General features: G+C 72.6%; 53 protein-coding genes (2 of these 53 cut by a window edge). 35 read left to right on the top strand and 18 right to left on the bottom strand.

Annotated elements, in window-relative coordinates; all coding sequences use genetic code 11:
* The 3 genes from Q7A36_RS08395 to Q7A36_RS08385 form a co-directional block, all read left to right on the top strand.
* Window positions 1–91, top strand: partial view of a glycerate kinase type-2 family protein gene (locus Q7A36_RS08395; RefSeq protein ID WP_305103229.1) — the 3' end only. The gene continues 1,208 nt to the left of window position 1, outside the view; the window shows 91 of its 1,299 coding nt (coding positions 1,209–1,299); its start codon lies beyond the left edge, outside the window; the stop codon is at window positions 89–91.
* 380 nt (window positions 92–471) lie between these two features.
* On the top strand, window positions 472–1,905 hold the full coding sequence (gene pyk / locus Q7A36_RS08390; protein WP_305103316.1) for a pyruvate kinase: 1,434 nt from the start codon (window positions 472–474) through the stop codon (window positions 1,903–1,905).
* A gap of 138 nt (window positions 1,906–2,043) precedes the next feature.
* Window positions 2,044–2,442 (top strand): hypothetical protein, encoded by a 399-nt coding sequence (locus Q7A36_RS08385; protein ID WP_305103228.1) that lies wholly within the window; start codon window positions 2,044–2,046, stop codon window positions 2,440–2,442.
* A gap of 202 nt (window positions 2,443–2,644) precedes the next feature.
* Here Q7A36_RS08385 and Q7A36_RS08380 read toward each other — a convergent pair whose 3' ends face one another.
* Window positions 2,645–4,108 (bottom strand): DUF2231 domain-containing protein, encoded by a 1,464-nt coding sequence (locus Q7A36_RS08380; protein ID WP_305103227.1) that lies wholly within the window; start codon window positions 4,106–4,108, stop codon window positions 2,645–2,647.
* A 206-nt stretch (window positions 4,109–4,314) separates the two neighbouring features.
* Between Q7A36_RS08380 and Q7A36_RS08375 the strand changes: the two genes are divergently transcribed.
* Together Q7A36_RS08375 and Q7A36_RS08370 are read left to right on the top strand one after the other, a co-directional pair.
* Entirely contained in the window at window positions 4,315–6,096 is a 1,782-nt protein-coding gene (locus Q7A36_RS08375) for a coiled-coil domain-containing protein (RefSeq protein ID WP_305103226.1), read from the top strand.
* A gap of 91 nt (window positions 6,097–6,187) precedes the next feature.
* Window positions 6,188–6,991 (top strand): hypothetical protein, encoded by an 804-nt coding sequence (locus Q7A36_RS08370; RefSeq protein ID WP_305103225.1) that lies wholly within the window; start codon window positions 6,188–6,190, stop codon window positions 6,989–6,991.
* Here the strand turns inward: Q7A36_RS08370 and ada are convergent, their stop codons facing one another.
* From ada to Q7A36_RS08355, 3 genes are all read right to left on the bottom strand, one after another.
* Window positions 6,992–8,056, bottom strand: coding sequence for a bifunctional DNA-binding transcriptional regulator/O6-methylguanine-DNA methyltransferase Ada (ada, locus tag Q7A36_RS08365; RefSeq protein WP_305103224.1), 1,065 nt, complete (start codon window positions 8,054–8,056; stop codon window positions 6,992–6,994). It lies immediately after the preceding gene.
* A 381-nt stretch (window positions 8,057–8,437) separates the two neighbouring features.
* A complete protein-coding gene (locus Q7A36_RS08360) occupies window positions 8,438–9,019 on the bottom strand; it encodes a tetratricopeptide repeat protein (protein ID WP_305103223.1) in 582 nt (193 codons plus the stop codon).
* 74 nt (window positions 9,020–9,093) lie between these two features.
* Window positions 9,094–9,774, bottom strand: a complete 681-nt coding sequence (locus tag Q7A36_RS08355; protein WP_305103222.1) for a GntR family transcriptional regulator — start codon at window positions 9,772–9,774, stop codon at window positions 9,094–9,096.
* Window positions 9,775–9,854: 80 nt separating this feature from the next.
* On the opposite strand from Q7A36_RS08355, the gene tcuA reads away from it, so the two are divergent.
* A complete protein-coding gene (gene tcuA, locus Q7A36_RS08350) occupies window positions 9,855–11,252 on the top strand; it encodes an FAD-dependent tricarballylate dehydrogenase TcuA (protein WP_305103221.1) in 1,398 nt (465 codons plus the stop codon).
* Window positions 11,239–12,384, top strand: coding sequence for a tricarballylate utilization 4Fe-4S protein TcuB (tcuB, locus tag Q7A36_RS08345; RefSeq protein WP_305103220.1), 1,146 nt, complete (start codon window positions 11,239–11,241; stop codon window positions 12,382–12,384). Before tcuA ends, tcuB begins: the two co-directional genes overlap by 14 nt.
* A 66-nt stretch (window positions 12,385–12,450) precedes the next feature.
* On the opposite strand, the gene Q7A36_RS08340 is transcribed toward tcuB, so the two are convergent.
* Complete coding sequence (locus Q7A36_RS08340) at window positions 12,451–13,500, bottom strand: Bug family tripartite tricarboxylate transporter substrate binding protein (protein WP_305103219.1); 1,050 nt, start codon at window positions 13,498–13,500, stop codon at window positions 12,451–12,453.
* Window positions 13,501–13,635: 135 nt separating this feature from the next.
* Between Q7A36_RS08340 and Q7A36_RS08335 the strand changes: the two genes are divergently transcribed.
* Window positions 13,636–14,724, top strand: a complete 1,089-nt coding sequence (locus Q7A36_RS08335; protein WP_305103218.1) for a YihY/virulence factor BrkB family protein — start codon at window positions 13,636–13,638, stop codon at window positions 14,722–14,724.
* Between the two features lie 73 nt (window positions 14,725–14,797).
* Here Q7A36_RS08335 and Q7A36_RS08330 read toward each other — a convergent pair whose 3' ends face one another.
* The 6 genes from Q7A36_RS08330 to Q7A36_RS08305 form a co-directional block, all read right to left on the bottom strand.
* Window positions 14,798–15,292, bottom strand: coding sequence for a hypothetical protein (locus Q7A36_RS08330; RefSeq protein ID WP_305103217.1), 495 nt, complete (start codon window positions 15,290–15,292; stop codon window positions 14,798–14,800).
* A 197-nt stretch (window positions 15,293–15,489) separates the two neighbouring features.
* Complete coding sequence (locus Q7A36_RS08325) at window positions 15,490–15,867, bottom strand: globin (RefSeq protein ID WP_305103216.1); 378 nt, start codon at window positions 15,865–15,867, stop codon at window positions 15,490–15,492.
* A gap of 46 nt (window positions 15,868–15,913) precedes the next feature.
* Window positions 15,914–16,135: a DUF2798 domain-containing protein gene (locus tag Q7A36_RS08320; RefSeq protein ID WP_305103215.1), complete on the bottom strand. Its 222-nt coding sequence runs from the start codon at window positions 16,133–16,135 to the stop codon at window positions 15,914–15,916.
* Window positions 16,132–17,457 carry a glycolate oxidase subunit GlcF gene (gene glcF / locus Q7A36_RS08315; RefSeq protein WP_305103214.1) on the bottom strand — a complete coding sequence of 442 codons (1,326 nt, stop codon included), beginning with the start codon at window positions 17,455–17,457 and terminating at the stop codon, window positions 16,132–16,134. The genes Q7A36_RS08320 and glcF overlap by 4 nt, the downstream gene beginning before the upstream one ends.
* A 100-nt stretch (window positions 17,458–17,557) precedes the next feature.
* The gene (locus Q7A36_RS08310; protein WP_305103213.1) at window positions 17,558–18,316 is read right to left on the bottom strand and encodes an SGNH/GDSL hydrolase family protein; all 759 of its coding nucleotides are present in this window, start codon (window positions 18,314–18,316) and stop codon (window positions 17,558–17,560) included.
* On the bottom strand, window positions 18,313–19,512 hold the full coding sequence (locus tag Q7A36_RS08305) for an OpgC family protein (protein WP_305103212.1): 1,200 nt from the start codon (window positions 19,510–19,512) through the stop codon (window positions 18,313–18,315). Before Q7A36_RS08305 ends, Q7A36_RS08310 begins: the two co-directional genes overlap by 4 nt.
* Window positions 19,513–19,625: 113 nt before the next feature.
* Here Q7A36_RS08305 and Q7A36_RS08300 point away from each other — a divergent pair, with 113 nt between their 5' ends.
* Window positions 19,626–20,363 carry an SGNH/GDSL hydrolase family protein gene (locus Q7A36_RS08300; RefSeq protein ID WP_305103211.1) on the top strand — a complete coding sequence of 246 codons (738 nt, stop codon included), beginning with the start codon at window positions 19,626–19,628 and terminating at the stop codon, window positions 20,361–20,363.
* Window positions 20,364–20,402: 39 nt separating this feature from the next.
* Here the strand turns inward: Q7A36_RS08300 and Q7A36_RS08295 are convergent, their stop codons facing one another.
* Window positions 20,403–20,729 carry a DUF962 domain-containing protein gene (locus Q7A36_RS08295; protein ID WP_305103210.1) on the bottom strand — a complete coding sequence of 109 codons (327 nt, stop codon included), beginning with the start codon at window positions 20,727–20,729 and terminating at the stop codon, window positions 20,403–20,405.
* A gap of 93 nt (window positions 20,730–20,822) precedes the next feature.
* Here Q7A36_RS08295 and Q7A36_RS08290 point away from each other — a divergent pair, with 93 nt between their 5' ends.
* On the top strand, window positions 20,823–22,427 hold the full coding sequence (locus Q7A36_RS08290; protein ID WP_305103209.1) for an MFS transporter: 1,605 nt from the start codon (window positions 20,823–20,825) through the stop codon (window positions 22,425–22,427).
* Between the two features lie 37 nt (window positions 22,428–22,464).
* Here Q7A36_RS08290 and Q7A36_RS08285 read toward each other — a convergent pair whose 3' ends face one another.
* Window positions 22,465–23,832: a calcium-binding protein gene (locus tag Q7A36_RS08285; protein WP_305103208.1), complete on the bottom strand. Its 1,368-nt coding sequence runs from the start codon at window positions 23,830–23,832 to the stop codon at window positions 22,465–22,467.
* A gap of 358 nt (window positions 23,833–24,190) precedes the next feature.
* Between Q7A36_RS08285 and dps the strand changes: the two genes are divergently transcribed.
* Window positions 24,191–24,706, top strand: coding sequence for a DNA starvation/stationary phase protection protein Dps (gene dps / locus Q7A36_RS08280; RefSeq protein ID WP_305103207.1), 516 nt, complete (start codon window positions 24,191–24,193; stop codon window positions 24,704–24,706).
* A 42-nt stretch (window positions 24,707–24,748) separates the two neighbouring features.
* On the opposite strand, the gene Q7A36_RS08275 is transcribed toward dps, so the two are convergent.
* Window positions 24,749–26,035 (bottom strand): CAP domain-containing protein, encoded by a 1,287-nt coding sequence (locus tag Q7A36_RS08275; protein WP_305103206.1) that lies wholly within the window; start codon window positions 26,033–26,035, stop codon window positions 24,749–24,751.
* Window positions 26,036–26,258: 223 nt separating this feature from the next.
* On the opposite strand from Q7A36_RS08275, the gene parE reads away from it, so the two are divergent.
* The 4 genes from parE (at window position 26,259) to Q7A36_RS08255 (ending at window position 31,053) form a co-directional block, all read left to right on the top strand.
* Window positions 26,259–28,256: a DNA topoisomerase IV subunit B gene (gene parE / locus Q7A36_RS08270; RefSeq protein WP_305103205.1), complete on the top strand. Its 1,998-nt coding sequence runs from the start codon at window positions 26,259–26,261 to the stop codon at window positions 28,254–28,256.
* 107 nt (window positions 28,257–28,363) lie between these two features.
* Window positions 28,364–29,779 (top strand): M20/M25/M40 family metallo-hydrolase, encoded by a 1,416-nt coding sequence (locus tag Q7A36_RS08265; RefSeq protein WP_305103204.1) that lies wholly within the window; start codon window positions 28,364–28,366, stop codon window positions 29,777–29,779.
* 248 nt (window positions 29,780–30,027) lie between these two features.
* On the top strand, window positions 30,028–30,549 hold the full coding sequence (locus Q7A36_RS08260; RefSeq protein WP_305103203.1) for a hypothetical protein: 522 nt from the start codon (window positions 30,028–30,030) through the stop codon (window positions 30,547–30,549).
* 21 nt (window positions 30,550–30,570) lie between these two features.
* Window positions 30,571–31,053, top strand: coding sequence for a hypothetical protein (locus Q7A36_RS08255; protein ID WP_305103202.1), 483 nt, complete (start codon window positions 30,571–30,573; stop codon window positions 31,051–31,053).
* A gap of 44 nt (window positions 31,054–31,097) precedes the next feature.
* Here the strand turns inward: Q7A36_RS08255 and prpB are convergent, their stop codons facing one another.
* Window positions 31,098–32,021: a methylisocitrate lyase gene (gene prpB / locus Q7A36_RS08250; protein WP_305103201.1), complete on the bottom strand. Its 924-nt coding sequence runs from the start codon at window positions 32,019–32,021 to the stop codon at window positions 31,098–31,100.
* Window positions 32,022–32,456: 435 nt separating this feature from the next.
* Here prpB and Q7A36_RS08245 point away from each other — a divergent pair, with 435 nt between their 5' ends.
* The 6 genes from Q7A36_RS08245 to Q7A36_RS08220 all read left to right on the top strand — a co-directional run bounded on the left by Q7A36_RS08245 (window position 32,457) and on the right by Q7A36_RS08220 (window position 38,426).
* Window positions 32,457–33,341, top strand: a complete 885-nt coding sequence (locus Q7A36_RS08245) for a CoxG family protein (protein WP_305103200.1) — start codon at window positions 32,457–32,459, stop codon at window positions 33,339–33,341.
* Between the two features lie 65 nt (window positions 33,342–33,406).
* Window positions 33,407–34,312, top strand: coding sequence for an AAA family ATPase (locus tag Q7A36_RS08240; protein ID WP_305103199.1), 906 nt, complete (start codon window positions 33,407–33,409; stop codon window positions 34,310–34,312).
* A gap of 220 nt (window positions 34,313–34,532) precedes the next feature.
* Window positions 34,533–35,750, top strand: coding sequence for a vWA domain-containing protein (locus tag Q7A36_RS08235; protein ID WP_305103198.1), 1,218 nt, complete (start codon window positions 34,533–34,535; stop codon window positions 35,748–35,750).
* Complete coding sequence (locus Q7A36_RS08230; RefSeq protein WP_305103197.1) at window positions 35,747–36,067, top strand: XdhC family protein; 321 nt, start codon at window positions 35,747–35,749, stop codon at window positions 36,065–36,067. Before Q7A36_RS08235 ends, Q7A36_RS08230 begins: the two co-directional genes overlap by 4 nt.
* Window positions 36,064–36,780: an XdhC family protein gene (locus tag Q7A36_RS08225; protein WP_305103196.1), complete on the top strand. Its 717-nt coding sequence runs from the start codon at window positions 36,064–36,066 to the stop codon at window positions 36,778–36,780. Before Q7A36_RS08230 ends, Q7A36_RS08225 begins: the two co-directional genes overlap by 4 nt.
* Window positions 36,777–38,426 (top strand): molybdopterin-binding/glycosyltransferase family 2 protein, encoded by a 1,650-nt coding sequence (locus Q7A36_RS08220; protein ID WP_305103195.1) that lies wholly within the window; start codon window positions 36,777–36,779, stop codon window positions 38,424–38,426. Before Q7A36_RS08225 ends, Q7A36_RS08220 begins: the two co-directional genes overlap by 4 nt.
* Before the next feature lie 118 nt (window positions 38,427–38,544).
* On the opposite strand, the gene Q7A36_RS08215 is transcribed toward Q7A36_RS08220, so the two are convergent.
* Window positions 38,545–39,837 (bottom strand): amidase, encoded by a 1,293-nt coding sequence (locus Q7A36_RS08215; protein ID WP_305103194.1) that lies wholly within the window; start codon window positions 39,835–39,837, stop codon window positions 38,545–38,547.
* 529 nt (window positions 39,838–40,366) lie between these two features.
* Here Q7A36_RS08215 and Q7A36_RS08210 point away from each other — a divergent pair.
* The 5 genes from Q7A36_RS08210 (at window position 40,367) to Q7A36_RS08190 (ending at window position 44,116) form a co-directional block, all read left to right on the top strand.
* Entirely contained in the window at window positions 40,367–40,873 is a 507-nt protein-coding gene (locus Q7A36_RS08210; protein ID WP_305103193.1) for a hypothetical protein, read from the top strand.
* Window positions 40,874–40,883: 10 nt separating this feature from the next.
* Window positions 40,884–41,324, top strand: coding sequence for a hypothetical protein (locus Q7A36_RS08205; RefSeq protein ID WP_305103192.1), 441 nt, complete (start codon window positions 40,884–40,886; stop codon window positions 41,322–41,324).
* A gap of 25 nt (window positions 41,325–41,349) precedes the next feature.
* Window positions 41,350–42,645, top strand: coding sequence for an MFS transporter (locus Q7A36_RS08200; protein WP_305103191.1), 1,296 nt, complete (start codon window positions 41,350–41,352; stop codon window positions 42,643–42,645).
* 9 nt (window positions 42,646–42,654) lie between these two features.
* Window positions 42,655–42,816 (top strand): hypothetical protein, encoded by a 162-nt coding sequence (locus Q7A36_RS08195; RefSeq protein WP_305103190.1) that lies wholly within the window; start codon window positions 42,655–42,657, stop codon window positions 42,814–42,816.
* Between the two features lie 88 nt (window positions 42,817–42,904).
* On the top strand, window positions 42,905–44,116 hold the full coding sequence (locus tag Q7A36_RS08190; protein WP_305103189.1) for a methyltransferase domain-containing protein: 1,212 nt from the start codon (window positions 42,905–42,907) through the stop codon (window positions 44,114–44,116).
* A gap of 308 nt (window positions 44,117–44,424) precedes the next feature.
* Here Q7A36_RS08190 and Q7A36_RS08185 read toward each other — a convergent pair whose 3' ends face one another.
* The gene (locus Q7A36_RS08185; protein ID WP_305103188.1) at window positions 44,425–45,186 is read right to left on the bottom strand and encodes a choice-of-anchor E domain-containing protein; all 762 of its coding nucleotides are present in this window, start codon (window positions 45,184–45,186) and stop codon (window positions 44,425–44,427) included.
* A gap of 302 nt (window positions 45,187–45,488) precedes the next feature.
* Between Q7A36_RS08185 and Q7A36_RS08180 the strand changes: the two genes are divergently transcribed.
* Both Q7A36_RS08180 and Q7A36_RS08175 read left to right on the top strand, forming a co-directional pair.
* Window positions 45,489–46,475 (top strand): Gfo/Idh/MocA family protein, encoded by a 987-nt coding sequence (locus tag Q7A36_RS08180; RefSeq protein ID WP_305103187.1) that lies wholly within the window; start codon window positions 45,489–45,491, stop codon window positions 46,473–46,475.
* 140 nt (window positions 46,476–46,615) lie between these two features.
* Window positions 46,616–46,867 carry a hypothetical protein gene (locus Q7A36_RS08175; RefSeq protein ID WP_305103186.1) on the top strand — a complete coding sequence of 84 codons (252 nt, stop codon included), beginning with the start codon at window positions 46,616–46,618 and terminating at the stop codon, window positions 46,865–46,867.
* Window positions 46,868–46,879: 12 nt separating this feature from the next.
* Here Q7A36_RS08175 and Q7A36_RS08170 read toward each other — a convergent pair whose 3' ends face one another.
* Window positions 46,880–48,232, bottom strand: a complete 1,353-nt coding sequence (locus tag Q7A36_RS08170) for a hypothetical protein (protein WP_305103185.1) — start codon at window positions 48,230–48,232, stop codon at window positions 46,880–46,882.
* Window positions 48,233–48,365: 133 nt separating this feature from the next.
* Here Q7A36_RS08170 and Q7A36_RS08165 point away from each other — a divergent pair, with 133 nt between their 5' ends.
* The 7 genes from Q7A36_RS08165 to Q7A36_RS08135 form a co-directional block, all read left to right on the top strand.
* Window positions 48,366–48,716 carry a RidA family protein gene (locus Q7A36_RS08165; protein WP_305103184.1) on the top strand — a complete coding sequence of 117 codons (351 nt, stop codon included), beginning with the start codon at window positions 48,366–48,368 and terminating at the stop codon, window positions 48,714–48,716.
* 356 nt (window positions 48,717–49,072) lie between these two features.
* Window positions 49,073–49,828, top strand: coding sequence for a CHAP domain-containing protein (locus Q7A36_RS08160; RefSeq protein ID WP_305103183.1), 756 nt, complete (start codon window positions 49,073–49,075; stop codon window positions 49,826–49,828).
* A gap of 80 nt (window positions 49,829–49,908) precedes the next feature.
* Window positions 49,909–50,610 carry a DUF1028 domain-containing protein gene (locus Q7A36_RS08155; protein WP_305103182.1) on the top strand — a complete coding sequence of 234 codons (702 nt, stop codon included), beginning with the start codon at window positions 49,909–49,911 and terminating at the stop codon, window positions 50,608–50,610.
* Entirely contained in the window at window positions 50,607–51,635 is a 1,029-nt protein-coding gene (locus Q7A36_RS08150; protein WP_305103181.1) for an ABC transporter ATP-binding protein, read from the top strand. Before Q7A36_RS08155 ends, Q7A36_RS08150 begins: the two co-directional genes overlap by 4 nt.
* The gene (locus Q7A36_RS08145; protein ID WP_305103180.1) at window positions 51,632–52,693 is read left to right on the top strand and encodes an ABC transporter ATP-binding protein; all 1,062 of its coding nucleotides are present in this window, start codon (window positions 51,632–51,634) and stop codon (window positions 52,691–52,693) included. Before Q7A36_RS08150 ends, Q7A36_RS08145 begins: the two co-directional genes overlap by 4 nt.
* Window positions 52,690–54,195, top strand: coding sequence for an ABC transporter substrate-binding protein (locus tag Q7A36_RS08140; RefSeq protein WP_305103179.1), 1,506 nt, complete (start codon window positions 52,690–52,692; stop codon window positions 54,193–54,195). The genes Q7A36_RS08145 and Q7A36_RS08140 overlap by 4 nt, the downstream gene beginning before the upstream one ends.
* A gap of 1 nt (window position 54,196) precedes the next feature.
* Window positions 54,197–54,751, top strand: the 5' portion of a protein-coding gene (locus Q7A36_RS08135) for an ABC transporter permease (protein WP_305103178.1). 393 nt of this gene lie beyond the right edge of the window; 555 of the gene's 948 nt are visible here — the first part of the coding sequence; it begins with the start codon at window positions 54,197–54,199; its stop codon lies off the right edge, out of view.

The following is a 54,751-nucleotide window of genomic DNA, read 5'->3' as shown; positions in this document are numbered from 1 at the left end:
CACAGGCCTGTTCCGGGCGCTGGGCGACCTGGTCGTGACCGGGCCGACGCTGACCAATGTCAACGATGTCCGCGCCCTGCTGATCGGCTGAGCGGCCCGGCACCGCGGGCATCACGACACCGCGTGGCGTTAAGCAATGGGCAATCTGGAGGACCTTCGCTGGGCCACCTGCCCGATTTGACCGCCCCGGTTGGGGGCTTAATGTTTAGATTTGAGCTTTCATTTTAAGCATGACGGCCGAAGCTTAAGCCTGTTAGAGTGTTGGTCATGAGAGATGCCATCCTCGACGACCTCCTCAACCGCCGCGGCACCGGCGCGAAGATCGCAACGGCGCTCGGCATCACCCCCGCCGCCGTGTCGCAGTGGCAGCGCATCCCGGCCGACCGGGTCACGGAGCTCTCGAAGCTGCTCGACATGCCGGCTTGGCAGCTCCGCCCGGACCTGCACCCACCGCCGGAAGGGAAGCTCCGCATGGCGCCCCGCATCCCGCTCCGCCGCCGCCGGCGCACCAAGATCGTGGCCACCCTCGGCCCCGCCTCCTCCAGTGCGGAGGTGATCGAGCGACTCTACCGGGCCGGCGCCGATGTCTTCCGCCTCAATTTCTCGCACGGCTCCCATGCCGACCATGCCGAGCGCATCGGCATCATCCGCGCCATCGAGGAGAAGGTGGGCCGTCCCATCGGCATCCTGGCCGATGTGCAGGGCCCGAAGCTGCGCGTCGGCCGCTTCCAGGGCGGGCGGGTGCAGTTGCAGACCGGCCAGCCCTTCCGCCTCGACCTGAACCCCACGCCCGGCAATGTCAGCCGCGTGCAGTTGCCGCATCCCGAGATCATCCAGGCGGCGCAGATCGGCACCACCCTCCTGCTCGATGACGGCAAGCTCCGCTTCCGCGTCACCCGCGTGCGCGGCGACCACCTGGAGACCGAGGTGGTGGTCGGCGGCGCGCTGTCCGACCGCAAGGGCGTCAACGTTCCCGACGTCGCGCTCCCCATCCCGGCGCTCACCGAGAAGGACAAGGAGGACCTGGCCTTCGTCCTCGAGCGCGGGATCGAATATATCGGCCTCTCCTTCGTGCAACGGCCTGAGGACGTGGCCGAGGCCAAGCGCATCGCCGGCGGCCGCGCCCAGATCATGGTGAAGATGGAGAAGCCGCAGGCGGTCGAGAACCTCGACGCCATCATCGCGCTGACCGACTGCGTGATGGTGGCGCGCGGCGATCTCGGCGTGGAATGCCCGCCCGAGGAGGTGCCGCTCATCCAGAAGCGCATCGTCCGCGCCGCCAAGGCGGCGGGCAAGCCGGTGGTGGTGGCGACGCAGATGCTGGAGAGCATGATCGGCTCCCCCTCCCCGACCCGGGCCGAGGCCTCGGACGTGGCGACGGCGGTCTTCGACGGCGCCGATGCGGTGATGCTCTCGGCCGAGACGGCGGCCGGCCAGTACCCCTACGAAGCCGTCAACATGATGGACCGCATCCTCGCGCGGGTGGAACTCGACGCCGACTGGCGCCGGCTGACCGATGCCGCGCGGCCGGAGCCGGAGCCGAACAGCGCCGGCGCCATCGCCGCCGCGGCGCGGCAGGTGGCGCACACCATCAAGGCGGAGGCGATCGCCACCTTCACCTCGACCGGCAGCACGACGCTGCGCGTGGCGCGGGAGCGGCCGGACTGCCCGATCCTCGGCCTGACCGCGAGCACGGAGACCGCGCGCCGCCTGGCCGTGGTCTGGGGCGTGCACCCGCTGCTGACCAACGAGCCCAACAGCATGGGCGACATGGTCAACAAGGCGACCCGCGCCGCGGTGCAGGAGGGCTTCGCCACGGCGGGGCAGGAGGTGGTGGTCACGGCGGGCGTGCCCTTCGGGACGCCCGGCACCACCAATGCCCTGCGCGTGGCGGTGGTGAGGTAGCGCCGGCCTCTCTCATCCGTGATCGGTGGCGGGCTGATTCCCGCCCCGACACGGATTACGGGAAGGAAATCTGGCGGCCATGCCGCGTTCCGGCCGGCGTTCGGGCCAAAGCGCCCACCTGCCGGAAGGATGCATGACATGACCAGGGCACGCCTCAGCGGGACCGCGGCGATCGCGGCCAGTCTCGCCCTTCTCGCCGCCTGCCAATCGCCACCCCGTCCCGTCGCCGCCGTCTCCCCGCCCGGCGCCAGCGCCGCGGCGCCGGTCGTCCCCGGCACGGCGCGGATCATGGGCGGCTCGAGCAATGCCGATATCCAGCGCGTGGAGCAGGGCACCGGCGCGCAGGCGCCGATCGTGCCCGGCACCGGCCGCATCATGGGCGGCATCAGCAATGCCGAGGTGCAGCGGACCATGCCGGGCACCGGCGTGCAGGCCCCCATCCAGCCCGGCACCGGCCGGATCATGGGCGGGATCAGCAATGCCGAGGTGCAGCGCTCGGGCGGGGGCGCCCCGCCGCCGGGCTACCCCGCACGCTGAGCGATCGCCGGCCGGGGGCGCTTCGCGGCGCCTGCGTGCAGAAGGCGACCATGGCCTGGACCGGGGCGCGGCCGGACGGCCCGCGCCCGGCGCTGGGGCCATGCCGGCCGGGATGGCCTGCCGTTGGCGCCACGCCGCCCCGGCATCGCGCCCGCCCGCTGCCCCAGCGACCGGCAGGCCCCGGGACGCCTGCCGGTCCTCGTCACACGCCTTCCAGCAGCCGCACCTTCAGTGCCCGGAAGGCCTGCCGCGCGCGCGATTCGCGGGCCTGCTCCAGCAGCGCCTCCAGCGCATGGCCGATCTCGCGCAGCCGCGCCTCGCCCAGGCGCTCGGCCTCGGGGAACATCGAGCGCTCCTCGGACCCGGCATGGTGGTCCAGCGCCGCGTGCAGCGCGCGCAGATGCGCCTCGAATTCCGGCGTCGCGGTGGAGAGCTTCAGCGTCTCGGCCAGCAGGTCGGCAAGCTGCCGGTGCTCGGCATGCGCGACGGCGACGTCCTCGCTGACCGCCCGGACCGCCGGGTAGAACAACCGGTCCTCGACGTATTCGTGGATCTCCATCTCCTGCGCCAGCATCCGCAGCAGGTCGCGCCGCGCCGGATCCTCGCGCGGCATGGCCTCGATCCGCGCGAACATCCGCCGCAGCATCGCATGGTGCTCGCGCAGCACGTCATCCGCCCGCCTGCCGCGCGGCCCGCCCTGCGGCCCGGCGGCCCGCGCGACGCGCTCGCGGGTCACCACCTCGTCGCCCGGCTCCTGCTCCCGCCGGATCTCCACCATGCCGTCGCGGATGCGCAGGGCGTAGCGCGGCTGCGGGCAAGTGGAGGGTCCGTCCATCGGCTCTCCGGTCGCGAGGTCGTAGCGCGAGCCGTGCCAGGGGCAGACCAGCCGCCCTTCCAGCACCCAGCCCTGGTCGAGCGGCCCGCCGGCATGCGAGCAGCGCGCGCCCATGGCATGCACGCGGCCGCGATGCAGCACCAGGGCGATGCCGATCTCCTGCCGCGTATCGGCATCCCAGACCTCGACGCGGCGCGGCCGGTCCTCCTGCAACTCGGCGAGCGGCAGCACCGCCTCCCATTCCCGCGGCGCCGGGCTGCGGTCGGCATGGTCGACGCCGACGCGCCGGCGATAGACCAGATGCCCGCCGAGATAGCCACCCAGCGCCATGGCACCCCAGCCGGCCATGGAAGCCGCCTGCCCCGCACCGCGCCGCCCGCCCGCGCGCAGCCGGAGCGACAGCAGCATCAGCCCGAGCGCCGTGGTATTGGTCAGCCCGTGCACGAGGCCGAGCCGCCGGTCGCGGCCATCGGTGTATTGCCAGTCGGCGATGCCGGTCGCCGCCGCGGCGACGGCACCGACCGCGCCGGCCCCGAGCGCCGTGTCCGCCACCTGCGCCACCGCCCGCCCGCGCACCAGTCCGAGCCGCGCCAGCAGGTCCATCCCGAGCGCGAGGGTCCAGGCGCCGATCGGCAGCGTCACCAGCATCGGATGCACCGGGTGGCCGTAGCCCGTGCCATGCAGCGCATTGCCCAGCCGCCGCGCCGGCCGTCCGGCGATCTGCGCCGGGCGGGCCAGGGCATTGCCGATCGCATAGCCCGGCGGGTCCAGCCGCTCCGCCGCCTCGATCCGTCCGACCAGCGCCTCCGCGCCCCGCTGCCTGCCCGCCATGGTTTCCCCTCGCCCTGGCACGCAGCCCAGGGTGCCCGCCGCCCTCGCGGCTAAAGCGGCGGCGCCTTGCCGGTTCACCGTGACGGTGAGAACATCAAACCGAAACGTGACCGTGCGGCACGTCGCCTGTCACGCGCCGGCAATTGACGACCTTGCCGCGAGCGGGCGGCATGTCCGGGTGCTGCGGCGATCGGGGGAGTCTTGCCATGCATAGGTCGTTGCGGGGGCCGGGGCGGGCCCTGGCCATGGTCGCGCCCGTCCTGCTCGGGTCGCTGTCTGGCTGCGGCTATACGGTCGAGCGCACCGCGCGGGTGGACAGCCTGCAGCGCAGCCTCGCGGCATCGCAGGCGGAGGGCGGCACCCTCCGCGTCCGGGTGGAGGAGCTCGAGCGCAGCCTGGCGCAGGAGCGCAGCGCCGCCGGCGACCTCGCCGCCATCGAGGCGCGGCTGACCGAGGCGCGCAGCGCCCTCGCCACCGCCCAGCGCACCCGCAGCCAGGCCGAGGCCGATCTCCGCCGCCAGCGCGCGGCGCTCGCCGAGGAGGAGCAGCGCCTCGGCGGGCTGCAGACCCAGGCGGGCGAGGTCGAGCGCAACCGGACCGAGCGCCTCGGCCTGCTCGGCGAGACGGAGCGGCGCCTCGCCGCCCTGCAGGAGCAATCCGGGTCTGAGGAACGGCGGCTGGCGGACCTGCGTGGCCAGGTCTCGGCGCAGGAAGGCCGCCTCGCCGCGCTCAGCGAGCGCAGCACCGCCGAGGACCGCCGCCTCGCCCTGCTGCGCGAGCAGGCGACGCAGACCGAACAGCGGCTCGCCACGCTGCGGCAGCAATCGGCGACCGAGGACCGGACGCTCGCCGAGCAGCGCCAGCGCGTGACGCAGGAGGAGCAGCGGCTGCAGGCGCTGCGCAGCAGCATCACCGAGGCCGAGCGGACCGTCGCCGAGCGCCGGCAGGCCGGCACCGAGACGGAGCGGCGGCTGGCCACGCTCCGCGAGCAGACGGCGGCCGCCGAGCGGGACCTCGCGCAGCGCCGGACCGCGCTGACCGAGGCGGATGGGCGGCTTGCCACCCTGCGCGACCAGGCGGGCACGGCCGAGCGGGACCTGACGCAGCGACGGACCGCGATCACCGAGGCCGACCGGCGCCTGGCCACCCTGCGCGACCAGACCGGCACGGCGGATCGCGACCTGGCGCAGCGCCGCGCCGCACTGACCGACGCGGATGGACGGCTCACCACGCTGCGCGACCAGACCGGCACCGCCGATCGCGACCTCGCGGCGCGGCGCACCGCGCTGGGCGAGGCCGATACCCGCCTCACCCGCACCACCCAGGCGGCCGAGGAGGCCGAGCGGCGGGTGCGCGGCCTCGAGGCGCGGCAGGCCGAGCTGGGCCGGACCACCTCCGAGGCCGAGCGGCGGCTGACCACGCTGCGCGAGAATGTCGCGGTGTCGGAGGCGACGCTGGCCGAGCGGCGCAACGCCGTCACCCAGGCCGAGGCGGAGGTCGCGCGGCTCGGCACGGCGCGGGACCAGGCGGCCGCGACGCTCCGCGGCCTGGAGCAGCGCACCGCCGAGCTGCGCCAGGAGATCGGCACGGCCGAGCGCCGGCTGGCCGAGCTGCGCGACGGCACGACGGCGGAGGAGCGGCGGCTGCAGGCGGCGCGGGCCGAGGCCGCGGCGGCGGAGCGCGAGCTGGCGCAGCGGCGCGATGCCCTGGCCGGCCTGGAGCGGCAGGCGAGCGGGGCGACGGAGACCGCACGACAGGAACAGGCAGCGCTGCAGCGCGAGGTGGAGGGGCTGCGGGGCGAGGTCGCCTCGCTCGAGCGCCGGCGCGATTCGCTGAACGGCGAGATCACCAGCGCCCAGGCCCGGCTGGAGGCGCAGCGGCGCGACCTGGCCGAGACCGCCGCGCGCGCCGCGCGGGAGCGGGATGCCGGCGCCCAGGCGATCCCGACCGCGGCGCCCGAGGGTGGCGGCAGCAGCGAACGGCAATGACGCGGACCGCGAGGGGGCACGGGGCGGCGCGGCTTTCCCGCTGTCGCCAGCGACGATAGCCTGCCGCCGAAACGGCAGGAGGACATCGTCCATGACGGCAATGCTGCGCAGACTCGCCCTTGCGCTGGCCCTGGCGCTCGGCGGGTTGCCGGCGCTGGCGCAGACCTCGCCCAGGGTGACGGAGGCCGGGCCGGCCCCCACCTCGATCATCTGGATCGGCAACAGCTTCTTCTATTTCAACAACGGCATCACCGCGCATGTCGGCGGCCTGTTGCGGGCGGCGCGCCGGCCGGATGTGCGGGCCTCGCTGGTCACCATCAGCGGGTCCGGCTTCGACTGGCACGACGTCGAGAGCTATTTTCGGCCGAACGCCATCGGCAGGTACAGCTTCAACCCGGACAACACGATCCGCTTCAACACGCCGGAGCGGCTGTTCGACATGGCCGTGATGATGGATTGCAGCCAGTGCCCGCTGCACCCCGACCTGAAGGGGCCCTTCGACGTCTATGCGAAGCGGCATGCCGAGACGGTGCGGCGGCACGGCGCGCGACCGGTCTTCTTCATGTCCTGGGCCTATGAGGACAAGCCGGAGATGACCGCGGGCCTCGCGGAGGCCTATACGAGGATCGGCAATGCGCTCGACGCCCTGGTGATCCCGGCCGGCCTCGCCTTCGCCCGTGTGCAGGCGGAGCGGCCGGAGGCCGGGATCTACGCGCCGGACCGGCGGCACCCGAGCCTCGCCGGGACCTATCTCGCCGCCGCCGTGAGCTATGCCGCGATCTTCGTCGCCTCCCCGGTCGACCTGCCCTATACCGCCGGCCTCGACCCCAAACTCGCCGGCTACCTGCAGCAGGTCGCCTGGCGGACGGTGCAGGACTACTACGGACGGAAGTAGTCAGCCTCGCCCGGCGCGCTCCTTGGCCAGCAGCGCGCGCTTGCGCGGGACGCCCCAGCGATAGCCGGTCAGGTCGCCATCCTTGCCCACCACCCGGTGGCAGGGGACGGCCAGCGAGACATGGTTCTGCGCGCAGGCCCGGGCGACGGCGCGCACGGCGCGCGGGGCGCCGATCGCCTCGGCCATCTCGCCATAGGTGCGGGTCTCGCCGAAGGGGATCTCCGTCAGCGCCTGCCAGACCCGGCGCTGGAAGGCGGTGCCACGGAGGTCGAGCGGCAGGGCGAGCGCGGCCTTCGGTTCCTCGAGGAAGGCCACCACCTGCCGGATGGTGGCGGCGAGGGCCTCCGGCGCCGGCTCCACCCGCGCCTTCGGGAAGCGATGGCGGAGGTCGCCCTCCAGCGCCGCGACGTCCTCGGCGAAGCCGATGAAGCAGACGCCGCTCTCCGTCGCGCCGACCATCAGCGGGCCGAGGGCGCTCTCGGCGGTCGCGGTGCGGATCACCTCGCCCTCCCCGCCCCGGCGGGCGGCGCCGGGCGTCATGCCGAGGACCCGGCCCGGCGCGCCATAGACCCGGCTCTCGCTGCCATAGCCGGCGCCGGCGACGGCCTCGGCCACCCGGTCGCCCGCGGCAAGCGCGGCCTGCAGCCGGCGGGCGCGGACCGATTCGGCGTAGCTGCGCGGGGTGACGCCGGTGATCTCCTTGAACAGCCGCAGGAAATGGTGCCGGGCATAGCCGGCGCGGTCGGCGAGGGTCGCAAGGCCCGGGATGGTCTCGCTCCGCTCGATCAGGTCGCAGGCGGCGCGGATGGCGGCGGCATGCAGCGCGGCGCGGTCGCCCTTGGGGTCGCAGCGCTTGCAGGCGCGGAAGCCGTCGGCCTCGGCCGCTGGGACATCGGCGTAGAAGCGGACATTGCGCCGGAGCGGCGGGCGGCTGGGGCAGCCGGGGCGGCAGAAGACGCCCTGCGTCGTCACCGCATAGAGGAAGGGCCCGCAGGCCGGGGAAGGGTCGCGCGCCAGCAGGGCGTCCCAGCGGGCGGCGTCGGATGGGTCGGGGATGGGGGCCATGTGCGTCATGACCCTAGACTGGCGCGGGGCCGGGCCGGCAGCCATCCGGCCGTTGCGTCGGCATCGGAGGGCAGCCGGCCGGACCTTCGGGCTACTTCGACTGGGAGACCGCCGCGGCGGCGGCGACCAGGCCGAACACCCAGGGCAGCATGGTGAGGATCTCGTTCACGGGATTTGTCCTGATGCGGCGGCACCACGCGGCGCCGCCTTCGTCGCTGCATCAGATGTGCCCGCGGGACACAAACCGCCAATAACCGGACCGGATTGCCGCAATGCAGCAGGCGAATGACGATCACGTTATCCGTGACCGGGGGCGCCTTGTATGTTGGGCGAGCCGATTCAGACCTCCGGGCCATCCGGCCCTTCGGTCATCGGCGCGCCTCAGGTGACGTCGCCCTCGGCCTTGCGGCGCTGCTCGCGCAGCCGCTCCTGCCCGCCCGGCATGCGCGGGTTGATGGCCATCGCCGCCTCCAGGCTCCGCAGCGCGCCCATGGCATTGCCGGCCTCGTCCTGCAGCCGGGCGAGGCTCATCAGGGCCAGCCAGTGCCGGGGCTCGAGCCGCAGCGCCTCCTGCAGGTCGCGCGCCGCGGCGCCGCCGTCGCCGGCGCGGGCATAGGCCTCGGCGCGCAGGAACCAGGCATCGGCGAAGTCGGGCTGCAGGGTAATGGCGGCGTCGAAATCCTCCAGCGCCTCGGCCGGAAGCTGCGCCTCCACCTCCCGCGCGCCGCGGCGGAGCAAGAGCGTGGCGGAGGGGGTGGCGGATTGCGCCCAGAGGGCGCGGATGCGCGCCTCGACCAGGGCGGCGCCGGCCTCGTCCGGGGCCGATTTCAGCGCCTCGAAGGCGCGGTCGAGCTCGGCCTTGCGGGCCTCGGCGGCGCGCGCGGCCGCGCTCTGCGGCGGGGCGGGCGCCTGGGCCAGGGCGGCGGGGGAGAGCAGGAGCAGCAGGGCGAGGAGCCGGCGCATGCGGGGAGAATCGGGTGGCGCGGGTCGGCTGGCAAGGGTGCCGTGCGGCCTGCCGTGCCGCGGGTGGGGCGTGCCTACCGCCCGCCCGGCGTCGCCTGCGGCAGGTCGCCGGTGCTGAGCAGCCAGGCCAAGCGGTGCCGCAGCGCGGCGCGCGCATGCGCCCGGGCCGCCGCCTCGGCCCCCTCCCCGTCCCGCCGCTGCAGCGCCTGCAGGATGGCGCGGTGCTCGGCATGCGCCGCCTCCGCCCGGCCGCCGCGCGCGAGCAGGGAGGGCAGCAGGGCCATGGTGGCGGCCAGTTGCTCGAGGCTCCGCAACAGGTAGCGGTTGTGGGCGGCGAGGTAGAGCAGGCCGTGCAGCCGGAGGTTCACCTCCGCCAGCCCGCCGGGATCGCCGAAGGCGGCCGGCTCCCCCGCGACGATCTCCGCCATGGCGGCAAGCTCGGCCTCCGTCGCGTGCTGCGCGGCCAGCCGCGCCGCCGCGCCCTCCAGGATCTCCCGCATGACGTAGAGCTCCATCACCCCGGCATGGTCGGGCCGGGTGACGGTCAGGCCGCGGCGCGGCTCATGGGTCAGCAGCCCCTCCGCCTCCAGCCGGGCGATGGCGCCGCGGACGGGGGTGCGGGAGACGCCGAAGCGCGCCGCGAGGTCGGTCTCGGTCAGCCGCAGGCCGGGCGCGAGCGTGCCGTCGCGGATCGCCGCGCGGATGCGGTCATAGGCTTCCTGCCCGAGGTCGCGCGGGACGGGAGGGAGGTCCATGGCCGCCGGCGTAGCCCGGGGCCGCAGGGCTTTCGAGCGCATCTGGACAATCTCGTATCCCGGTGGATACAAGGGTGTCCATGCCGGATTTCAGCCGTCCCTGGGACGTCCTGGTCGTCGGCGGCGGGAATGCCGCCCTCTGCGCCGCCATCGAGGCCCGCCGCGCCGGCGCGAGCGTGCTCGTCGCCGAGCATGCGCCGAAGCCGCTGCGCGGCGGCAACAGCCGGCACACGCGCAATGTGCGCGCGCTGCACCCGGCGCCGACCGACGTCCAGGTCGAGACCTATCTTGAGGAGGAGTACTGGGACGACCTGCTGAAGGTCACCGGCGGCAAGACGGACGAGCACCTGGCCCGCACCTGCATCCGCGCCAGCCAGCACGCGCCGGGCTTCCTGAAAAGCTGCGGGGTGGTCTTCCAGCCCTCGCTCTCCGGCACCCTCTCCCTCTCGCGCACCAACGCCTTCTTCCTCGGCGGCGGCAAGGCGCTGGTTAATGCGCTCTACCGCACGGCCGAGGCGCTCGGCATCGACATCCTCTACGACACCGAGGTGCAGCACATCGAGGTGCAGGAGGGCTTCGCCAGCGAGGCCATCCTCTCCTACCACGGCTTCCCGCAGCGGGTGCGGTTCCGGGCGGTGGTCGCCTCGGCCGGCGGCTTCCAGGCGAACCGCGACTGGCTGCGGGAATACTGGGGCGACGCCGCCGACAATTTCCAGATCCGCGGCACGCCCTATGCCCAGGGGACCGTCCTGAAGGACCTGCTGGGCCAGGGCGTGCAGGAGGTGGGCGACCCCACGCAGTTCCACGCCGTCTGCAACGATGCCCGCGCGCCGATGGAGGATGGCGGGCTGGCCATGCGGCTGGACTGCACGCCCTTCGCCATCGTGGTGAACAGGAATGTCGAGCGCTTCTATGACGAGGGCGAGGACACCTGGCCCAAGCGCTACGCCATCTGGGGCCGGCTGATCGCCCGGCAGCCGGACCAGCAAGCCTTCGCCATCACCGACAGCAAGGCGGAGCTGGACTACCTGCCGAGCGTCTTCCCGCCGGCCAAGGCGGGCACGATCCCGGAACTTGCCGAGAAGCTCGGCCTCGACCCCGACAAGGTGCAGCGCGTGGTGGACGAGTACAATGCCGCCGTCCGCCCCGGCACCTTCAAGCCGCAAGCGCTGGACGACTGCCGCACGGAAGGGCTGACCCCGCCCAAGAGCCATTGGGCGCGGCGCATCGACACGCCGCCCTTCATCGGCCACCCCATGCGGCCCGGCATCACCTTCACCTTCCTCTCGGTCAAGGTGAACGACCGCGCGCGGGTGATGATGGCGGATGGCAAGCCGAGCGCGAACATCTTCGCCTCGGGCGAGATCATGTCGGGGAACATCCTCGGCCAGGGCTACCTCGCCGGCTTCGGCATGGCGATCGGCACCACCTTCGGACGCATCGCGGGAGAGGAGGCGGCGCGCCTTGCACGGAACTGACATGCGGGGCGCCGCGGCGCATCCGCTCGACGCCTCCGATACCGTCGCCGAGGCACAGCGGCACATGGCCGTCTGCAATGCCTGCCGCTACTGCGAGGGCTATTGCGCCGTCTTCCCCGCCATGACGCTGCGGCGGGAGTTCACGACGGGCGACCTGACGCACCTCGCCAATCTCTGCCACAACTGCAAGGGGTGCTTCCACGCCTGCCAGTATGCGCCGCCGCATGAGTTCGGGATCAACCTGCCGCAGACCTTCGCCACGCTGCGGCAGGAGAGCTACGCCGAATATGCCTGGCCGCCGGGCGCGGGGAAGGTGTTCGCCAGGAACGGCACACTGCTCTCGCTGCTGATGGCCGCTTTCGTCGCGCTGTCCCTGGTGCTGACGGCGGCCATCCAGGATCCGGCGGTGCTCTATGCGCCGCAGTCGGGGCCGGGCGCCTTCTACCGCATCATGCCGCTCTGGCTGCTGAACGCGCTGGCGGGCACGACCTTCCTGTTCTCGCTCTTCGCGCTGGCGATGGGGGCCATCCGCTACTGGGTCGGGACGGGGCGGTCGGCCGGTGCGCCGCTGACGCCGCCGGCCATGGCGGCGGCGACGGTCGATATCCTCGCGCTGCGCAACCTCGGCGGCGGCGGGCATGGCTGCAACGACATCGACGAGGGCTTCTCGACCGCGCGGCGCTGGCTGCACCACGCCATGTTCTACGGCTTCCTGCTGTGCTTCGCCGCGACCACGACGGGCGCCGCCTATTATCACTTCTTCCACTGGGTCTCGCCGCATGCCTTCTGGAGCCTGCCGGTGCAACTCGGCCTCTGGGGCGGCGTGCTGCTGCTGATCGGCACGGCGGGGCTGACCTGGGTGAAGACGGTGACTGACCCGGCGCCGGTGGCGCGGCAGCTCATGGGCGGGGAGTATGCGCTGCTGGCGCTGCTCTTCCTGGTTGCGGCCACCGGGCTGCTTCTGCTGGCGGTGCGGCACACCGGCGCGATGGGGATCGTGATGGCGATCCATCTCGGCCTGGTGCTCTCGCTCTTCGTGGCGCTGCCCTACAGCAAGATGGTGCACGGCCTCTATCGCAGCCTCGCCCTGCTGCGGAACGCCCGCGAGCAACGCGCCGCGGGGCGGACATAAGGGGGGTCTCGAAGGGGGGCCTCGCCCCCTTCGCGGGGTCTGGGGCGGAGCCCCAGATGTCGCGCGTTACCGTCCCAGCTTGACGCCCGCCTCCTGCACGATGGCCTTGAACTTCGCCACCTCGGCCGCGAGGAAGGCCCGCGTCTCCGCCGGCGTCGCCGGCCGGGCCGGATCGACGCCCGCCTGCGCCATCCGCTCCGTCACCGTGGTCTCCGCCAGCGCCGCGAGCGCCGCCTTCGACAGCGCCGCGGTGACCTCGGGCGGCAGGCCGCGCGGACCGCAGAGCATGTTCCAGGTCGTCACCTCGAAGCCCTTGAGCCCGATCTCGTCCAGCGTCGGGATGTCGGGGAAGAGCGGGTGGCGCTGCAGCGAGCTTACCGCCAGCCCGCGCGAGAGCCCGTCGCGGATATGCGGCGCGGTGGAGGCCAGGACCTCGAGCGAGTAGTCCACCTCTCCCTTCGCCAGCGCCTCCATCACGGCCGAGCCGCCGCGATAGGGCACGTGCTCCGCCCTCAAGGGTTCGGCCGGCCGATTCACGCTGCGGGCCTCCGGCCCTCCGCGATCGGACGGCAGGCCCCCGGCGCGGATCTTCAGGTACTCGCCGGTGAGGTGGCCGATCCCGCCCGCCCCGCTGGTCGCCCAGGTGTAGCGGCCGGGACTGGCCTTCACCGCCTCCAGCAACTCCTGCGCCGTGCGGAAGGGCGAGGCCGCCGGCACGACCAGCACGATCGGCCCGCCGCCCACGATGGCGATCTGCGTAAAATCCTCAAGCGGGTCGTAGGGCGTCTGTTGCGGCAGCGCCGCCGGGTTGCTGCCGAGCGCCGAGGCGGAGGCGAGCAGCAGCGTGGTGCCGTCCGCCGGCCGATGCTTGACCCAGTCGGCGCCGACCGAGCCGCCCGCGCCCGCCCGGTTCTCCACCACGATCCTCGCCTGGGGCCCGAGCTTCGGCGCCATGCGCTCGGCCAGGATGCGCGCTGCGATATCGGTGGAGCCGCCGGCAAGGAAGGGAACCACCAGGGTGATCGGCCGGTCGGGATAGCCGGACTGCGCCGCGGCAGGGCGGAGTGCAGGCAAGGCCAGCGTGGCGGCGAGCAGCGCGCGGCGCGGAAGAATCATGGCGGTCGGCATCCCGGACGTCGTTGCGGGGGAGATGCCGCGGATCGGGCCCGCAGGCAAATCGCGTCGCGGCGGGCACCGTTGCGGCTGTCGGGCGTTGCCACCGGCGCTGGCCCTTGCCCTGAGGAGACGCCCATGCCGGCGGAGCGTAGCCCGAACCCCGTCCTCGCCACCCTCGCCGCCGCCGGCGGGCTTGTGCTGCTGGTCATGAACCGCGGCAGCACCGGCGCGCATCCGGCCCGCGCCGCCGCGCAACGGCCCGCCGGCCCTTCCCGCCCGCATGCCGCCGGCGGCCATGGCCACGAGGCCACCAGCCCGGCCGATTTCCCGGCGCGCGGCTGGTGGGAGATCCTCAAGCGCACCGCCAGCGAGGTGAACAACGACCGGGTGATGACCGAGGCGGCAGGCATCACCTTCTACACCCTGCTCGCGCTCTTCCCCGCGCTCGCCGCGCTGATCTCGATCTACGGCCTCTTCGCCGATCCCGCGACGATCAACGAACACCTGCAGGCTGTGGCGGACGTCATCCCCAGCGGCGGCATGCAGATCATCGACGAGCAGGTGCGGCGCATCACGTCGAAAGGCAGCGGCACGCTGGGCTTCGGCGCGGTCCTCGGCCTCGCCACCTCGCTCTGGTCGGCGAACCAGGCGATGAAGGCCTTCGTCGATTCGCTCAACATCGTCTATGGCGAGAAGGAGAAGCGCAGCTTCTTCAAGCGGCTCGCCGTCACCATGGCCTTCACCGTCGCGGGCATCCTGTTCATCGTGCTGGCGATGGTGGGCGTGGTCGCCATCCCGGTGGTGCTCAACTTCGTCGGCCTCGGCGGGACGCTGGATTCCGTGCTGCGCCTCGCGCGCTGGCCGGTGCTGCTGATCGCCGTCGGCTTCTTCCTCGCCTGCCTCTACCGCTACGGGCCGAGCCGGGAGCGCGCGCAGTGGCGCTGGGTGAGTTGGGGCAGCGCCTTCGCCTCGCTGGCCTGGGTCGCCTTCTCGCTCGGCTTCTCCTGGTACGTCACGCATTTCGGCAGCTACAACGAGACCTATGGCTCGCTGGGCGCGGTGATCGGCTTCATGACCTGGATCTGGCTCTCCTCCACTGTCGTGCTGGCAGGGGCGGAACTGGATGCGGAGATGGAGCACCAGACGGCGCGCGACACCACCACAGGGCCGGAGCGGCCGCTCGGCGCGCGCGGCGCGCGGATGGCGGATACGGTGGCGGGCTAAGCAGAGTTTCGCGGGTCGGGGCACACCCCGTGCGGCCCGACCCTTCGAAGCGAAAGCCTTATTGGGGGTTTGCTCAGCGTAGCCGGCTGACGCTCAGCACCCGGGTGCTGGCGAGGTCGGCGTCGCTCACGCGCATGAGCAAGCCACAGCCATCGATCCCCGGGCCGGCACGGCCGCAGGTTTCTCGCGCCGCCCGCAGGCAGAGCCGGGCCGCCGCGAGATAGCCGTCCTCGGCGGCCAGCACGCGTTCGACGCTCCCGGTGCCGCGCACCGCCCCGGCCGCCTGGCGCGAGGCCGCGTCGCCCTCGCCGATCGCGGCACCGCAGGCCGCCTCGGCATCGACCTGGCCCGAGAGGTGCAGCACGCCCCGTGCGCCCTCCGCCAGGCTGCGCGCGAGCGAGGCGCCGAGCGCATCGGGCACGCGCTGCACCGCCCGGCCGGGAGACGCGGTCGGGCTGAGTTGCAGCGGCACCGAATGCAAGCCCGGGACGCGGAGAAAGGCGAGCAGCAGGCCGATCGCCACAACCAAGCCGGGATTGCGGAAAGGATGAGTCCAAAGCCTGCGCACGACGTCACCCCCACGTTTTCGTGAGCACAGTCTTCCGCAGGGGTCCGGCCGACGCAAGCCGGAATGTCCAAAATGTGAAGAATAGGATCGAAAATAACACAACTCCGGGTTGCGCGACTATTGCCGTTGCGGCCCCCGTGCCCAGGCCGGCCGGGCCGCCGACCACTGCCGGATGTGCCTGTACGGGTCGGCACGGCTCAGGCGGGCAAGCCGAGCGCATCCAGCCGCGCGCGCCAGCCGCTCTCCATGGCAGGCGTCCAGTCGGGCCCCAGCGACTCGCGCACCGTCTGCATCAGCAGGGCATAGAAGCCGTCGAAGAGCGCCTCCGGCACGCCGATATTCGCGTGGTTCAGCCGCTCGATCCCGATCAGCCCGGCCAGGCGCTCGCCGCCGTCCAGCAGCGCCTCGAGCGCGACGGCCAGCATCTGGCCGCGCACATGCCCGCCGGTGTCGAGCAGGAAGAGCGCCTCCGCCTCCGGATGCCGGGCGAAGAGGCGGGCATAGACCGCCGGCGCCGGGTCGCCATGCCGCGCGGCATAGAGGGCAAGGCTCTCCGCCACCGCGTCGCCGTCCATCCGCGCCCTCCCCCCTGCTGGCCGGGGCAGGCTAGCGCGGCGGCGTTCAGGCCGTCAGCCGGCCGACGATCCTGCGCGCGAGCGGCAGGGCGACGACCGCCGCCGGGAAGGCGAAGCCCCAGGCCAGCAGCCAGTTGCGGAACCAGAGGCCGAGGAAACCGGCGATCAGGCCGACGCTGTTCAGGGTCAGCAGCAGCGAGACGACGAAGGTCATGAAGAAGGTCATGACCAGCGGCACGAGGATCGGGGTCCAGCGCGCCGGGATCATGCCGTGGCCTTGGCCCGCCGCGCAGCGCCGACCGCCGCGGGCTCCGGCCCGCCGGCCATCCAGTCCAGCAGCTCGACCGTATGCACCGTCGGCAAGGCGTCCCCGCCGAGCTGGGTCAGGCAGCCGATATTGCCCGCCGCGATCAGGTCGGCGCGGGTCTCCTGCAGGTTCTGGAGCTTCCGCTCCCGCAGCCTGCCGGCGATCTCCGGCTGCAGCAGGTTGTAGGTGCCGGCGCTGCCGCAGCAGAGATGCGGCTCGCGCGGCTCCTTCACCGCGAAGCCGGCCTTGGCCAGCAATTGCTTCGGCAGGGTGGTGATCCGCTGCCCGTGCTGCAGGCTGCAGGCGGAGTGGTAGGCGACCGTCAGACCGGGCTTCTCCCGGCTCGGCGCATAGCCGAACTTCTGCAGCGCCTCGGAGACGTCCATCGCCAGCGCCGAGACCTTCGCGGCGCGCTCGGCCTCCGGCGCCTCGCGGAACATGAAGCCGTAGTCCTTCACCGTCGTGCCGCAGCCCGAGGTGTTGATGACGATGCCGTCCAGCCCCTCGCTCTCGATCTCGCGGCTCCAGGCGGCGATGTTGGCGCGGGCCAGGCGGAAGGCCGGGTCGTGCTGGCCCATGTGGTGGTCGAGCGCGCCGCAGCAGCCCTGCTCGCGCGTGACGACCACCTCGATCCCCATGCGGGTCAGCAGGCGGATCGTCGCCTCGTTGATCGAGGGCGCGAGCACCTGCTGGGCGCAGCCGGTCAGCAGCGCGACGCGGCCGCGGCGCTGCCCCTCCGCGCGATGCGCCTGCGGCGCCTGCATCGGGCTCGGCGGCGGCAGGGCGCCGGGTGCGAGCTTCAGCATGGCGCGCAGCCGCTGCCCCAGCACATGCCCGCCCGGAATCAGCGCGGAGACCGGCCGCCCGAGCCTCGCCCCCGCGATCGCCGCGCGGAACCGCGCGGGATAGGGCAGCACGGCGGAAAGCACCCGGCGCAGCAGCCTCTCGTGCCAGGGCCGGTCATAGGTCTCCTCGATGTAGCGCCGAGCGTGGTCGACCAGGTGCATGTAATTCACGCCCGAGGGGCAGGTCGTCATGCAGGACAGGCACGACAGGCAGCGGTCCACATGCTTGACCACCTCCGGCGTCGCCGGCCGCCCGCTCTCGAGCATGTCCTTGATCAGGTAGATGCGCCCGCGCGGGGAATCGAGCTCGTCGCCGAGCAGCACGAAGGTCGGGCAGGTCGCCGTGCAGAAGCCGCAATGGACGCAGGTCCGCAGGATCGTGTTGCTCTCCCGCGTGTCCGGGTCGGCAAGCTGCTCGGGCGCGAAATTCGTCTGCATGACTGGGATATAGGCGCGAATGCCGGGCCCGGGAACCGACCTCGGGAAGCGCTGCCCCCCGCCGGGGGGCGGAGCCGCCCCCCGGACCCCGGCCGGGGTCTCAGCGGCCGGTGGCCCTCGCCTCCGCCGCGCCGTCGCGGAGCAGCGCCGCGATGGCCTGGGCCAGGCAGTCGTTGAGGCGGTCGGTCGCCGCGACGCGCTCCGGCTTCGGGGCGCGCTCGACATCGACCTGCTCGGTCTCCGCCCAGTGGCGCATCAGGTCCCAGCGCCGCAGCAGCGGCACCTTGTGCGCGGCGGCCACCAGCCGCAGCGCGTCCAGATAGGGCTCGACATTGGCATTGGCGCGGAGGAAGCGGCTGAACTGCGGATCCATCAGCACCGCATCGGCGCCCGCGGCCCGCAGCGCGTCGAGCCCCTCGTTCAGCGCGTCCACCATCTCGTCCACCTCGCGCCCGCGCACCGCGCTCTCGGTGCCGGTGGCCCAGAGGACGAGCTGCGCCGGCGCCCGCGCCATCTCCCCGGCCAGCAGCGCGCCCGCCTCGGCGGTCGAGATGCCGCGCCGCGCCCGCACCACCACCTCGATCCTGAGGCCCGGGCGGCGCTCGGCGATCAGCGCCTCCAGCCGCGCCGGCCAGGCCGCGGCCGGGCCGCTGGTGCCGGGGCCGAGGACGGAGGCGCCGCCCACCACCAGCACCCGGAGCGCCCCGGCCTGCACCGCGTGGAGCATGGCCGGCAGCGGCGCCCCGGCCTCCAGCAGCTCCGCCGGCGCCTGGCAGATGGGCGTCGCCGATCCTGCCGCGGGGGCGACCAAAGCGCCCAGCAGCAGCAACGGTCCGAGCAGGCGCGCCGCGGCGATCATGCCGGAGTCGTAGAGGACGGCACCGCAACGGGCAAGCCGGCGCCCCGCGGCGCCGCCGGCGCAGGCTCGCCCCGCTCCCGCTGGCGGTACCAGGCGGCGACCAGGCCGACCGCGACCAGCGCCGCCAGCCCGCCCAGGTTGACCGCAAGCTGCATCAGTCCGCGGTCCGACTGCTCCAGCGCCAGGCGGCCGAGGAAGGAGAGGAAGATGCCGGCGCAGAAGACCGGCAGCCCGTGCTGGCCCATCACCAGGAAGGGGGCGACGGCCCGGCCCCGCAGCCAGGCCGCCTCGCGCGGCACCGCATGGCCCAGCAGGTAGGCGAGCGCGAGGATGGAGAGCAGGCGCACCGGATGCAGCGCACCCTTGTCGATGCCGGCCAGCATCAGCGTCAGCCCCTCGGGCGCCAGCGCCAGCCAGTCCTCCGCACTGTGCGTCACCAGCATCGCCGCCGCGCCCAGCAGCAGCACCGCCACCGCCCCGGCCGCCAGGTCCTGCCGGAAGGGCACCACGGGCGCCGGGCCGCGCCGGCCGCCCGGCCCCGGCGGCGCATGGCCCAGCACGCAGCCGATCAGGAACAGCAACTGCCAGCCGAAGGGGTTGAAGAACCAGACGCCGTCGATCCAGTTCGGCAGGTTGAGGTCGAAGGACCGCGCCAGGCCGTAGATCACCCCCGAGAGCCCGAGCAGCAGCGCCGGCCGCCGCAACAGCGGCAGCGCCGGGATCAGCAGCACCAGCAGCGCGATGTAGAGCGGCAGGATGTCGAGGAAGGCCGGCTGGTAGCGCAGCAGCAGCGCCTGCAGCAGGGCGTGGTAGGGCTGCTCCCGGAAGGGGTCGAGGTGCAGCTCGTCCAGATAGGCCGGGCTGTCGAGGATGGCGGCGGAGTAGCCGACCTGCGCGGCGAAGACCACGAAGAGGAAGATATGCGCGACGTAGAGCGTCCCGGCGCGCCGCAGCAGCGCCGCCGCGCCGAAGAGCCAGCCCCGCCGCTCCAGCGTCGCGCCATAGGCCATGCCCGCGGCATAGCCAGCCAGCAGCACGAAGGCCTCGGTCGCGTCGCAGAAGGCGATGTTGCGCAGCGTCAGGTCGCCCAGGCGGTTTCCCGGCACGTGGTCGATGAAAATGAACCACAGGGCGAGGCCGCGGAAGAAATCGACCCGCAGGTCGCGCGCCCCGCCGCCCCGGACCAACCCCTGCATGCCCACCTCCGCCGCGGAAGAAGCGGCCATGGCCATGCTTTGCAAGTCACGTTGCATTCCGTAATCGGTGCCTCCGGCTGGCGCCGCGGCTCCGGCTGCGGCAGGCTGCCGGGATGCGCCGCCTCGCCACTCCCCTCGCCCTCCTCCTCGGCCTCCTGCTGCCCGCCGCCGCCGGGGCGCAGCCCTGCCCACCGGCGCCGACCCAGGCCGTCGGCCTGCCGGCGACCCGCGCGGCGCTCGCGCGCGGCGCCCCGCTGACCATCGTCGCCTTCGGCTCGTCATCCACCGAGGGGGCCGGCGCCAGCGATGCCGACCACGCCTATCCCGCCCAGCTCGAGGCGCGGCTGCATGCCGCCCTGCCCGGCGCGAAGCTGGCGGTGCTGAACCGCGGCAAGGGCGGGCAGGAGGTGCACGAGATGCTGGCGCGCCTCGAGGCCGATGTGCTGGCGGCGCACCCTGCCCTGGTGGTCTGGCAGGCCGGCGCCAATGCCGTGCTGCAGGGAATGCCGCCCGAGGAGTTCCGCACGGCGCTGGCCGGCGGCATCGCCCGGGTGCAGGCGGCGGGCGCCGACGTGCTGCTGATGGACAGCCAGCGCGCGCCCCGCATCCTCGCGGCGCCGGGCTTCGAGCGGCTGGACGGCACCATCCGCGACCTGGCCGACCACAGCGCGGCCGAGCTCTTCTCCCGCGCCGCGCTGATGCAGGCCTGGGCGGCAGCGGGAACGCCCTATGGGGAGATGATCTCGCCGGACGGGCTGCACCACAACGACCGCGGCTATGCCTGCGTGGCGGAGGCGCTGGCGCGCAGCATCCTCGCGGCCGCCGGCGCGCCGCAGGTGGCGCGTCGCTGAACCTGCCCGGCACCCGGGTGGACCCGCCGGCGGGTCCGCTTACAGCCCGTGCCGCCGCAACTCGGCGCCCAGCCGCCCGGTCGTGGCGAGCCAGGCCATGCGCAGGTCCCCGGCCAGCGACCAGGCGGGATAGGTGAAGGTGGCGGGCCGGTTGCGCTCGATCGCCATGTGCGAGATCCAGGCGCAGCCATAGCCGGCGACCGGCGCGAGCAGCGCCAGCCACCAGGGTCCGGCCAGGATAGCGGCGAGCACCAGCAGCAGGCCCGCCCAGGTGCCGGCGACATGCACCGCGCGGGTCGCGGGCTGCGCGTGTTCCCGCAGGTAGAAGGGCCAGAAGGCGGCGAAGCTCGTGAATCGCTCGGCCATGGCCTGCAGGTGGGCGAGCCCCGCGGCCCCGGCAAGAGGGAGTCGCAGGGGTTTCGCTTCCGCCCCCGCCGGCGCCACGCCATGGTGCCGGCCATGCCCTTCCCGACCCCGCGCGCCTTCCTGCCGCTGCGACACGCCACCTTCCGCACCCTCTGGCTGGCGACGCTCGCCAGCAACATCGGCGGCTGGATGCAGAACACCGGCGCCGGCTGGCTGATGACCAGCCTCGACCCGACGCCGATGATGGTCTCGCTGGTCCAGGCCGCCTCCATGCTGCCGGTCTTCCTGCTGGCGCTGCCGGCCGGCGCGCTGGCCGACATCATCGACCGGCGCATCTTCCTGATCACGGCCCAGGCCTGGATCCTGGCGATGGCGCTGATCCTGGCGGCACTGACCATGACGGATGCTATCGGGCCCTGGGGGCTGCTGGCGCTGACCTTCTGCATCGGCGCCGGCAGCGCCATGAACTTCCCGGCCTGGGCGGCGACCACCAACGAGCTGGTCCCGCGCGAGGACCTGGTCGGCGCCATCGCGCTGAACGGCATCGGCTTCAACCTGGCCCGCGCGCTCGGCCCGGCGCTCGGCGGCTTCGCCATCGCGGCGGCGGGGCCGGAGGCGGCCTTCATCCTGAACGCCGTCGCCTTCCTGGTGCTGATCGTGGCGCTGCTCGCCTGGCGCCGCCCGCGGGAGGCGCGCAGCCGCATGCCGCAGGAGCACCTGGTCTCCGCCATGCGGGCCGGGCTGCGCTTCGTCTCCCACAGCCCGGCGATGCGCGCCGCCATCCTCCGCGCCTGCACCTTCTTCCTCTTCAGCGCCGCGGTCTGGGGCCTGCTGCCCCTGCTGGTGCGGGAGCGGCTGGGGCTGGGGCCGGAGGCCTTCGGCCTGATGCTCGGCGTCATGGGCGGCTCGGCGGTCGCGGCCGGCTTCGCCCTGCCGGCGCTGCGGGCGCGCCTCGATCGCAGCGAGACGGTGTTCTGGGCTTCCCTGCTCATCTGCGTCGCCATGGGCATCCTGGCGGTCTCGACCCACTGGGCGCCGGCGGCGCTGGGGATGCTGCTCTATGGCGCCGCCTGGATCACGGCGGGCAGCACCCTCTCGGCCTCCGCCCAGCTCGCGGCGCCGGCCTGGGTGCGGGCGCGGGCGATCGCCATCTACCAGCTCAGCTTCTTCGGGGTCATGGCCTTCGGCTCGGCGCTGGCCGGCTGGGTCGGCGGGCGCTTCGGCGTGCCGGTCGCGCTCGGCGCCGCGGCAGCGGGCGGGGCGGTGGCGGCGGTGCTGGTGCGGGCCTGGCGGATCGACGCCGTGGCGGGCGCGCCGCCGGCCGCTGCGGAGACCGTCGCGCCGACGCCGGAAGCCCCGGCGCAGGAGTTGCAGGCGCTGCTCGGCGAGCACTCCGGCCGGGTGCTGGAAGTGGTGCGCTACTGCATCGACCCGGCGGAGCGCGAGGCCTTCCTCAAGGCCATGCAGGAGGTGCGGCGGGTCCGGCTGCGCTCCGGCGCCGTCTCCTGGCGGCTCTACGAGGACGTCGCGCATCCCGAGCGCTGGGTGGAGCTCTGGGCGGTCGAGAGCTGGACGGAGCACCTGCGGGAGGAGGCGCGGCGGACCGACTGGGACCGCGCGGCCCTGGCCCGCGCCGCGGGCTTCCACCGCATGGAGGCGCCGCCCGAGGCGGCGCGGTTCCTGAACGTGGTGCCGTGAGGCTCGGGATGGGCGATGGCATAGCCCTCGCAAAGGCTCAGCCGAGCGGCCGGCCCTCATACACCCCGTATTGCAGGTATTGTTGCAGCGGGTTGACCCCGGCGGCGGCGACATCCGGATTGGCGGCGAGGTAGGCGCTGGTGTGGAAGGCCGGCGAGGGATCGAGCCCGGCCTTCCAGCCATACTGGTCGTAATGCAGCAGCGGATCGATGCCGGCCGCCGCCACCACCGGGTTCTGCGCGAGGTAGTACTTGGTGTCGAACAGGTAGTTGGGGTTGGCACCGGCCCGCCAGCCATATTGCGACCAGTGCTGGAAGGCGTCCAACCCGGCCTGGCCGACCGCGGGATTGCTCAGGAGATAGTATTCCGCATCGAAGCCCTGGGCGATGCTGAAGCCGACCGCCGGATGCGCCGCCCGACCCTCGGCCTGGCCGTAGAACAGGTAGTGCTGCAGCGGATTGAGCCCGGCCTTCGCCACGTCCGGGTTCTGCAGCAGATAGAGCGTGGTGTCGAAGGCGGCGGAGGGGTCGCGGCCCTCCCTGAAGCCGTAGGTCAGGTAGTGGTTGTAGCCGTCCAGCCCCGCCTGTTTGATCTCCAGATAGGCCGAGTAGTAGCCGCTATAGTCGAACAGGCCAGGCCGCTGCACCACGGCGCCGCTCGACAGGTCCCAGGCCGCACCGGTCGCCTGGAAATAGATGGTTTCGACCTTCTGCGCATTCGCGAAGTAGTTGTCGAAGATCAAGGCGTTCTGGCCGTTGGCGGTCTGCACCACCAGGTCATTGCTGAAGTTCGGGCGGGTGGCGGAGAAAAAGGCGTCGGTCCAGTCCGCGCCGACCACCACCGTGTCGCGGCCCGAGGTGTCGCGAATGGTGTCGCGACCAAAGGCGCCCGAGACATAATAGACGTCGTTGCCGTCGCCGCCGAGGAGAGTGTCATTGCCGCCGAGGCCGATGAGCAGATCGTCACCCGGCGTCGCATTCACCGTCTCGGCCGCCGCGGTCCCGGTGAAGCCGACCGCGCGGAAAGCCGAACCATCCGCGAGGTTCCAGAGCGTGCCGGTGGCCGTGAAGAGCACCGTCTCGACCAGTCCGCGCTGGAAGCTGCTTGCATTGAAGTAGTTGTCGAGCGTCACCGTATTGTCGCCGCCGACCTGCTGTATGACCAGGTCGCTGCTGAAGTTGGGATGCACGAGGCGGAAGTCGGCGGGGCGGTAATCCGCGCCGAACTGGATCTGATCGGTACCGGAAGTGTCGTCGATGGTGTCCCGGCCGAAGGCGCCGGAGAAGACGTAGACGTCGTTGCCATCCCCGCCGCGCAGGGCGTCGTTGCCGCCGAGGCCGGTGAGGACATCGTCCTGCGCGGTACCGTTCAGGGTCTCGCTGGCGCTGGTTCCGTTGACGATCACGTCCGGTGGCCTCCAATATTTCAAGAAAATGACAAATTTTTATCTGTCGTCCACATGACAATCGAGCAGGAAGACGGCGGCACGCAACGACAATGCTGAACCGCGATATGTGTCACACTCAAACGTGAAACTCGCCTGTTTCGATTTGAATGCGTATTTCTTTGGGGGTGCAGGGTGGCCGGGGATCGCCGCCTTCAGGCGTCCCGCAGGCTGTGTTACCCGCCCTGAGCGCACGCGGTTGTCATGCCGCCGAAGCCGGGCTGGTGCGCTGCCGCATGGCAGTCATCGCCGCCACGGGGGGCTGACCCGGCCGCGCGGCATCCTACATCCACAGTGCAACGATCGAACGGAGAGAGAGATGGCGAAGGCCGAAACCACCCACGAGACGCGCAACGACGTCAAGACCAATGCCAAGCAGGTCTCGATCGGCGTGCTGCAGGGTTGCCTGGTCGACTCGATCGACCTCTACAACGGCACGCGGCAGGCGCACTGGAACGTCAAGGGCACGCATTTCGGCGCGCTGCACGTGCTGTTCGAGCAGTTCTACAACGCGCTGCAGACCAGCTCCGACGACCTCGCGGAGCGCATCGTCCAGCTCGGCGGCACCGCCTGCGGCACGACGCAGATCCTCGCCAAGGGCACCCGCCTGACGCCCTACCCGACCGACCTCTATGACGGCATGGACCATGTCCAGGCCCTGGCCGACCGCTACGCCCAGGTCGCCAAGACCCTGCGCGAGGGCATCGACCAGACCGACGAGGCCGGCGATGCCGACACCGCCGACCTGCTGACCGAGCAGTCCCGGGCGATCGACAAGATGCTCTGGATGCTCGAAGCGCATCTGCAGGGCAGCAAGTCCCGCGACCGCACCTGAGCCGGGCCGGGCGACGGGGCTGCCGCCCCGCCGCCCGGGCCCTCAGGCAATCAGGATGTCGGCCTTCAGCGCCGAGGCCGTCTGGCCGTTCAGCGTGACCAGCGTCACCCAGGCATCGCCGCCGCCATCCGCATCCATCTGCACGCGCACGCCGCCCGTGGTCTGCACGAAGCGCAGGTAGCCGCCGTCCAGCAGCGCCTGCCCGGCATGCGGCCCCGCCGGGAACAGCCCCGCGACGTCCAGCCGGTCCCCTTCCGCCACCGAGAAGTCGGTGATGGCATCGCCGCGGTCGCCGGCCACGAGGTAGACGAAGCTGTCCGCCCCGGTGCCGCCCGCGATGCTGTCGGCGCCGGCGCCGCCGGTGATGCGATCATTGCCCGGGCCGCCGAACAGCTTGTCGGCGCCGTCGCCACCCTCCAGCGTGTCGTCGCCGCCCTGGCCGAGCAGCCGGTCGTCGCCCTCCAGCCCCTGCAGCACCTCGCCGGCCGCGCCGCCCGAGAGGGTATCGGCGCCCGAGGTGCCGGTGATGGTCGAGGCCGTCGCGACCAAGCCGAGCGCGAGGTCGAGCTTCACGTTCTCCGTGCCCAGCACGGCCGTGCGCGTCACCGGCGTGGCGAGGCTGCCGCCCGAGAAGGTCACGCTGTAGGTGCCGGCGGCAAGCTGCTGCTGCCAGCCGCCGGCATCCCAGGTGGCGAGGTGCCAGGCCTGCCCGGCGGAGGAGCGGATATCGACCGAGACGCCGCCCAGCCCCTCCCCCACGTCATAGGCATGGTCCCCGTCGCGGTCCGCGTAGGCGACGCCGAGCAGGAAGGGCTGGCTGCCGGAGCGGGCGAAGTCCTGCGTCACGGTCAGGGCGCTGCTGCCCTGGTACTCGCCGCTCGCGGTGCCGATGCCGATCTCGCGGAAGCTCCCGGCCTCAATGTTCTCGCGGTGGCCGGCGCTGCGGAAGAGCTGGCTCTCGAAGGCGTCGATGACCCCGGCGGTGAAGGCATTGGCGCCGCTGCCCCACTGGATCGCGATGTTCTCGCCCCAGCTCCAGCTTCCGGCGAAGACGTAGCCAGCCGCCGCCATGCGGTCGCCGGGCGAGCTGCCATTGGCGCCGGTATGGGAGAAGGTGTCGGTCGCCAGCATCCAGGCGCTGTGCGCATCCGCCGCGTCGCCGAGCAGCGGGTTGAAGGCGAGCGGCTGCTTCGGCGCGGTGGAGATGGTGCCGGCGGCCAGGCCGTCGTTCAGCCCGATGCCCTGCCGCGCGGCCTCCGCCGCCGGGTCGGCGCGGGCGCGGTTGACCAGTTCCAGGAAATACTGCTCGAAGGCGGTCGGCTGGGCCATCGGATCCGGTTCCCTTCCCGAGGCTGGGTAGCCCGCAGCCTTGGCACGAACGGCACACAGAATACAATCTCTGCGTTAGATTTTCTCAGACTTGCATCCTGAGGTTGTGGTAGCCGGCCGCTCCGCTCACCGCTGCCGTGACGGCGACGCAGGGACCGACTCGCCGCGCGCATTGTATGAGGGCGCCACGGAGGCTATTTTGGCGGCATCAGGGGAACAAGACATGAACGACCTGTTCGGCGGCCGGCGCCCCACAAGGCAGTCCCTTGGGGCGGGCGCGGCGGACGCCGCCTCCTACTCCGCCAAGGACATCGAGGTCCTCGAGGGCCTGGAGCCCGTCCGGCGCCGCCCCGGCATGTATATCGGCGGCACCGACGAGAATGCCCTGCACCATCTGGCGGCCGAGATCATCGACAACGCCATGGACGAGGCGGTGGCGGGCCATGCCGACCGCATCGAGGTGACGCTCGAGCCCGGCAATTGGCTGACGGTGCGCGACAACGGCCGTGGCATCCCGACCGACCCGCATCCGAAATTCCCGAAGCTCTCGGCGCTGGAGGTGATCCTCACCACCCTGCATTCCGGCGGCAAGTTCTCCGGCAAGGCCTACGACACCTCCGGCGGCCTGCACGGCGTCGGCAGTTCCGTGGTGAACGCCCTGTCCGAGCGGCTGGAGGTGGAGGTGGCGCGCGACCGCACGCTCTTCACCCAGGCCTATGCCCGCGGCAAGCCGCTGGGCAAGCTGAAGAATGCCGGCGCCATCCACAACCGCCGCGGCACCAGCATCCGCTTCCGGCCGGACCCGGAGATCTTCGGCAAGCTGGAGTTCCAGGCGGCGCGGCTCTACCGGCTCTGCCGCTCCAAGGCCTATCTCTACCGCGGCGTCGAGATCCGCTGGTCCTGCGACGCGTCCCTGGCGAAGGACGAGCAGACGCCGGCCGCGGCCGTGCTGCATTTCCCGGGCGGCCTCGCCGACTACCTCGCCTCCGCCATCGAGGGCCGCAGCCAGGTCGTCCCCACCCCCTATGTGGGCGAGGCGGAGTTCCCCGAGGGCGCCGGCCGCTGCGAATGGGCCGTGACCTGGCTTGAGCAGGGCGACGGCTTCCTCTCCACCTACGCCAATACCATCCCGACGCCGCAGGGCGGCACGCATGAGGCCGGGCTGCGCGGCGCGCTGGTCAAGGGGCTGCGCGCCTATGGCGACCTCAAGAAGGAGAAGCGCGCCGCCACCGTCACCGCCGAGGACCTGCTCGGCGGCATGGCCGGCATGCTCTCGGTCTTCGTACGGGACCCGCAATTCCAGGGCCAGACCAAGGAGAAGCTGACCAGCCCGGAGGCGACGCGGCTGGTCGAGTCGGCGCTGCGCGACCATTTCGACCACTGGCTCGCCGCCGACCCGCGCACCGCCGACAACCTGCTGGCCTGGGCGATCGAGCGCGCCGAGGAGCGCATCCGCCGCCGCGAGCAGAAGGAGACGCCGCGCAAGACCGCGACGCGGAAGCTCCGCCTGCCCGGCAAGCTCGCGGACTGCTCGCGCGAGAGCGCCGAGGGCACCGAGCTGTTCCTGGTGGAGGGCGACAGCGCAGGCGGCAGCGCCAAGCAGGCGCGCGACCGCGAGACCCAGGCGGTCCTGCCACTGCGCGGCAAGATCCTGAACGTCGCCAGCGCCAGCGCCGACAAGCTGCGGCAGAACCAGGAGCTGAAGGACCTGATCGAGGCGCTGGGCTGCGGCGCCGGCGAGCGCTTCGACATGGCGAAGCTCCGCTACGGCCGCGTCGTCATCATGACCGATGCCGATGTGGACGGCGCGCATATCGCGGCGCTGCTGATGACCTTCTTCTACAAGGAACTGCCGGAGTTGGTCCGGCAGGGCCGCGTGCACCTCGCCCAGCCGCCGCTCTACCGCCTGCAGGCCGGCGGCAAGTCGGTCTATGCCATGGACGACCGCGACCGGGAGCGCCTGCAGAAGCGCGAGTTCAAGCCGAGCCAGAAGGTCGAGGTCAGCCGCTTCAAGGGCCTCGGCGAGATGCCGCCGGCGACCCTGAAGGAGACCACCATGGACCCGAAGCGGCGCACCTTGCTGCGCGTGGTCCTGCCGCCGGAGGAGCGGGCCCGGACCTCCGAGCTGATGGAGGCGCTGATGGGCCGCAAGCCGGAGCTGCGCTTCAGGTTCATCCAGGAGAATGCGGCGAAGCTGGATGTCGAGGAGGTCGACGTCTGACCGCCGGGCGCCCGCGCCCGGCCTTGCCCGGCCGTCCTGGCCGCGCCCGGTTGCCCGCGTCCCCGGTCTGACCCAATCTGCCCGCCTTCGGCGAAGGGGCGGGATGCATGAGCGAGCGCGTGGCGGACTACCTGGCGGGGCAGAAGGACGCGATCCTCGATCGGCTGCTGACGCTGATCCGCTTCCCCTCGGTCAGCACCGACCCTGGCTTCGCCGAGGGTATGCGCGGCGCCCGCGACTTCCTGTTGGATCGCCTGCGCGGCATGGGCCTGACCGAGGTGCGCCTGCTGGAGCCGCCGGCCGAGATCAAGGGCGGCCAACCCGCGATCTACGGCGCCTGGACCGGCGCGGGCCCGGACAAGCCCACCATCATGATCTACGGCCATTACGACGTGCAGCCGGCCGATCCCTACGAGCTCTGGACCACCCTGCCCTTCGAGCCGGCGATCCGCGACGGCAGGATCCATGCCCGCGGCGCGAGCGACGTGAAGGGCTCGACCACCATCGCCGTCGAGACCGTCGCCGGCTTCCTCGCGGTCGAGGGCGGTTGCCCCGTCAACGTGAAGCTCTTCCTCGAGGGGGAGGAGGAGATCGGCTCGCCCTCGCTCCCTGCCCTCATCGCCGCGCATCGCGACCTGCTGCGGGCGGATGCCATGCTCTCCGCCGATGGCGGCGGCGCGGCCGGGCCGCGGCCGCAGCTCAATATCGGCTGCCGCGGCATCGCCGCGCTGCAGTTCAGCCTGCGCACGGCGCGGAAGGACGCGCATTCCGGCAAGGTCGGCGGCGCCATGCGCAATGCCCTGCACGAGATGGCGCGGCTCATCGCCACGCTGCATGACGAGCAGGGCCGCGTCGCGGTCGAGGGCTTCGAGGCCGGCGCGCCGCCGCTCTCCAACGCGCAGCGCGCCGAGGCGGCCTCGCTGCCGCTCGACGAGGCCGCCTGGTATGCCGAGTTCGGTGCCGCCCCCTTCGGCGACCCGGCCTATACGGTGCGGGAGCGCACGACGCTGCGCCCAACCGTCGAGGTGAACGGGATGTGGGGCGGCTATACCGGCGAGGGCGGCAAGACCGTCACCCCGGCCGAAGCTCATGCCAAGCTCACCATGCGCCTGATCCCCGGCCAGGACCCGGCGGCGGCGCAGGACGCGGTGAAGGCGCATCTGGAGCGGCACGCGCCGAAGGGCGTCGCGCTGGAGTTCAGCTACCGCCCCGGCGGCACGCGCGCCTTCACCCTTGCCGCCGACCACCCCTTACGCGCCGCGGCGGCCGCGGTGCTGCGGCGGGAGAAGGGCGGCGAGCCGGCGGTCACGCGCCTCGGCGGCACGGTGCCGATCACCACCCTCTTCCAGGAGGAGCTCGGCATCAGCAGCCTGATGTTCGGCCTCGCCAGCCCGGACGAGGATGCGCATGCGCCGGATGAGTTCTTCCGGCTGTCCTCGCTGGAGGAAGGGCTCCGGCTCTGGCCGATGATCCTGACGGAGCTCGGCCGCATGCGCGCGGCGGAGTTCCGGCGCGAGGGCTGACGGCCGCCGACACTTCCTTCTGGCTGCCGTCGTAGAGGGGCTGCTGCGGGGGCAGACCACCAATAATCCTTGCCGGCCCGGACCCCGCCCGGATAGGCTCGCCTCCCGAGCGACGGCGGGCCGTGGCGTGGCGTGGGACATGGTCCCCTCCCCACCGCCTGCACGCTGTTGCAGGACCACCGGAAGCTAGCCTCGAAGGCGTGCTGGTGCGACCCCTGCGCCCGCATGTCCGATCTTGCGATGAAAACATGATCGAGCCTGTATCAATGTCATCGCAGTCGCCGCAGCGTGGCAGGATCCGTCGCTTCGCCCTGGCCACCACGATCATCACCGCCCTTGCGCTCGGCGCATCCAGGGCCGGAGCCCAGCAGGATGCGACCCGGTTCCGCTTCGAGGCGTCGCGGGATGCCGTGCTGATGGGCGAGGACATCGTCCGTGGCGACCGACCGGCTCGCCTGGCGACAGTCAGCGAGGAGGGGCAGTTCGAGATCCTGGTGCGCAAGAACGCTGCGCCGGTGCTCGCGCCTCACTGCCGCAGCACTTTTTTGGTCCTGCGCATGCCTGCCTCCATCGGGGAGGACGAGGCCACCCGCGCGGCCATCGCCCGCAAGCGCAGGGTCTACGACGGGTTCCTCGAAGCATATCGCGCGGGCCAGCCGCTGGAACTCGACGTGTTCGCGGGCCCCTACGGCCGACGGCTGCCGGACGGACAGGTCGAGCTGACGGACTGCAACCTGTTCTTCGTCGAACCGGCCGCCTCCGGCCGCTGAGGTGCCCCAGGGAAGCCCGACATGGATGCCACCGTCTTCCGTGACACGATCGTCAAACCGGCATTGCTGAAGCTCAACCGGTGGTCCGACGCGGCGGAGAAGCTCATCATGGGCACCGCTGCGCAGGAGAGCGGACTGAAATTCACCCGCCAGATCGGTGGCGGGCCGGCGCTCGGCTACTTTCAGATGGAGCCCGCGACGCATGACGACTGTTGGACCAACTTCATCAACTTCCGCGCCTCGCTGAAGTCGAAGCTGCTCTCCATACGCCAGGCGCAGGGCATGCCGAGCGCCGCCGAGCTGGAGACCGATCATGTCTACGCGGCGGCCATGGCGCGAGTCCGATACATGCGCGCGCCGGAATCGCTGCCGGCGGACGGCAAAGGTCTCGCACGCTACTGGAAGCAACACTACAATACGCCGTTGGGCGCCGGCACGATTTCCGAGTTCATCGCCAGTTGGAACCGGCTACTGGCGCCGAAGCCCTACGATCGGATCGCATAAGCGCGCTTATGCGATCGGGCCGGAGGCGGCGATCGCCATGCGCCTCAGCTCCGCTGCGGCATCCCGGTCGGGATCACGGTCTTCACCAGCGTCGCGTCCAGCGCCTCGTACTCGTGGTAGCCGATGGTGGCGTAGAGCTCGGCCCGGGTCTGCATCCGGTCCACCATCTTGTGCGTGCCGCCATTCTGCCGGATCGAGGCATAGAGCTCCTCGATCGCCTTCGATGCCACGCGCAGGTGGGAGACCGGCCAGATCACCATGGAATAGCCCATCTCCTGGAACTCGGCCGCGGTGAAGAAGGGCGTGCGGCCGAACTCGGTCATGTTGGCCAGCAGCTTCACCCCCGGCATCCGCCTGGCGAATTCCACGAACATCTCGCGGGTCGTCAGCGCCTCGGGGAAGATCGCATCCGCCCCGGCCTCGAGGTAGAGCTTCGCCCGCGCCACCGCGCCGTCCATGCCCTCGCTCGCCGCGGCATCGGTGCGGGCGATGATATAGAGGTGCTTGCGGGCCTTGGCGGCGGCGGCGCACTTGGCCGCCATGTCATGCGCATCGGCCAGCTTCTTGTCGTTGAGGTGGCCGCACTTCTTGGGCAGCAACTGGTCCTCGAGATGCACCGCGCCCGCCCCGGCCTCCTCGAAGGCGCGGACCATGTGCATGACGTTCAGCGCCTCGCCATAGCCGGTGTCGCCATCCACGAGCATCGGCAGGCCGGCGGCGCGGCTGACCTGGCGGATCCAGAAGCAGACCTCGTCCACCGTGATCATGCCGAGGTCCGGCAGGCCCATGGTCGCGGTCATCGCAGCGCCGGAGAGGTAGAGCGCCTCGAACCCCGCCTTCTTGGCCAGCAGCGCGGCCATGCCGAAATGCGCGCCCGGCATCTGCAGGATCTCGGGGCGGTCGAGCAGGCGGCGGAAGCGGAGGCCGGCCGGCTCGTCCGGGACATCGGCACCGATCACATAGGGCATGGCGTCTCTCTCGGGCTTCGGAGGGTTCGGGGCGGGAGAGAGCGCCCGGGCCGGTGATCTGTCAATTTCGAAGCCGCGGCGGCCACGATAGGAAAAGCGTATCGCCGGCGCCTTCGGCCGAAGCCATGGACCGGGCCCCCTAGCGTCCTGCCGCCTCCCCATCCGGCGCCCGCAGGCAGGTCCGCCCCGCCCTGTCATCGCACATCGCGGTGTGCCGCCGGCCGCAACGGGAACGGCTGGCGGCCGCAACCGCTGTCCTGCCTGGATGCCGGACCCGTCACGCCCCGGCGGGCCAGTCGCCGCCGCACCGGACGGAACCGGGGCGAGGTTTCCTCCCTTCGTAGGCATCCAAAAGCACACATCCAGGCGGACCCTCCGGGGGTTTCCCTTCCCCTCCCCCGCCACTAAGGTCCGACGCGAATTCGGGAGCAGACCATGGAAATGACCGGCGAACGGCGCATTCCAGCGCCGCGGCAGAAAGTCTGGGAAGCACTGAACGACCCGGAGGCGCTGCGCGCCTCGATCCCCGGCTGCGAGTCCGTCGAGCGCACCGCCGACGACCAGTTCCAGGCCCGCGTCGCCGTGAAGCTCGGCCCCATGTCCGCCAAGTTCGGCGGCAAGGTGAAGCTCGAGAACATCAACCCGCCGCAGAGCTACACCATCACCGGCGAGGGCAATGGCGGCGCCATGGGCTTCGCCAAGGGCGGCGCCGACGTCGCGCTCGAGGAGCTCGGCCCCTCCGACACCCTGCTGAAGTACCAGGTCAAGGCCCAGGTCGGCGGCAAGATGGCGCAGCTCGGCGCGCGGCTGATCGACAGCACCGCCAAACAGATGTCGGACCAGTTCTTCAACCGCTTCGCCGCGCTGCTGACGCCCGAGCCCGCCATGGCGGATGCGACGACCGCGCATCCCGAAGCCGCCACGGCCCCGCCGCCCTCCGGCGCCAAGTTCCCGACCGAGGACCGCGGCGCCCCCGAGGACGCGGCGAATATCCGCGCCGGCGCCGCGATGGCGAGCCCGGCCAACCGCGCCGCCACCGACCAGCGCGTCGCCGCGGCGGCGCAGGGCGGCGCGGCCGCCGGCACCGATACCGAGTACCTGCGGGACCTGAACGCGCCCGGCCCGCTCACCCAGCACGGCGCCGAGGGCCCGAGCGCCGGCGGCGGCAAGCCGGTCTACCGCCCGAACCCGCGCGCGGTGGACGAGGAGGCCATCCGCCCGCTGCGCCTGATGATGCAGATCGAGCCCTTCGGCCTGCCGCTGCAGTTCTGGGCCGGCTGCGTCCTCATGCTCGGCATCCTGGCGCTGATGTTCCTGTGAGCGCGTCCGATCGGCTGAGCGGCAGCGAAGCCGTCAATCGGCCGCCCCAGGATCACCCCGCCCGCGTGCCCGACCTGCCCGCGAGCGTCGAGGAGACGCAGAAGCTGCTGGCCCGCGGCGGCTATGTCGCGGACAAGGCGCTGGCGACGACCGTCCACCTCGCGCTGCGCATGGGCCGGCCGCTCTTCCTCGAGGGCGAGCCCGGCACCGGCAAGACCGAGATCGCCAAGGTCCTGGCCAAGGAGCTGCCGCGCCGCCTGGTGCGGCTGCAATGCTATGACGGCCTCGACCTCTCGGCCGCGGCCTACGAGTGGAACCATGCGCGCCAGCTCATGGCCATCCGCCTGGCCGAGGCCACCGGCGAGGCGCAGGACCGGGCGGCGCTCGAGCGCGGCATCTATGCCCGCGAATTCCTGCAGGAGCGGCCGCTGCTCAAGGCCCTCAGCCCCGAGGGCGGCCCGGCCGTCCTGCTGATCGACGAACTCGACCGCGCCGACGAGCCCTTCGAGGCCTTCCTGCTGGAGATCCTGGCCGACTTCCAGCTCTCGGTCCCGGAGCTCGGCACCATCCGGGCCGAGGTGCCGCCCGTGGTGATCATCACCTCCAACCGCACGCGGGAGGTGCACGACGCCATCCGGCGCCGCTGCCTCTATCACTGGGTGGACTACCCGGACGCGGCGCGCGAGCGCGCAATCCTCAGGATCCGCGCGCCGGAGGTGAAGGAGCGGCTCTCCGCCCAGGTCGTCGCCTTCGTCCAGAAGCTGCGCGGCGGCGACTACTTCAAGCTGCCCGGCGTCGCCGAGACCATCGACTGGGCCGCGGCGCTGGCCGCCCTCGATGCCGAGGAGCTGGAACCCGCCGCGGTGGACGAGACCCTCGGCGTGCTCCTCAAGTACCAGGACGACATCGCCAAGCTCCGCGGCGCGGAGGCGGCCCGGCTGGTCGCCGAGGCGAAGCAGGCGGCGGCGTGAGGGCATCGCGGCCCCGGCATCCCGCAGGGGGACGCCGTCCCCCTGCACCCCCTGCCAAAGGCCTAAGGGCCCTTGGAACCCATGAGTCATCGCCATGGGGAGGCCCCCCGCCGGGGGGCCTCCCCATGGCGATAGACCCCAGGCGGGGTCCGGGGGCCGCCCGGGCCCCCGGCGGGGGCGTGCAGAGGGGGCCGCGCCCCCTCTGCAGAGGTGCCCGGCCATGAGCGAATTCGCCGCCATGGACGCCCTCACCCGCCCCTCCCGCGGGGCGCTGGCGGACAACCTGCTCGCCTTCGCGCGGATCCTGCGGCGCACGGGCATGCGCGTCGGCACCGCCGATGTGCTGGCCGCCGCCGAGGCCATCGGGCTGGTGGACATCGCCGACCGGCGGCAGGTGCATGCCGCGCTGCGTGGCGTCATGGTCCGTCGGCACGAGGATTTCGACGTCTTCGACCAGGCCTTCCTGCTCTTCTGGCGCGACCCGGAGGCGGGGCGGAACGCCGCCGCCATGGCGATGCTGGAGGGCTTCAAGCAGGAGCGGAAGGCGCCGCCCAGCACCCGCCGCGTGGCCGAGGCGATGACGCCGCCGAAGCAGCCGCCGCGGGAGCCGCCGCCGACCGAGGAGAAGCCGCCCGTCGAGGTGGCGATGACGGTCAGCGAGCGCGAGCGCCTCCAGAGCATGGATTTCGAGGCCATGTCGGCCGCCGAGATCGCCGAGGCGAAGAAGGAGATCCGCAAGCTCGTCCTGCCGCTGGACGCGCGGCCGACCCGGCGCTTCCGCCCGGACCCCCAGGGGCCGGTGGTGGATCTCCGCGCCACCATCCGCGCCAGCCTGCACGAGGGCGGGGAGATCCTGACCCTCGCCCGCCGGCGGAAGGTCACGCGCCCGCCGCCGCTGGTCGCGCTCTGCGACATCTCCGGCAGCATGGCGCGGTATGCCCAGATCCTGCTGCACTTCCTGCATGCCGTGACCAACGATCGCGACCGGGTGCACAGCTTCCTCTTCGGCACGCGTCTGACCAACGTCACCCGGCAGCTCAAGCACAAGGACGCCGAGGTCGCCTTCGAGCTGGTCTCGCACATCGTGCCGGACTGGTCGGGCGGGACACGGATCGGCGAGTCGCTCGAGCTCTTCAACCGCCAATGGGCCAAGCGCGTGCTCGGTCAGGGCGCGGTGGTGCTGCTGATCACCGACGGGCTGGACCGGGAGGGCGCGAAGGGCCTGGCGGATGCCACCGACCGGCTCCGCCGCTCCTGCCGCCGGCTCATCTGGCTGAACCCCCTGTTGCGCTACGAGGGCTTCCAGCCCAGATCCCAGGGGATCCGGGCGATGCTGCCGCATGTGGACGAGTTCCGTCCCGTGCATAATCTGCAGTCCCTGCGGTCGCTGGTGGAGACGCTGAGCGGCCCGCAGCCCGGGAGGAGGATGGCAGCGTGAGCGATTCCGAAGACGTGCTGGCGACCGCCGCCGGCTGGCGGGCGGCCGGCGAGACGGTCGCGCTGGCGACCGTCGTGGAGACCTGGGGCAGCAGCCCGCGGCCGGCGGGCTCGCGGCTCGCGGTCAGCGCCTCCGGCAAGCTGGCCGGCAGCGTCTCGGGCGGCTGCATCGAGGGCGCGGTGGCGGATGCGGCGAAGCAGACCATGCAGACCGGCACGCCGCAGCTTCTCGACTTCGGCATCTCGGACGAGCGGGCCTGGGAAGTGGGGCTCGCCTGCGGCGGCAAGCTGAAGGTCTTCGTGGAGAAGCTCTCGTGACGCCGGAGGTGCTCGCGGCGCTCCAGGCGGCGCAGGCCGCCAAGCGCCCGGTCGCGCTGCTGACGCGCCTGACCGATGGCCACCAGTGCCTCTGGCCCGAGACCGCGGTGCCCGGAGCGCTGGCCGAGGCCGCGCAGCGGGCGCTGCGGGACGACGCGGCCGGCAATGTCACGCTGGATGGCGAGGCCTGGTTCATCCACCCGCACAACCCGCCGCTGCGCATGATCGTGGTCGGCGCCGTGCACATCGCACAGGCGCTGGTGCCGATGGCGCAGACCCTCGGCTTCGCGGTGACGGTGGTCGACCCCCGCCGCGCCTGGGCGACCGCCGACCGCTTCCCCGGCATCACCCTGATCCATGAATGGACCGATGACGCCATGGTGGCGCTGGCACCGGACGCGCGCACGGCCGTCTTGACGCTGACCCACGACCCGAAGCTCGACGACCCCGCGCTCGACGTCGCGCTGAAGTCGGAGGCCTTCTACATCGGCGCGCTCGGCAGCCGCCGGACCCATGCCAAGCGCGTCGCGCGGCTGACCGAGGCGGGTCACGGCGAGGCCGCCATCGCGCGCATCCACGCGCCGGTCGGCGTCAACATCGAGGCCGTGACCGCGCCCGAGATCGCGCTGTCCATCCTCGCCGAGGTGGTAGCGGCACGGCGGGGCGCAGCCCTCGCCACCCGCGCCACCCCTGCCCAGGCCGCCGCGGCATGATCTTCGGCCCGACCCCGCTGGACGACGCGCGCGGCGCGGTCCTCGCCCATACCATCCGGCTGCAGGGCCGGGTGCTGAAGAAGGGCACCGTGCTGGACCAGGCGGCGATCGGGGCGCTGCAGCAGGGCGGGCATGGCAGCGTCATCGCCGCGCGGCTCGAGCCCGGCGACGTGCCGGAGAACGAGGCCTCCGACCGCCTGGCCAATGCGCTGATGGGGCCGCTCCTCTCGCGCTCGCGCGCCTCGACCGGGCGGGTGAACCTCTTTGCCGAGAGCGCCGGGCTGCTGGTGGTCAACCCCAAGGTGGTGAACCGGCTGAACGCGCTCGACGAATCGCTGACCGTCGCCACCCTCGCCTCGCATGTGCCCGTGTCGGCGAAGGAGATGGTGGCGACCATCAAGGTCATCCCCTTCGCCGTGCCCGGCCCGGTGCTGCAGGTGGCCGAGGCCATGGCGCGGCAGGGGCCCGCCGCCCTCTCGCTGCACCCCTTCCGGCCGCTCAAGGTCGGGCTGGTCCTGACGGAACTGCCGGGGGTGAAGGAGAGCGTGATGGAGGGCGCGGTCGAGGCGACGCGCGACCGCATCGAGGCGCTCTGCGGCACGCTGCTGCCGCCGGAGCGCACGCGGCACGAGACCGCGCCGATCGCCGATGCCCTGAACCGCCTGCGCCGGCAGGGCGCGCAGGTGCTGCTGGTCGCCGGCGCCTCCGCCGTGGTGGACCGGCGCGACGTGGGCCCGGCGGCGATCGTGCGCGCCGGCGGGTCGATCGACCATTTCGGCATGCCGGTGGATCCGGGCAACCTGATCTGCCTCGGCCATATCGACGACATCCCGTCGCTGGTCCTGCCGGGCTGCGCCAAGTCGCCCAAGCTGAACGGCATCGACTGGGTGCTGCAGCGGCTCTTCGCCGGCCTCGCCGTGACGCCGGAGGACATCATGGGCATGGGCGTCGGCGGCCTGCTCAAGGAGATCGAGGTGCGGCCCCTGCCGCGGGCCGAGGCGGCCAATACGCCGGCGCCGACCCTCGCCCCGCGCCGTGCCCGGCAGGTGGCGGCGCTGGTGCTGGCCGCCGGCCGCAGCCGGCGCATGGCGCCGCTCAACAAGCTGCTGGTCCCGGACGAGCAGGGCGTGCCGATGGTGGCGCGGGTGGTGGACAACGTCCTCGGCAGCCGCGCCCGGCCGGTGGTGGTCGTCACGGGCTACGAGCGGGAGCGGGTGGAGCAGGCGCTCACCGGCCGCGGCGTGATCTTCGCGCATGCCGAGGACTATGCCGAGGGGTTGTCGGCCAGCCTCCGGGCCGGCCTCGCCGCGCTGCCCGCGGAGGTGGAGGGCGTGGTAATCTGCCTCGGCGACATGCCGCTGGTCGCCGGCCCGATGATCGACCGGCTGCTGGCCGCCTTCGACCCGGAGGAAGGCCGCGCCATCGTCATGCCGACCTTCCGCGGCAAGCAGGGCAACCCGATGCTCTGGGCCCGGGAATTCCTGCCGGAGATGATGACCATCTCCGGCGATGTCGGGGCGCGGCACCTGGCGGGCAAGCATGCCGACCGGGTGGCGGAAGTCGAGATGGCCGACGACGCCGTGCTGCGCGACTTCGACACGACGGAGGCGCTGAAGAAAGCGCCGGGCTTCGCCGGGGTGCGCTGAGCGATCCTCTCGGGGATCGGGCTGCACGACCTGCGGCCGGGGCCGCGAGCCTCTGCTCAGGCGCGGACCCACACCGCGGCCCCTCTCCCCTGCGGAGGCGCGGGCCGCGGCGCCGGCATCAGGCCGCCGCCTGGCGGACCCACTCCGCCCAGGCCAGCGTCGCGGCATCGCGCCCGAAGCCGCCCACCACCTGCACGCCGAGTGGCAGGCCCTTCGGCCCCGTCCCCGCCGGCACCGTGACGCAGGGCACGTGCAGCAGGGTCCAGAGGGCGTTGAAAGCGGGGTCGCCGGTCCAGCCCAGCCCCTCCGGCGCCTCGCCCGGGGCAGCCGGCGTCAGGATGGCGTCGTAGGGCGCGACGACATCGGCGAAGGCCGCCCGGGCCGCGGCGAAGGCCGCCCGGCCGGCCGCGACGCCTGCGGGCCCGGCCGCCCGGCCGCGCGCCATGGCCTCCCGCAGCACCGGGGAGAGCAGCGCCATGGCGTTGTCGAGCTCCCAGGCCAGCGCCTCGGCGCTCTCGCCGTTCATGACAGTGGGATGCGCGGCGAGGCCGGCAGCGACCGCGGGCGGCATCTCCAGCGCCTCGACCCGCGCGCCGGCCCGCGCCGCGGCGGCCGCCACGCGTTCGAGCAGCGCGCGGGTCTCGGGCGCCGCGAGCTCAGCGGTTGGGCCCCAGCAGAGGGCGAGGCGCGGGGCGCGGTCCGGCCGCGCCTCCGGCCTGCCGAAATCGCCGCCGGTCAGCCCGGCCATTACGAAGGCCGCGTCGGCGACCGTCCGGGTGATGAGGCCGATGGTGTCGAGCGACTCGCTCATCACCTTCATGCCCGCCCGGTGCAGCGTGCCGTAGGAGGGCTTGAAGCCGACCGCGCCGCAGAAGGCGGCGGGGCGGATGATGCTGCCGGCGGTCTGGGTGCCGAAGCCGGCCTGGAAGAAGCCCGCCGCGGCGCCGGCCGCCGAGCCCGAGGAACTGCCGCCCGGGGTGTGCCCGGGATTGGCCGGGTTCGCGGTCGGGCCGGGGTGGCGGGTGGCGAACTCGGTGGTCACCGTTTTGCCGAGGATGACCGCGCCGGCGCGCCGGGCGAGCGCGACGCAAGCGGCATCCGCCCGCGGCCGGTGCCCGGCCCAGATGGGCGAGCCGTATTGCGAGGGCTGGTCGGCGGTGTCCAATACGTCCTTCACGCCGAGGGCGAGGCCGTGCAGCGGCCCCGTCGCCCGGCCGGCCGCGCGGGCGGCATCGAGCGCGGCGGCCTGCCGGCGGGCGAGCGCGGGGTCGAACCAGGCGAAGGTGCGGAGGGTGGGCTCCCGCGCCGCGATGCGGTCGAGCAGCGCCTCGGTCAGCGCGGCGGCGGAGAGGCTGCCCTCCCGCAGGCGCCGGGCGGCGTCGGTGGCGGGCAGGTCGGCGAGTTCGGTCATGCGGCGGGCCCCGGCGGAATGAGGCCGCGAGTTGAGCGCGATTGCAGCTTTCGGACAAACCCCCCGGGGGCAATTGTGGCGGTGATGTGGCGGCGGCCGACGCAGCCGCTGGCCATGGCGACAGCGCCCGCGGCGGCGGCGGTCCGGCCTGTAGGCCTTGCGGACGGGGATGCGCGCATCGCTCTCCTCCATCACCGGATTGGGAACATACCAGGAACTTACGTCCTTTGCCAGGGGAACCGGGCGAGGCCCAGCGGGCCATGGCCCGACCCGCCTTTCGTGGACGCGCCGCCTCGGGAGAAAAATATTGTAAAATCAGTTGCATGTACGACATCCTTCCTGTAACGTGAAAAGCTCCTCCGTCTGCCCGACGGCCGGGAAGCAGCGGAACGGAAACTGCTGTCCTTCAGGCATTTTCACCCGGCCGGGCCGTCGTCGCCGCCCGCCGCACCCCGCCCGGCCGGGAGCCGCACTCGCCGCCCCCGTAACCACGCTTCCGCCACCCGCGCCCCGGGCCCACATTCCCCCGATGCCAGGCCCCATTCGCGTCGCCCGCACGCCCGCCGGCGCGCTGACCTATGCCGTTCCCATCCCACCCGAGCGCCTGCCGGCGGTCGAGGCCGCCGACCTGCTCGCCGCCTGGTCCCTCGCCCGCCGCGCCGCCGGGCTGGAACTCTGGGGCCCGCCCCGCCTGCTGCGCTTCGCCCGCCCGGATGGCGAGGCGACGGAGATCGCCATCGCCGATGCCGATGCCGGCTGCTGGGCGGAGGCCGTCGATGCCGGCTACGGCCTCGCCACCCTGCCCGGCCTCGCCCTCTGCCTCCGGCTGCTCGCTCTCGTCGAGGTGCTGGGGCGCGTGCCGGCCCTCGCCCCGCTCTTCGATGTCGGGCCCGATGGCATCGATCTGCATCCGGCCCTGCTGGACGCCGCGGCGCGGCTGCCGCTGGATGCGGGCGCGCGGTTCGACGAGGCGGCGATTCGCCGGCTATTGTCGGACCGACTGCCGCCCCGCGCCGACCGGCGCCGCATCGCATGAGAGCCCGACCATGATCCCCCAGCCCGCTTGCCCGCCCCGCCTCGCCGCGCTCCGCGGGCCGTTCGCGGGGCTGGCGCTGATGACCCTCGCCGCCTGCGCCCCGGGCGGGCGCGACCCGGCCATCTCCTCCGTCCCCATCGCGCCCGGCCCGGCACCGCGCGCCGCCCTGCCCACCGCGCCCGGCCAGGTCTATGCCGCACCCGCCCCCGCCGCCGGGCTGCGCGACCAGGCCGCGGTCGCCTCCGCCTGCCGGCGGGAGGCCGACCGCATCATCACCTTCCGTGACCGCGGCCAGTTGATGCGCGAGGACGAGCGCGACTCCCGCCTCGGCTCGCAGGCCAGCATCTTTTCCCAGCGGGCGGAGACCGACCGGCTCGGCCGGATCTACGAGCGCGACCGCCTCGCCGACCAATGCGTGCAGGAGAATACCCGCGCGGCGCCGCAGCGCTGAGGCGTGCCGATGATCGGAGGGCCGGATGGCCCGGAGACCTGAATCGGCCCGCCCGACATACAAGATCGGCTCCTTCGGGGCGCTCGGGCGCGCCCTCTCGCATCGCGACGCCCAGCTCTTCTTCGGCGCCTCGCTGATCTCCTGGACCGGCCTCTGGGTGCACCGCATCGCGGTCTCCTGGCTGGCCTGGGAGATGACGCGCAGCGCCCTCTGGGTCGGCATGGCCGCCTTTTCGGACCTGGCGCCGGCGGTGGTCTTCAGCCCGATTGCCGGGGCGGTGGCGGACCGCATGGACCGGGTGCGGCTGACCATGCTCTCCCAGGCGGTGATCGCCTGCGAGGCGGCGCTGGTCGCCGGCATGGTCGCCAGCGGCCATATCTCCATCGGCCTGCTGCTGGCGCTCGAGGCGATGAGCGGGACCGCCGCCAGCTTCTCCCAGCCGGCGCGGCAGAGCCTGATGCCGGGCCTCGTGCCGCGCACCGACCTGCCGGCGGCGGTAGCCTGCAACTCGCTCTGCTACAACGTGGCGCGCTTCATCGGGCCGGCCATCGCCGGGCCCCTGATCGCGCTCGGCGGCGTGGTGCCGGCGGTGCTGCTGAACTGCCTCGCCTATGTCATCGCCTGCGCCACCATGCCGCTGCTGCGGGTCGAGGCCGCCCAGCGCCGCGGCCATGCGTCGGAGGGCAGCGTCTGGGCCGAGGCGATCGCCGGCTTCCGCTATGCCGGGCGGCATCCGGGGATCGGCCCGCTGCTGCTCTTCGCCGCCATCGCCGCGGTGCTGATGCGCGGGGTGCAGGAGATCCTGCCGCCCTTCATCGAGCGCCTCTTCCTGCGCGGCCCGGACGGGCTGGCACTGCTGACCGCCTGCATCGGCGTCGGCGCGCTGATCGCCGGGCTCTGGGTGGCCAATCGCGGGCGGATGGCCGGCGCCACCGCGCTGGCCGTCGGCGCGGTCGGGGTGCAGGCGGTGGCGACGGTCGGCTTCGTCGCGACCGGCGCCTTTCCCTTCGCCCTGCTCTGCGCCGCGGTGATGGGCGGCGCCGGCTCGGTGCACGGCATCTCCACCCAGACGCTGGTGCAGAACGCCGCCGACCCGGCCATGCGCGGGCGGGTGCTGAGCCTTTGGGGCCTGATCACCCGCGCCTGCCCGGCGCTCGGCGCGCTCGCGCTCGGCAGCCTGGGCGAGGTCTTCGGGCTGCGGCTGCCGACCATCCTGGCCATGGGGGCGGCGCTGCTGGTGCTGGCCTGGGGCCTGCGGCGGCTGTCGGCGATGCGCGGCGTGCTGGAGGAACGGCGGGAGGCGCCGGCCGCCGCGCGCTGACGCGACCCGATGACCGGAGCGCCGCAGGGCGCGAAGGTCTGGATCGGTCCGCCCGACATGCAAGGCGGCCCGATGACCGGAGCGCCGCAGGGCGCGAAGGTCTGGATCGGTCCGCCCGACACGCAAGGCGGCCCGATGACCGGAGGGCCGCCGCAAGGCGCGGAGGCCTGAATCGGCCCGCCCGACATACCAGCGCATCCGGGCCTTGTGACGCCCTTTGGCGTTGCGCCGCAGCGCCTCGGCGCGATACCGCAACGCAATGCACGACACCGCGCACCTCCATGGCAGGCTGTTCTTCGAGCTCTACTGGCAGCCGGAATTCCGGATCGTGGCGGAACTCGGCAGCTATGACGTCAATGGCCGATTGCGGGACCATGCGCCGCCGGGCGTGCGCTGGGTCGGGTTCGACATGGCGCCGGGACCCGGCGTGGACGTGGCCGTCGCGCCGGGGGCCGCCCTGCCGCTGGCCGATGGCAGCGTGGATGTTGCCGTCACCTCCTCCGCCTTCGAGCACGATGCGGCCTTCTGGCAGACCTTCCTCGAGTTGGTGCGCATCCTGCGGCCGGGCGGCCTGCTGTACCTGAACGCGCCGAGCAACCACGTCGTCCATCGCTTCCCGCTGGATTGCTGGCGCTTCTACCCGGATGCCGGCCTGGCGCTGTGCGGCTGGGCGGCACGCCAGGGCACCGCGGTGATGCTGGCCGAGAGCTTCGTCGGCCGCCAGGGCGGCGAAGGCTGGTGCGACTTCGTCGCCGTCTTCCGCAAGGCCGGGCCCGGCGCGCTGCAGCGCCGCGGCCGCATCGCTGACCATGCACCGGCGGTGAACATCCTGGACGGCGGCGAGGGCGGGCCGCCGCGGCGGGAGGCGGAGCGGGCCGAGACCGACGAGATGCTCGCCATCGCCGCGCTGCGGGCCGCGGTGGTCGAGGCCGGCGCCGGGGAGCCCGGCTCGGCGGCGGGCCAGGCGATCGCCGCGCTGCAGGCCAGGCTGGCCGAGCACGAGTCCGCCGAGGCGATCTCCCAGGCGCGGCTCGCCACGCGGGAGCGCGAGCTTGAAGCAGCCGGCGAGCGCCTGGCGGAGCGCGAGGCGCGGCTCGAGGCCGCCGGGCAGGCGCTGGCAGCGCGCGACGCGGCCCTGGCCGAGGCCCTTAAAAGGCTGACCGGCTGCGAACAGGACCTGGCGATGCGCGATGCGGCCCTGACCGACGCCAGGGCGAGGCTGGCCGGCCGCGAGCAGGACTTGGCGGACCTCTCGGCGCGGCTCGCCGGGCGGGAGGCGGAGGTCACAGCGCTCCTGGCCCGGCAGGCGGCGCAGGATGCGGCGCTGGCCGAGGCGCGGCGCGACGCCGCCGCGCAGGCCGCGGCGCGTGCCGCCGAGGAAGCGCATGTGCAGCGAATCCTCGCCAGCCGCTCCTGGCGGATCACCGCGCCGCTGCGCGCGGTGCTGACACGGCTTGGCCGCCGGGCCTGACGCCTCGGCGATCGTGGAGGCCCGGTTGCGGGGCAGGCCCGCCCGGGATGCCGCGACGGCGCGATCCGCCCTGAGCGAAGCGCTCGGGATCTGCGCCGCGAAGGGATCCCGGGCAGGCGTTCATCTCAGGGCCTGTCGGGAGATCGTTCGGCCGGTCGGGCCGGCGGGGTCGGCTATCCGGGGACGACGGGGCGCTGCCCGATGTCTCCGCGGCGCTGGTCGCCCTGGCCGCGATCGGCCTGATGCTCGCCCGCCCCGCCCGTTCCGATCGCCGGCGACTGCTCGCGCCGTGAGGTCGAAACCGCCGCTCAGTCCTGCCGGCGCGAGGCCAGCCGGCGGGTGAAGCCCAGCATTCCGACGCCAAGGCCGAGCAGCGCCATCGAAGCCGGCTCCGGCACGCTCTGCGGCGGGTCGTCATAGTAATAGACGGTCGTCACCGCCCCGGCCAAGGCGTTGCCACCGAAGAACACCTCGCCAGCAGCTCCCGAACCCGCATAGATGCCAGACGCACCATGCAACGAGAAGCTGAGCGACACGGCGGAGGTGGAGCTGAACAAGGCGAGCGTGGCGGGATCGGTGAACCGCAGCGAGAAGGTCGTGGTGCCGGTCAGCCCGTTGACTGTGGCACGCCCGTCAAAAGGTAACGTCATGTCGATGGCAGGAACATAGTACATCTGGACGCCAGCGACGGTGCCCGACGCAGGGCCAGCAGACACCGTGCCAGTGAGCGTGCGCACCGCCGTAGCATTGACCAGGAAGTCCAGCGTCAGCGGCACCGAGGCCGTTGCATTGCTGAAGGGTTGAGACTGCTGGCTCGTGTTGAGGACGGTCACCGACCCTTGGGCGCTGGCGGTCACCTGCAACGTCACCGAGGTCAATGCGCCGCGACCAGGGAGGTTCGGGTTGTAGGACGAGAGGGTGAAGCTGTCCGTGAAGCTCGGGGCCTGGACCGCGGTGGTGTGGCTGAAGCTCTCGATCAGGATCTCGGCCGCTGCGGCCGGGGCAGCCCCAAGGGCGACCGCGCTCAGCGACAGGAGCGACAGTGCTGGGAGAATTGTTGGAATGCGCATGGCTGCCCCGTTCACGACCGATCAGCCAACGATTTGAGCGAATTCGTTTTTGTCGTCAACCATACATTAATAGAAATCTGAGCGAGTGAGTTTAGTTCTCTAATACCGAGGGTCGCAGGGGCCATTCGGCAGAATATATACATCTTCATTAGACAATATACGAAATTCTATTGAACCGGACAGCTCGGCCCGGGATCGGCGGATGCTTTTCGGACGCACCGCAAGCGACGGGACCGCATGCAGTGTGGCCCAGGCCGCGAAAGCCTGCTTAGCCTCTCCTCGAACGGATGATCGGGGATGCGATGCTGAAGGCCGGGATCGTGGGCATGGGCCGCTGGGGCCGCGTGCTGGTCGAGAGCGTGCAGCGCAGGAACGATGCGGGCCTCCGCTTCGTCGCCGGCAGCACCGGCACGCCGGAGAAGGCCCGCGCCTGGGCCACCGGGCAGGGCATCCGGCTGCACCCGGACTACGCGGCGGTGCTGGCCGACCCGGAGGTGGAGGCGGTGGTCCTCGCCACGCCGCATTCGCAGCACGCGGCGCAGGTGATCGCCGCGGCGGGACTCGGCAAGCATGTCTTCGTCGAGAAGCCCTTCGCCATGCGCAGGGCGGATGCCGAGGCCATGGTCGCCGCCGCCCGGGCCGCCGGCGTGGTGCTCGCCCTCGGCCACAACCGCCGCTTCCTGCCGGCGACGGAAGAGATGCAGCGGCTGCTGGCCGAAGGCGCGCTCGGCACCGTCCTGCACGCGGAGGGGCATATCAGCGGCCCCGCCGCGGCCGGCTGGAAGGAGGGCATGTGGCGCGCCGATCGCGGCGAGAGCCCGCTCGGCGGCATGGGCGCCATGGGCATCCACATGATCGACATGCTCATCAATCTGATGGGGCCCTTCGCCGAGGTGACGGTGCAGTCGCATCGCCGCGTGCTGCCGCATGTGGACGACACCACGGCGATGCTGGCGCGCTTCGCCTCCGGCGCCACCTGCACCTTCGCCACCCTCTCGCTCGCGCCGCAGACCTGGCGGGTGGCGCTCTACGGCACGAAGGGCGCGGCCGAGATGCGCGGGCCACAGCAACTGGTCTTCACGCCCGTCCCCGGCGAGGGCGCACCGGAGGGTTTTACCCGCGACTACCCCAAGGTGGATATCGAGGCCGCCGAGCTTGCCGCCTTCGCCGCGGCCGCGGCGGGCGGGCCGGCCTATCCGCTGCCGCTCGAGCAGGCGGTCCATGGCATCGCGGTCTTCGAGGCGATGATCGGCGCGGCGGCCTCGGGCAGCACCTATGCCGTGGGGTGAGGCGTGCCGATGACCGCAGGGCCGGATGGCCCGGAGGTCTGAATCGGCTCGGCCAACATACAAGGCGAGCCGACGAGGGGCCTCATGTTGCATCGCAGCATGAATGCTCTATACCCTTCGGCTTACCTCGGAGCGGCGTCATGCCCGACCTCGTCGTTGTTCAGGTCCGCGAGTACCGGATGCACCAGTTGGAAGTGCTCGATCGCGGCAAGGCCGGCTTCACCGTCCTGATCCACCCGCCGGCCAATCGCGGCCCCACGCGCGAGGTCACGCGGGATGCCACGACGCCGACGCTCGGCGACGTGCTGAACCGGGCCAAGGCGGAGATCGACGCCGTGATGGGCCCGAAGCCGCCGCCGCGCGCCCGCCCCATGCGCGCGCGCAACTGGTAGGCGCGGCCGCCCTCAGCGTCCCGGCGTGTCGCGGACCAGCCGGACCAAGCCCTCGATCAGCCGCGGCATCTCCTCCGCCCGCGCCGGCAATTGCGCGGCCGAGAGGGTGAGGCCATCGAGGAAGCGCCCGCTCGCAGTGTAGAGCAGCAATTCCAGCCCGTCGCCGACCACCTCGGGACGGCAGACCACCTCCTCATTGCCCGCCTCGCGCCGCGCCACGGCGATGAACTCGCGGATCTCCTCGAGCGCCGCGCCCTCGGTCCCGGCCTCCTCGAGGAAGGCGGCGATCTCGGCGCCGGCCTCCGAGGCCGGGACCAGGGCGAGCGGCACGCAGCCCTCGCCCGCGCCGAAGGCGGCGCCGCGCCAGCGGTCGAAGCGCGCGGCCGATTCCGCCGCCGCCGCCTCGTCCTCCTCCTCGGCCTCCGGCAGCCCGCCGGCGGCGGCGATGCGCTCCCAGACCGGGATGTCCCAGTCGATCTGCAGCCCGAGCAGCAGGCCGAAGCCCTGCCGCGCCAGTTCGTCGGTATCGCCCGGGGGCAGGTCGCGCGGCTCCGCCCCGGCGAGCAGGTCCAGCAGCACGCGCCGGAGCGCGAGCGGCGCGAGCCCCGCCAGCGCGTCCGGCGAGCGCCAGCCCGGCAGGACGCGGAGCTCGAGATCCTCGGGCAGCAGGCCGGCCTGCAGCAGGCTATCGCCGAGCGCCGCCGCATCCGGCGGCCGCCCGGTCGGCAGCGCCACCGGCAGGGCGACGAGATCGGCCCAGCCGGACGGCCCGAGGGGCGCGCCCTCCGCCACCGCCAGCAGGTCGCCGAGCAATTCCTCCCCAGCCTCCTCGCCGTATTGCCGGCTGATCTTGCGGATGGCGAGGTCGAGCACGTCCTGCCGGCCGGCCGCGATCACCGCCTGGGCCAGGTCCTCGAAACCGTCGCGGTCATCCGCCTCCAGCAGCGCCAGCAGGCGATCGGCCGTCGGCCCGGGGGCCGGGGGGAAGCGCGGCGGCGCCGGCTCGACCGGGTCGGGGATGCCGAGCAGCCGGTGCGCCGCCGCGCCGCGCAGCAGCCGGGTACGGTCGATCCAGCCGAGGCGCGCCTCCGGCCCATCCTCCCGGTCGCGCAGCCAGCGGCGGAAGGCGGCGCGGTCGGCGACCTGCGCGAGGATCTCGACCCCCTCGGCCGCGAGCAGCCCGGCGACGGCGCGGTTCACCGCCCGGACCGTCTCGAGCTCGGTCTCGCCGGGCCGGAGCGTGTCCAGCGTCTCGGCATCCGGGTAATGCGTGAAGAGGATGGAGGCGATCTCCGGAGCGATCTCCTCGGCCAGCTCCAGGGCCTCCGCCACCGGGTCGCTGCCGTCATCGTCGAAGTGCGGCATGGTGCCTGTCCTGGGATGGGGCTGCCTTATGGGCCGCGGCCCGCCACCGCTCAACAGCGGCGGGCGGCAACCCCATGACGGCGGCGGCCATCCGGTCTAGAACGCCCCTTCCGCAACGGAGGGGCTTTCAGCGATGGCCAAGATCACCCGCCAGGGCAGCAATGCCATCCTCTCGACCTCGGTCGAGTACCATAATTTCGTCTACCTCGCGGGCATCACCGCCGACGACCTCTCCAAGGACATCACCGGCCAGACCGAGGAGGTCATCGCCAAGATCGACCAGGCGCTGGAGAACAACGGCACCGACAAGAGCCGCCTGCTCTCCGCCCAGATCTGGCTGAAGGACATCCGCGACCGCGACGCCATGAACAAGGTCTGGGTGAAGTGGCTCGGCGAGGAGGGCCGCCCGGCCCGCGCCTGCGTGGAGGCCAACATGGCCGACCCGCGGCACCTCGTGGAGATCATGATCACCGCCTGCCGCTGAGCCGAGGCGGCGTTAACCCGGGGCCCGGATGCAGCGCATCCGGGCCTTTTTTCGTCCCGGCCTGGGCGGGAATCCTCCGCGCCACGAGCCCGGCCCCTGTTGCAATCCAGCCATCACACTGTTGCATGAGCTGCGATGCGGCCCGATCCTAGGACGATAGTCGGTTCATAGACCGGCAAGCCGGTTCTGATCCGGAAAATCACTGCTCATTGCGGCCTGTTTCAATGCGGTGGGTTGCCCTCGAAACCCGGCCCTTGTTACCGCGGATGTCAGGCAGTCTCAGTTTCGCGAAGCGTGGGGGAAGCACGGCGCGGAGCGGTGGATGCCGCAGGGACAACAACGGGACGGGGAATTTCATGCGCCTTTCGGGGACGACGCTGGCTGTCTGCGTCCTGCTGGGCTCGGCCGTCGGGACGACGGAGGCCGAGGCATCCAGGACGCGGCAGGAGCCAGGGCCCGCCCCGAAGCCGGTCGGCGCCGCGCATGTCAAGCTGAAGGCCGGCCATCACCGCGCCGCCGCCCCGCAGCGGCACCGTATCCGCACCGCCGGCGCCTGGGCCGGCATCTCCTGCGTCCCCTATGCCCGCAGCGTCACCGGCATGGAGGTCTACGGCAATGGCGGCGACTGGTGGTGGAATGCCGCCGGCCGCTACCACCGCGGCCAGATGCCCGAGCCCGGCTCGGTCATGGCCTTCCGCCGCAGCGGCGGCATGGCCGCCGGCCATGTCGCCGTGGTCAGCCGCGTCCTCGGCCCGCGGCATGTGCTGATCGACCACGCCAACTGGGCCGGCCCCGGCATCCGCAAGGGCACGATCATGCACAATGTCAGCGTGGTCGATGTCTCGGAGGCCAATGACTGGACTGCGGTGCGGGTGCAGGTCGGCTACGACCAGGGCGCCTATGGCCGCACCTATCCGACCTACGGCTTCATCTACAACCGGCCGGAGGGCGACACCGCCACCGCCTATGCCAGCGCGCCCGCCCTGCACCGCAGTCTGCGCTTCGAGCAATTGGCCGAGATGCCGATCGGCGCCGCCGCGGCCGAGCCCATCGCCTACCGGCCGCAGGGCACCGCGCCGCTGCGCAAGGCCGCGCCACAGCGCCACCGCTGAAGGCAGCGGGCCGCCCGCGCGGCCGATTTCGCCCCCGCCCCTCCCCTTGCCTGGGGGGCACGGCGTGTCACCTTCCGCGGATGACCTGGTCGATCCTCGCACGGGACCCGGAAACGGGTGAGCTCGGCGTCGCCGTCGCGACGCGCTTCTTCGCGGTCGGCGCCATCTGCCCCCGGGTGGAGGGCGGCGTGGGGGCGGTCGCCACCCAGGCCCTGGTGAACCCGCTCTATGCCCCGGAGGCCCTGGACCGGCTGCGCGCCGGCGCGGCGCCGGAGGCGGTCGTTGCGGCGCTGACCGGTGCCGATGCGGGCCGGGACCACCGGCAGCTCCACCTGCTCTCGGCCGATGGCCGCATCGCCCAGCATACCGGCACCGCCTGCGTGGACTGGTGCGGCGGCGTGCGGGGGCCCGATGTCTCGGTCATGGGCAACATGCTGGCCGGGCCGCAGGTGGTGCAGGCGACGCTCGAGGCCTATGGCGCGCATGCGGCGCAACCGATGGCGCTGCGGCTGATCGCGGCGCTCGAGGCCGGGGAGGCCGCGGGCGGCGACAAACGTGGCAGGCAATCGGCGGCGCTGCAGGTGGCGAGCCGCGACCCCTACCCCGACCTCGACCTCCGCGTCGACGACCACCCGGACCCGCTGGCCGAACTCCGCCGCCTGCATGCGGTGGCGCAGGAGCGCTTCGTGCAGCTTCGCCGCTTCCTGCCGGGCCGCGGCCATCCCGGCGTCTTCGACCGGGTGGTGATCGAGGCGGCGGTCGCCGCGGCGACGCGCGCATGAGCACGCCGGTCCTCGAGGTGCTGGGCCTGACGGTGGAATTCGCCACCGACCGCGGCCCGCTGCGCGCGGTGGATGGCGTGAGCATGGCGGTCGGGGCCGGCAAGACCCTCGCCATCGTCGGCGAGAGCGGCTGCGGCAAGTCGGTCACCGCGCTCGCCGTCATGGGCCTGCTGCCGCCGGGCGCACGCCTCGGCGGCGCGGTGCGGCTGCTGGGCGAGGACCTGGTCGGGCAGCCCGGCCGGCCCTGGCAGGGCCGACGCGGCCGCGACCTGGCCATGATCTTCCAGGAGCCGATGACGAGCCTCAACCCGGCCTTCACCGCCGGCGAGCAGGTGGCCGAGGCGCTGCGGCTGCATGAGGGCCTCGCGCCCCGCGCCGCCATGGACCAGGCGGTGGAGATGCTGGCGCGCGTGCGCATCCCCGATGCGGCGCGGCGCGCCCGGCAGTATCCGCACCAGCTCTCGGGCGGCATGCGGCAGCGGGTGATGATCGCCATGGCACTGGCCTGCCGGCCGCGCCTGCTGATCGCCGACGAGCCGACCACCGCCCTCGACGTCACCGTGCAGGCGCAGATCCTGGCGCTGCTCGACGAACTCAAGCGCGAGACCGGCACGGCTGTCGTGCTGATCACCCACGACCTCGGCGTCGTCGCCGACCATGCCGACGAGGTCGCGGTGATGTATGCCGGCCGCATCGCCGAGGCGGCGCCGGCCGCCGCGCTGTTCGCCCGGCCGGAGCATCCCTATACCGTCGGGCTGCTCGGCGCGGTCCCCTCCATCGAGGGCGGAGCCCAGGGGAAGATCACTCGGCTGGCCAGCATCGAGGGCACGGTGCCCGACCTGCGGGCGCCGCCGCCGGGCTGCCGCTTCGCGCCGCGCTGCCCTTTCGCCGGCGCGGATTGCGCCGCGCAGCCGCCGCTCGCCGAGGTGCATCCCGGGCATCGCACGGCCTGCTGGCGCGCGCCGCTCGACGGCGTGGCGGAGGGCGCGGTGCCGGCCCGGGCCGCGGCAGGGGCCACGGCATGACGGCGCTGCTGGAGCTGGAGGGGCTGGCCAAGCACTTCCCCGTCCGCGATGCGCTCGGCCGCGCGCGGGGCGCCGTGCGCGCGGTGGACGGCGTCTCCCTCTCGGTCGAGGCCGGCACGGTGCTGGCGATCGTCGGCGAATCCGGCTGCGGCAAGTCGACGCTCGGCCGCCTCGCGCTGCGGCTGATCGAGCCGGATGCCGGCCGCCTGCGCTTCGCGGGCGAGGATCTGCGCGCCCTCTCGCCGCGCGCGCTGCGCGCCCGGCGGCGCGACATGCAGCTCATCTTCCAGGACCCCTTCGCGAGCCTCGATCCGCGCATGACGGTCGAGGACGCGATCCTGGAGCCGCTGCGGCTGCACGACGTCGTGCAGCGCGGCGGCGAGCGGGCGCGGGTGCGGCAATTGCTGGAGCGCGTCGGGCTGCGGCCGGACATGGCCCGCCGCTGGCCGCACGAGTTCAGCGGCGGTCAGCGCCAGCGCATCGCCATCGCGCGGGCGCTCGCCAGCGGCCCGAAGCTGGTCATCGGCGACGAGCCGGTCAGCGCGCTCGACGTCTCGGTCCAGGCGCAGGTGGTGAACCTGCTGCAGGACCTGATCCGCGAGCTCGGCCTGACCTTCGTGCTGATCAGCCACGACCTCGGCGTCGTCAGGCACATCGCCGACCGGGTGGCGGTCATGTATCTCGGCCAGATCGTGGAGGAGGGCCCGGCCGCGGCGGTCTTCGGCGCGCCGCGGCATCCCTATACCCGCGCGCTGCTCGCCGCCGTGCCGGGCACGGGCGCGAAGGCGGCGCTGGTCGAAGGCGATCCGCCGAGCCCGATCGCGCCGCCCGCCGGCTGCCGCTTCCACACGCGCTGCCCCTTCGCCGAGGCCGTCTGCCGGACGGAGGTGCCGGGGCTCGCCGGCGGCGAGCACCGCGCCGCCTGCCACCTGCAGGACCGCCTGCCGCCCGCCCCGGCGCTCCGCGAACGCGTCGCGGGCGGCGAGCGGCTGCGCCGCCTGCAGGCCTTCTTCGGCGCGCCCGCGCCGCAACCAGAACCGACCGGGGAGACCGCATGACCCGCACGACCGCCCTCGCTGCCCTTGCCGCGCTGTCGCTGACGGCGACGGCTGAGGCGCAGAACCTCCGCATCGGCCTGCGCGAGGATCCCGACATCCTGGACCCGACGCTGGCCCGCACCTTCGTCGGCCGCATCGTCTTCGCCTCGCTCTGCGACAAGCTCTTCGACATCAACGAGAAGCTCGAGATCGTCCCGCAGCTCGCCAGCGGCCATCGCTGGGAGGACCCGAAGACGCTGCTGGTCACGCTGCGCGAGGGCGTGAAGTTCCACGACGGCGAGGCGATGGATGCCGAGTCGGTCCGCTACTCCCTGAACCGCCACCTGACCCTGCAGGGCAGCTTCCGCCGCGGCGAGATCAACACCATGGAGTCGGTCGAGGTGGTGGACCCGAGGACGGTCCGCATCCGCCTGAAGGAACCCTCCGCGCCCTTCCTGTCGCAGCTCACCGACCGCGCGGGCACGATCGTCTCACCGAAAGCCGCCGAGGCGGCGGGGCGGAATTTCGGCACGAAGCCGGTCTGCGCCGGCCCCTACCGTTTCGTCGAGCGCGTGGCGCAGGACCGCATCGTGGTCGAGCGCTTCCCGGGCTACTGGAACGCCCAGGCCATCACCATCCCGCGCATCACCTACCTGCCGATCCCCGACAACACGGTGCGGCTGGCCAACCTGCAGTCCGGCGCGCTGGAGATGGTGCAGACCATCGAGCCGGACGACATCAAGGCGGTGCAGCGCAATGCGCGGCTCAAGGTCCTGACCTATGACGGGCTGGGCTACCAGAGCATCACCTACAACCTCGCCAACGGTCCGCGCGCCGAGACGCCCTTCGCCAAGGATGCCCGCATCCGCGCGGCCTTCGAGCTGGCGATCGACCGCGATGCCATCAACCAGGTGGTCTACGAGGGCGCCTGGACCGTCACGGCGCAGCCCGTCCCGCCCTCCAGCCCCTATCACGTCAAGGGATTCCAGCCGCAGGCGCGCGACCTGGAGACGGCGAAGGCGCTGCTGCGCCAGGCCGGCGTCACCGCGCCGGTGCCGGTGGAGATGACCATCCCGAACAGCCCGGACCTGCGGCAGGTCGGCGAGGTCATCCAGGCCATGGTGAAGGAGGCCGGCTTCGAGTTGAAGCTGAACACCATGGAATTCGCCTCCTCCCTGCAGGCGGCGAACCGGGGCGAGTTCGAGACCTACCTGATCAACTGGTCCGGCCGCGTCGATCCGGACGGCAATACCTGGACCTTCATGCACACGAACGGGGCGCAGAACGACGGCAAATACGGCAACCCCGAGGTGGACAAGCTGCTGGACGCCGCGCGGGTCGAGCAGGACATGGAGAAGCGCCGCGATCTCTACGGCAAGGCCTTCCGCATCGCGATCCGCGAGGACCGCAGCCGCATCTACCTGTGGCACGCGAAGAACATCGTCGCGCACACCACGCGCCTCTCGGGCTTCGTGCCGGTGCCGGACGGGCTGATCCGGCCGCAGGGCCTCAGGCTGCAATAGCATGGCGATCTGGCTCCTGCGGCGGCTCGGGCAGATCCTGCCGACGCTGCTGATCCTTTCCGTCCTGATCTTCGGGCTGCAGCAGCTCATGCCCGGCGATCCCGCGCTGATCCTGGCGGGCGAGGAGCGCGGCGACCCGCAGGTGCTGGCGCAGATCCGCGCCGAGCTCCGGCTCGACCGGCCGCTGCCGGAGCAGTACCTGGCCTGGGCCGGCCGCGTGCTGGTCGGCGATTTCGGCTATTCCTGGCGCATCCGCGAGCCGGTCGGGGCGCTGATCCTGGAGAAGCTGCCGGTCACCCTCCAGCTCGCCAGCATGGCCTTCGTCATCGCCCTGCTGATCGGCGTGCCGATGGGCGTGCTCTCGGCGGTGAAGCGCGACCGGCCGCTGGACTGGGCGGCGAATGCCGTCGCGCTCTTCGGCATCTCGACGCCGAATTTCTGGCTCGGCATCATGCTGATCCTGCTTTTCAGCGTGGAGCTCGGCTGGCTGCCGCCCTCGGGCTATGTGCCATTGTTCGAGGACCCGTTGCAGTCGCTGGCAACCACCATCATGCCG

It is taken from the genome of Paracraurococcus lichenis (genome assembly GCF_030657435.1).
Classification (GTDB): Bacteria; Pseudomonadota; Alphaproteobacteria; order Acetobacterales; family Acetobacteraceae; genus Paracraurococcus; species Paracraurococcus lichenis.
The sequence above is the reverse complement of the archived record's forward strand: the minus strand, read 5'-3'. Positions and strand labels throughout refer to the sequence as shown.

Excerpts from the sequence above, each read along its gene's own strand:
- pyk (WP_305103316.1), top strand. The coding sequence starts at position 472 with ATGGCGCCCCGCATCCCGCTCCGCCGCCGCCGGCGCACCAAGATCGTG.
- Q7A36_RS08385 (WP_305103228.1), top strand. The coding sequence starts at position 2,044 with ATGACCAGGGCACGCCTCAGCGGGACCGCGGCGATCGCGGCCAGTCTC.
- Q7A36_RS08380 (WP_305103227.1), bottom strand. The coding sequence starts at position 4,108 with ATGGCGGGCAGGCAGCGGGGCGCGGAGGCGCTGGTCGGACGGATCGAG.
- Q7A36_RS08375 (WP_305103226.1), top strand. The coding sequence starts at position 4,315 with ATGCATAGGTCGTTGCGGGGGCCGGGGCGGGCCCTGGCCATGGTCGCG.
- Q7A36_RS08370 (WP_305103225.1), top strand. The coding sequence starts at position 6,188 with ATGACGGCAATGCTGCGCAGACTCGCCCTTGCGCTGGCCCTGGCGCTC.
- ada (WP_305103224.1), bottom strand. The coding sequence starts at position 8,056 with ATGGCCCCCATCCCCGACCCATCCGACGCCGCCCGCTGGGACGCCCTG.
- Q7A36_RS08360 (WP_305103223.1), bottom strand. The coding sequence starts at position 9,019 with ATGCGCCGGCTCCTCGCCCTGCTGCTCCTGCTCTCCCCCGCCGCCCTG.
- Q7A36_RS08355 (WP_305103222.1), bottom strand. The coding sequence starts at position 9,774 with ATGGACCTCCCTCCCGTCCCGCGCGACCTCGGGCAGGAAGCCTATGAC.
- tcuA (WP_305103221.1), top strand. The coding sequence starts at position 9,855 with ATGCCGGATTTCAGCCGTCCCTGGGACGTCCTGGTCGTCGGCGGCGGG.
- Q7A36_RS08340 (WP_305103219.1), bottom strand. The coding sequence starts at position 13,500 with ATGATTCTTCCGCGCCGCGCGCTGCTCGCCGCCACGCTGGCCTTGCCT.
- Q7A36_RS08335 (WP_305103218.1), top strand. The coding sequence starts at position 13,636 with ATGCCGGCGGAGCGTAGCCCGAACCCCGTCCTCGCCACCCTCGCCGCC.
- Q7A36_RS08325 (WP_305103216.1), bottom strand. The coding sequence starts at position 15,867 with ATGGACGGCGACGCGGTGGCGGAGAGCCTTGCCCTCTATGCCGCGCGG.
- Q7A36_RS08320 (WP_305103215.1), bottom strand. The coding sequence starts at position 16,135 with ATGATCCCGGCGCGCTGGACCCCGATCCTCGTGCCGCTGGTCATGACC.
- glcF (WP_305103214.1), bottom strand. The coding sequence starts at position 17,457 with ATGCAGACGAATTTCGCGCCCGAGCAGCTTGCCGACCCGGACACGCGG.
- Q7A36_RS08310 (WP_305103213.1), bottom strand. The coding sequence starts at position 18,316 with ATGATCGCCGCGGCGCGCCTGCTCGGACCGTTGCTGCTGCTGGGCGCT.
- Q7A36_RS08305 (WP_305103212.1), bottom strand. The coding sequence starts at position 19,512 with ATGCAGGGGTTGGTCCGGGGCGGCGGGGCGCGCGACCTGCGGGTCGAT.
- Q7A36_RS08300 (WP_305103211.1), top strand. The coding sequence starts at position 19,626 with ATGCGCCGCCTCGCCACTCCCCTCGCCCTCCTCCTCGGCCTCCTGCTG.
- Q7A36_RS08295 (WP_305103210.1), bottom strand. The coding sequence starts at position 20,729 with ATGGCCGAGCGATTCACGAGCTTCGCCGCCTTCTGGCCCTTCTACCTG.
- Q7A36_RS08290 (WP_305103209.1), top strand. The coding sequence starts at position 20,823 with ATGCCCTTCCCGACCCCGCGCGCCTTCCTGCCGCTGCGACACGCCACC.
- dps (WP_305103207.1), top strand. The coding sequence starts at position 24,191 with ATGGCGAAGGCCGAAACCACCCACGAGACGCGCAACGACGTCAAGACC.
- Q7A36_RS08275 (WP_305103206.1), bottom strand. The coding sequence starts at position 26,035 with ATGGCCCAGCCGACCGCCTTCGAGCAGTATTTCCTGGAACTGGTCAAC.
- parE (WP_305103205.1), top strand. The coding sequence starts at position 26,259 with ATGAACGACCTGTTCGGCGGCCGGCGCCCCACAAGGCAGTCCCTTGGG.
- Q7A36_RS08265 (WP_305103204.1), top strand. The coding sequence starts at position 28,364 with ATGAGCGAGCGCGTGGCGGACTACCTGGCGGGGCAGAAGGACGCGATC.
- Q7A36_RS08260 (WP_305103203.1), top strand. The coding sequence starts at position 30,028 with ATGATCGAGCCTGTATCAATGTCATCGCAGTCGCCGCAGCGTGGCAGG.
- Q7A36_RS08255 (WP_305103202.1), top strand. The coding sequence starts at position 30,571 with ATGGATGCCACCGTCTTCCGTGACACGATCGTCAAACCGGCATTGCTG.
- prpB (WP_305103201.1), bottom strand. The coding sequence starts at position 32,021 with ATGCCCTATGTGATCGGTGCCGATGTCCCGGACGAGCCGGCCGGCCTC.
- Q7A36_RS08245 (WP_305103200.1), top strand. The coding sequence starts at position 32,457 with ATGGAAATGACCGGCGAACGGCGCATTCCAGCGCCGCGGCAGAAAGTC.
- Q7A36_RS08235 (WP_305103198.1), top strand. The coding sequence starts at position 34,533 with ATGAGCGAATTCGCCGCCATGGACGCCCTCACCCGCCCCTCCCGCGGG.
- Q7A36_RS08220 (WP_305103195.1), top strand. The coding sequence starts at position 36,777 with ATGATCTTCGGCCCGACCCCGCTGGACGACGCGCGCGGCGCGGTCCTC.
- Q7A36_RS08215 (WP_305103194.1), bottom strand. The coding sequence starts at position 39,837 with ATGACCGAACTCGCCGACCTGCCCGCCACCGACGCCGCCCGGCGCCTG.
- Q7A36_RS08210 (WP_305103193.1), top strand. The coding sequence starts at position 40,367 with ATGCCAGGCCCCATTCGCGTCGCCCGCACGCCCGCCGGCGCGCTGACC.
- Q7A36_RS08205 (WP_305103192.1), top strand. The coding sequence starts at position 40,884 with ATGATCCCCCAGCCCGCTTGCCCGCCCCGCCTCGCCGCGCTCCGCGGG.
- Q7A36_RS08200 (WP_305103191.1), top strand. The coding sequence starts at position 41,350 with ATGGCCCGGAGACCTGAATCGGCCCGCCCGACATACAAGATCGGCTCC.
- Q7A36_RS08195 (WP_305103190.1), top strand. The coding sequence starts at position 42,655 with ATGACCGGAGCGCCGCAGGGCGCGAAGGTCTGGATCGGTCCGCCCGAC.
- Q7A36_RS08190 (WP_305103189.1), top strand. The coding sequence starts at position 42,905 with ATGCACGACACCGCGCACCTCCATGGCAGGCTGTTCTTCGAGCTCTAC.
- Q7A36_RS08185 (WP_305103188.1), bottom strand. The coding sequence starts at position 45,186 with ATGCGCATTCCAACAATTCTCCCAGCACTGTCGCTCCTGTCGCTGAGC.
- Q7A36_RS08180 (WP_305103187.1), top strand. The coding sequence starts at position 45,489 with ATGCTGAAGGCCGGGATCGTGGGCATGGGCCGCTGGGGCCGCGTGCTG.
- Q7A36_RS08175 (WP_305103186.1), top strand. The coding sequence starts at position 46,616 with ATGCCCGACCTCGTCGTTGTTCAGGTCCGCGAGTACCGGATGCACCAG.
- Q7A36_RS08170 (WP_305103185.1), bottom strand. The coding sequence starts at position 48,232 with ATGCCGCACTTCGACGATGACGGCAGCGACCCGGTGGCGGAGGCCCTG.
- Q7A36_RS08165 (WP_305103184.1), top strand. The coding sequence starts at position 48,366 with ATGGCCAAGATCACCCGCCAGGGCAGCAATGCCATCCTCTCGACCTCG.
- Q7A36_RS08160 (WP_305103183.1), top strand. The coding sequence starts at position 49,073 with ATGCGCCTTTCGGGGACGACGCTGGCTGTCTGCGTCCTGCTGGGCTCG.
- Q7A36_RS08155 (WP_305103182.1), top strand. The coding sequence starts at position 49,909 with ATGACCTGGTCGATCCTCGCACGGGACCCGGAAACGGGTGAGCTCGGC.
- Q7A36_RS08150 (WP_305103181.1), top strand. The coding sequence starts at position 50,607 with ATGAGCACGCCGGTCCTCGAGGTGCTGGGCCTGACGGTGGAATTCGCC.
- Q7A36_RS08145 (WP_305103180.1), top strand. The coding sequence starts at position 51,632 with ATGACGGCGCTGCTGGAGCTGGAGGGGCTGGCCAAGCACTTCCCCGTC.
- Q7A36_RS08140 (WP_305103179.1), top strand. The coding sequence starts at position 52,690 with ATGACCCGCACGACCGCCCTCGCTGCCCTTGCCGCGCTGTCGCTGACG.